This is a genomic window from Cohnella fermenti (assembly GCF_004801405.1).
Taxonomy (GTDB): domain Bacteria; phylum Bacillota; class Bacilli; order Paenibacillales; family Paenibacillaceae; genus Cohnella; species Cohnella fermenti.
Genome location: NZ_SSOB01000007.1, coordinates 115,344 through 173,014, shown reverse-complemented (window position 1 = coordinate 173,014; position 57,671 = coordinate 115,344). Strand labels below are relative to the sequence as shown.

The 57,671-nt window shown below is 61.0% G+C and carries 41 protein-coding genes (2 of these 41 cut by a window edge); 9 read left to right on the top strand and 32 right to left on the bottom strand.

The genetic code is table 11. The annotated features are described in order from the left end of the window. The 9 genes from E6C55_RS07535 to E6C55_RS07495 all read right to left on the bottom strand — a co-directional run. Window positions 1–136, bottom strand: partial view of an acyl-CoA dehydrogenase family protein gene (locus E6C55_RS07535; RefSeq protein ID WP_136369164.1) — the 5' end (the start) only. Its footprint begins 1,076 nt before the window's first position; only the first 136 of its 1,212 coding nucleotides appear in the window; its start codon is at window positions 134–136; the stop codon falls past the left edge of the window. A gap of 12 nt (window positions 137–148) precedes the next feature. Further along, the gene (locus E6C55_RS07530; RefSeq protein ID WP_136369163.1) at window positions 149–1,519 is read right to left on the bottom strand and encodes an LLM class flavin-dependent oxidoreductase; all 1,371 of its coding nucleotides are present in this window, start codon (window positions 1,517–1,519) and stop codon (window positions 149–151) included. A 34-nt stretch (window positions 1,520–1,553) separates the two neighbouring features. After that, the gene (locus E6C55_RS07525) at window positions 1,554–2,546 is read right to left on the bottom strand and encodes an ABC transporter ATP-binding protein (protein WP_136369162.1); all 993 of its coding nucleotides are present in this window, start codon (window positions 2,544–2,546) and stop codon (window positions 1,554–1,556) included. After that, window positions 2,543–3,547, bottom strand: coding sequence for an ABC transporter ATP-binding protein (locus E6C55_RS07520; protein ID WP_136369161.1), 1,005 nt, complete (start codon window positions 3,545–3,547; stop codon window positions 2,543–2,545). Before E6C55_RS07520 ends, E6C55_RS07525 begins: the two co-directional genes overlap by 4 nt. 72 nt (window positions 3,548–3,619) lie before the next feature. Continuing rightward, window positions 3,620–4,609, bottom strand: a complete 990-nt coding sequence (locus E6C55_RS07515) for an ABC transporter permease (RefSeq protein ID WP_136369160.1) — start codon at window positions 4,607–4,609, stop codon at window positions 3,620–3,622. Between the two features lie 22 nt (window positions 4,610–4,631). Next, a complete protein-coding gene (locus E6C55_RS07510; RefSeq protein ID WP_136369159.1) occupies window positions 4,632–5,576 on the bottom strand; it encodes an ABC transporter permease in 945 nt (314 codons plus the stop codon). Between the two features lie 220 nt (window positions 5,577–5,796). After that, on the bottom strand, window positions 5,797–7,410 hold the full coding sequence (locus E6C55_RS07505) for an ABC transporter substrate-binding protein (RefSeq protein ID WP_136369158.1): 1,614 nt from the start codon (window positions 7,408–7,410) through the stop codon (window positions 5,797–5,799). A 149-nt stretch (window positions 7,411–7,559) separates the two neighbouring features. After that, entirely contained in the window at window positions 7,560–8,756 is a 1,197-nt protein-coding gene (locus E6C55_RS07500) for an amidohydrolase (RefSeq protein WP_136369157.1), read from the bottom strand. Between the two features lie 5 nt (window positions 8,757–8,761). Continuing rightward, window positions 8,762–9,454 (bottom strand): carboxymuconolactone decarboxylase family protein, encoded by a 693-nt coding sequence (locus tag E6C55_RS07495; RefSeq protein WP_136369156.1) that lies wholly within the window; start codon window positions 9,452–9,454, stop codon window positions 8,762–8,764. Window positions 9,455–9,621: 167 nt separating this feature from the next. Here E6C55_RS07495 and E6C55_RS07490 point away from each other — a divergent pair, with 167 nt between their 5' ends. Together E6C55_RS07490 and E6C55_RS07485 are read left to right on the top strand one after the other, a co-directional pair. Beyond that, window positions 9,622–10,509, top strand: coding sequence for a LysR family transcriptional regulator (locus E6C55_RS07490; protein ID WP_136369155.1), 888 nt, complete (start codon window positions 9,622–9,624; stop codon window positions 10,507–10,509). Window positions 10,510–10,672: 163 nt separating this feature from the next. Further along, window positions 10,673–12,025 (top strand): LLM class flavin-dependent oxidoreductase, encoded by a 1,353-nt coding sequence (locus tag E6C55_RS07485; protein ID WP_230986589.1) that lies wholly within the window; start codon window positions 10,673–10,675, stop codon window positions 12,023–12,025. 654 nt (window positions 12,026–12,679) lie between these two features. Here the strand turns inward: E6C55_RS07485 and E6C55_RS07480 are convergent. From E6C55_RS07480 to E6C55_RS07435, 10 genes are all read right to left on the bottom strand, one after another. Further along, window positions 12,680–13,129 (bottom strand): SRPBCC domain-containing protein, encoded by a 450-nt coding sequence (locus tag E6C55_RS07480; RefSeq protein WP_136369153.1) that lies wholly within the window; start codon window positions 13,127–13,129, stop codon window positions 12,680–12,682. Window positions 13,130–13,229: 100 nt separating this feature from the next. Continuing rightward, entirely contained in the window at window positions 13,230–14,561 is a 1,332-nt protein-coding gene (locus E6C55_RS07475; protein WP_136369152.1) for a DUF4129 domain-containing protein, read from the bottom strand. Next, window positions 14,558–15,658 carry a DUF58 domain-containing protein gene (locus E6C55_RS07470; RefSeq protein ID WP_136369151.1) on the bottom strand — a complete coding sequence of 367 codons (1,101 nt, stop codon included), beginning with the start codon at window positions 15,656–15,658 and terminating at the stop codon, window positions 14,558–14,560. Before E6C55_RS07470 ends, E6C55_RS07475 begins: the two co-directional genes overlap by 4 nt. A 5-nt stretch (window positions 15,659–15,663) precedes the next feature. Continuing rightward, window positions 15,664–16,632, bottom strand: coding sequence for an AAA family ATPase (locus E6C55_RS07465; protein WP_230986588.1), 969 nt, complete (start codon window positions 16,630–16,632; stop codon window positions 15,664–15,666). 599 nt (window positions 16,633–17,231) lie between these two features. After that, window positions 17,232–18,098, bottom strand: coding sequence for a hypothetical protein (locus E6C55_RS07460; RefSeq protein WP_136369149.1), 867 nt, complete (start codon window positions 18,096–18,098; stop codon window positions 17,232–17,234). A gap of 15 nt (window positions 18,099–18,113) precedes the next feature. Then, entirely contained in the window at window positions 18,114–20,249 is a 2,136-nt protein-coding gene (locus E6C55_RS07455; protein WP_136369148.1) for a response regulator, read from the bottom strand. A gap of 38 nt (window positions 20,250–20,287) precedes the next feature. Next, entirely contained in the window at window positions 20,288–21,136 is an 849-nt protein-coding gene (locus tag E6C55_RS07450) for a CheR family methyltransferase (protein ID WP_136369147.1), read from the bottom strand. A gap of 18 nt (window positions 21,137–21,154) precedes the next feature. Continuing rightward, window positions 21,155–24,931: a response regulator gene (locus E6C55_RS07445; protein ID WP_136369146.1), complete on the bottom strand. Its 3,777-nt coding sequence runs from the start codon at window positions 24,929–24,931 to the stop codon at window positions 21,155–21,157. Window positions 24,932–25,445: 514 nt separating this feature from the next. Beyond that, the gene (locus E6C55_RS07440) at window positions 25,446–26,864 is read right to left on the bottom strand and encodes a polysaccharide deacetylase family protein (protein ID WP_136369145.1); all 1,419 of its coding nucleotides are present in this window, start codon (window positions 26,862–26,864) and stop codon (window positions 25,446–25,448) included. A gap of 30 nt (window positions 26,865–26,894) precedes the next feature. Next, the gene (locus E6C55_RS07435) at window positions 26,895–27,623 is read right to left on the bottom strand and encodes a hypothetical protein (protein WP_136369144.1); all 729 of its coding nucleotides are present in this window, start codon (window positions 27,621–27,623) and stop codon (window positions 26,895–26,897) included. A 377-nt stretch (window positions 27,624–28,000) separates the two neighbouring features. On the opposite strand from E6C55_RS07435, the gene E6C55_RS07430 reads away from it, so the two are divergent. The 4 genes from E6C55_RS07430 to E6C55_RS07415 all read left to right on the top strand — a co-directional run bounded on the left by E6C55_RS07430 (window position 28,001) and on the right by E6C55_RS07415 (window position 32,976). Beyond that, window positions 28,001–28,870, top strand: coding sequence for a cell wall hydrolase (locus E6C55_RS07430; protein WP_230986592.1), 870 nt, complete (start codon window positions 28,001–28,003; stop codon window positions 28,868–28,870). Window positions 28,871–28,946: 76 nt separating this feature from the next. After that, entirely contained in the window at window positions 28,947–30,923 is a 1,977-nt protein-coding gene (locus E6C55_RS07425) for an AraC family transcriptional regulator (RefSeq protein ID WP_136369142.1), read from the top strand. Window positions 30,924–30,943: 20 nt separating this feature from the next. Then, entirely contained in the window at window positions 30,944–31,966 is a 1,023-nt protein-coding gene (locus E6C55_RS07420; RefSeq protein WP_136369141.1) for a FecCD family ABC transporter permease, read from the top strand. Next, window positions 31,963–32,976: a FecCD family ABC transporter permease gene (locus E6C55_RS07415; protein WP_136369140.1), complete on the top strand. Its 1,014-nt coding sequence runs from the start codon at window positions 31,963–31,965 to the stop codon at window positions 32,974–32,976. Before E6C55_RS07420 ends, E6C55_RS07415 begins: the two co-directional genes overlap by 4 nt. A 33-nt stretch (window positions 32,977–33,009) precedes the next feature. Here E6C55_RS07415 and E6C55_RS07410 read toward each other — a convergent pair whose 3' ends face one another. Together E6C55_RS07410 and E6C55_RS07405 are read right to left on the bottom strand one after the other, a co-directional pair. Beyond that, window positions 33,010–33,255, bottom strand: coding sequence for an S-layer homology domain-containing protein (locus tag E6C55_RS07410; protein WP_136369139.1), 246 nt, complete (start codon window positions 33,253–33,255; stop codon window positions 33,010–33,012). A gap of 12 nt (window positions 33,256–33,267) precedes the next feature. Further along, window positions 33,268–34,473, bottom strand: a complete 1,206-nt coding sequence (locus E6C55_RS07405; RefSeq protein WP_136369138.1) for a macrolide family glycosyltransferase — start codon at window positions 34,471–34,473, stop codon at window positions 33,268–33,270. Window positions 34,474–35,108: 635 nt separating this feature from the next. Between E6C55_RS07405 and E6C55_RS07400 the strand changes: the two genes are divergently transcribed. Together E6C55_RS07400 and E6C55_RS07395 are read left to right on the top strand one after the other, a co-directional pair. Then, the gene (locus E6C55_RS07400) at window positions 35,109–35,513 is read left to right on the top strand and encodes a type IV pilus modification PilV family protein (protein WP_136369137.1); all 405 of its coding nucleotides are present in this window, start codon (window positions 35,109–35,111) and stop codon (window positions 35,511–35,513) included. Between the two features lie 8 nt (window positions 35,514–35,521). Next, window positions 35,522–36,139 carry a PilW family protein gene (locus tag E6C55_RS07395; RefSeq protein WP_168735523.1) on the top strand — a complete coding sequence of 206 codons (618 nt, stop codon included), beginning with the start codon at window positions 35,522–35,524 and terminating at the stop codon, window positions 36,137–36,139. Window positions 36,140–36,155: 16 nt separating this feature from the next. Here E6C55_RS07395 and E6C55_RS07390 read toward each other — a convergent pair whose 3' ends face one another. From E6C55_RS07390 to E6C55_RS35605, 10 genes are all read right to left on the bottom strand, one after another. Further along, on the bottom strand, window positions 36,156–37,523 hold the full coding sequence (locus E6C55_RS07390; protein WP_136369135.1) for a hypothetical protein: 1,368 nt from the start codon (window positions 37,521–37,523) through the stop codon (window positions 36,156–36,158). Window positions 37,524–37,546: 23 nt separating this feature from the next. Further along, on the bottom strand, window positions 37,547–38,182 hold the full coding sequence (locus E6C55_RS07385; RefSeq protein ID WP_136369134.1) for a hypothetical protein: 636 nt from the start codon (window positions 38,180–38,182) through the stop codon (window positions 37,547–37,549). Beyond that, the gene (locus E6C55_RS07380; RefSeq protein ID WP_136369133.1) at window positions 38,179–38,721 is read right to left on the bottom strand and encodes a hypothetical protein; all 543 of its coding nucleotides are present in this window, start codon (window positions 38,719–38,721) and stop codon (window positions 38,179–38,181) included. The genes E6C55_RS07385 and E6C55_RS07380 overlap by 4 nt, the downstream gene beginning before the upstream one ends. Continuing rightward, window positions 38,718–39,800 (bottom strand): type IV pilus biogenesis protein PilM, encoded by a 1,083-nt coding sequence (gene pilM, locus E6C55_RS07375; protein ID WP_168735522.1) that lies wholly within the window; start codon window positions 39,798–39,800, stop codon window positions 38,718–38,720. Before pilM ends, E6C55_RS07380 begins: the two co-directional genes overlap by 4 nt. 19 nt (window positions 39,801–39,819) lie before the next feature. Then, a complete protein-coding gene (locus tag E6C55_RS07370) occupies window positions 39,820–40,599 on the bottom strand; it encodes a prepilin peptidase (protein WP_136369131.1) in 780 nt (259 codons plus the stop codon). A gap of 97 nt (window positions 40,600–40,696) precedes the next feature. Beyond that, window positions 40,697–41,101: a prepilin-type N-terminal cleavage/methylation domain-containing protein gene (locus tag E6C55_RS07365; protein WP_136369130.1), complete on the bottom strand. Its 405-nt coding sequence runs from the start codon at window positions 41,099–41,101 to the stop codon at window positions 40,697–40,699. A gap of 109 nt (window positions 41,102–41,210) precedes the next feature. Further along, window positions 41,211–42,422, bottom strand: coding sequence for a type II secretion system F family protein (locus E6C55_RS07360; protein ID WP_136369129.1), 1,212 nt, complete (start codon window positions 42,420–42,422; stop codon window positions 41,211–41,213). Window positions 42,423–42,463: 41 nt separating this feature from the next. After that, window positions 42,464–44,149, bottom strand: a complete 1,686-nt coding sequence (locus tag E6C55_RS07355) for a GspE/PulE family protein (protein WP_136369128.1) — start codon at window positions 44,147–44,149, stop codon at window positions 42,464–42,466. A 19-nt stretch (window positions 44,150–44,168) separates the two neighbouring features. Beyond that, window positions 44,169–48,761 carry a carbohydrate binding domain-containing protein gene (locus E6C55_RS07350; protein WP_136369127.1) on the bottom strand — a complete coding sequence of 1,531 codons (4,593 nt, stop codon included), beginning with the start codon at window positions 48,759–48,761 and terminating at the stop codon, window positions 44,169–44,171. A gap of 204 nt (window positions 48,762–48,965) precedes the next feature. Continuing rightward, a complete protein-coding gene (locus tag E6C55_RS35605; RefSeq protein ID WP_230986587.1) occupies window positions 48,966–54,983 on the bottom strand; it encodes a carbohydrate binding domain-containing protein in 6,018 nt (2,005 codons plus the stop codon). Window positions 54,984–55,774: 791 nt separating this feature from the next. Between E6C55_RS35605 and E6C55_RS07330 the strand changes: the two genes are divergently transcribed. Further along, window positions 55,775–56,239 carry a helix-turn-helix domain-containing protein gene (locus tag E6C55_RS07330; protein WP_136369126.1) on the top strand — a complete coding sequence of 155 codons (465 nt, stop codon included), beginning with the start codon at window positions 55,775–55,777 and terminating at the stop codon, window positions 56,237–56,239. A 929-nt stretch (window positions 56,240–57,168) separates the two neighbouring features. On the opposite strand, the gene E6C55_RS07325 is transcribed toward E6C55_RS07330, so the two are convergent. Then, on the bottom strand, window positions 57,169–57,671 hold the 3' portion of the coding sequence (locus E6C55_RS07325; protein ID WP_230986586.1) for a carbohydrate ABC transporter permease. Its footprint extends 325 nt past the window's final position; the window shows 503 of its 828 coding nt (coding positions 326–828); its start codon lies beyond the right edge, outside the window; the stop codon is at window positions 57,169–57,171.

Below are 57,671 nucleotides of genomic sequence, written 5' to 3'. Positions count from 1 at the left end.
CGCGATCGACCCGCTCGGCCTCCGGCCCGACGCTCTCGATCCCCAGCCTCCGCACGATCGAGAGCGTCTCGCGCTGTTCCGGCGTCCACTCCCACAGCTCCTCCGGCGCGAACAACGCTGTATTTTCCCCGGTCATGCCCAGTACCTCTTAGGACAGACGCGAAGCGTCGCGGAACGCTGCGCCCGGATGGTGAGCCGGGAGGCGAGCGGAGCCCTTGCCGAACAGGCGCTCCCGGAAGGTGCCTTCCCCGTATTCCTTCTTGAAGATGCCGCGCTCCTGCAGCACGGGCACGACCAGGTCGATGAAGTCCTCGTAGGAGGCCGGCAGGATGTAGGGCTCCAGATTAAAGCCGTCCACGTCCGTCTCTTCGACCCAATATTGGATCTTGTCGGCCACTTCCTCGGGAGTGCCGATGACGGTCAAGCCGCGGAAGCCCTTCTGCAGGAAGTCCTCGGCCACCTCGCGAACCGTCTTCTTCGTCTTGCTGTGCTTCGTGAAGCGGTCGGTATGGGTCTGCCCCATCTCGGTATGGATGTTCTCGAAGTAGGAGTCCGGATCGAGCTTCGTCAGGTCGATGCCCGTGACGTTCGCATAGCTGGACAGCGTCGCTTCCCTGCTCTGGTAGGACAGATACTCCGCGTGCTTGCGCTCGGCTTCCTCGCGGGTCGGGGCGACGACGACCGACAGGCCGGTGAACACCTTGACCGAAGCCGGGTCGCGGCCGTACTCGACCGCGCGGCGGCGAATGTCGCGGATCTGGTCGCGCAGCACTTCGATGGTCGGAGCCTTAAGGAAGATTCCCTCGGCATGCTTGGCCGCGAAGGCGCGCCCCCGATCGGAGCTCCCCGCCTGGAAGATCACCGGCGTCCGCTGCGGAGACGGCTCGGAGGCGTGATAGCCGGTCAGCTTGAAGTACTTGCCTTCGTGGACGATCCGGTGCACCTTGTCCGGGTCGGTGAACGTACGATTGTCGCGATCGATGCGCACGGCGTCGTCCTCCCAACTGCCCTCGAACAGCTTGTAGCTGACATCCATGTACTCGTCCGCCATGTCGTAGCGCTCGTCGTGCGGAAGGAACAGGTCCTCCCGGCCGAACAGATCGGCCGCGCTCTTGTTGCTTGTCGTCACGACGTTCCAGCCGATCCGGCCGTCGGTGACATGGTCGAGCGACGAGAAGCGGCGAGCATTGGCATAAGGAGCCTCGTAGCTGGTGGAAGTGGTCATCGTGAACGCCAGGTTCTTCGTCACCATCGCGAGCGCCGGGATAAGCATCATCGGGTCGTTGCCCGGCAGGCCGGTCGCCTCGCGGAACGCGAGCTCCGTCCGCTGCTTCGGATAGCCGTAGGTGTCGGCGAAGAACATGAAGTCGAACTTGCCGCGCTCGAGCAGCTGCGCAATGTTTTTCCAGTATTCGATTTTGCTGTAGTAGACGCGATTCTGATCCGGGTGCGCCCAGATGCCTTGGGTAAGGTGATTGACGCTGTTGACTTCGAAGACGCCGAGATGGATCTGCTTCATGACGATCTCTTCCTCTCTGGATGGAGTAGAAAAATCAAACAAGATGGCAAGCGGCCATATGGCCGGACGATACTTCGCGATGAATCGGAACCTCGCGGGCGCATCGATCCGTCGCATACGGGCAGCGGGTATGGAACGCGCAGCCCGAAGGCGGATCGAGCGGCGAGGGAAGATCTCCCTCAAGCACGATGCGCTGCCGCTTGGCGGCTTCCGGGTTCGGGACCGGCACGGCCGACAGCAGCACTTGCGTGTACGGGTGGCGCGGATTCGCGAACAGCTCGTCGGTCGGAGCCTCCTCCACGAGCCTGCCGAGGTACATGATGCCGATGCGGTCGGAGATATGGCGGACAACCGCGATATCGTGGGCGATGAACAGGTACGTCAGCTTGAGCTCGGTCTGCAGCCTGCGCATGAGGTTGATCATCTGCGACTGAATGATGACGTCGAGCGCGGAGACGGGCTCGTCGCAGATGACGATTCTCGGGTTCAGAATGAGTGCGCGGGCGAGCCCGATCCGCTGCCGCTGCCCGCCGGACAGCTCGTGGGGCAGCCGGTAATAATGATCCTGCTGCAAGCCGACCGTACGGAGAATGTCCATCGCCCGCGCGGTACGCTCCTTCGGGCCGCCGATGCCGTGAATGACGAGCGGCTCTTCAAGCGCCTGACCGACGATCTGCCGCGGATTCAGCGAGGAGAAGGGGTCCTGGAACACCATCTGCAGCTCCCGGCGATACGCTTGAAGGGAACGGCGGGATTGCTTGAACAGGTCGACGCCCCGGTAGAAGGCTTCTCCTTCCGTCGGTTCGGTGAGCCTTAGAATGGTTTTGCCGAGGGTGCTCTTGCCGCAGCCGGATTCGCCGACCAGCCCGTAGGTCTCGCCTTCGCGCAGATCGAAGGACACGCCGTCGACCGCCTTGACCGTCGAGCGGCGGAAGCCGGTCTTGCCGGCGGCCGTGTAATGCTTCTTCAAGCCGTTCACCCGCAGCAGCGGCTCCGCGGAGACTTCTTGATGCTTCGCTATCGTCATTGGGCAGCCTCCCATCCGGCAATTCGTCCGGCGTGCCAGCATCTCACCTGGGTGTCGGTGCCCGGCAACGCGGCGAGCTCGGGCTGGGAGGAGCGGCACTTGTCATCCGCATAAGGGCAGCGCGGCGCGAAGCGGCAGCCCGACGGGATCTGGTGCAGGGGAGGCACGCTGCCGGGAACGGCCGGAAGCTCCCGCTGCCGATCTCCGTCCAGCCGGGGAACGGACCTCATCAGCCCGATTGTGTACGGGTGCAGCGGCTTCCGGAACAGGTCGCGCACGCTGCCGCTCTCGACCACCTGGCCCAGATACATGACGACGACGCGGCTGCACGTCTCCGCCACGACGCCCAGGTCATGCGTGATCAGCATGACGCTCATGCCCAGGCGGCGGTTCAGATCCTGGATCAGCTCCAGAATCTGGGCCTGGATCGTCACATCGAGCGCCGTCGTCGGCTCGTCGGCGATGAGCAGCTGCGGCTGGCAGGCGAGCGCGATGGCGATCATGACGCGCTGGCGCATGCCTCCGGACAACTGATGGGGATACTCGCGGGCCCTGCGCTCGGGTGCGGGAATGCCGGTCAAGCGCAGCAGCTCCACGGCCTTCTTCGCCGCCTCCCGTCTCCCGATCGATTGGTGCAGCCGGAGCGTCTCGACGATCTGGTCGCCAATGGTATGGACGGGGTTCAAGGAGCTGAGCGGATCTTGGAAAATCATCGAGATCTCGTTGCCGCGAACGGAGCGCATCTGCTTGGGCGTCAGTCGGAGCAGGTCGCGTTCGCCGTACCGGATCTCGCCTTCGTAGCTGGCCAGCCGCTTCTCGTCGAACAGGCGCAGCACGGACTGGGCCGTGGCGCTCTTGCCGCAGCCGGATTCTCCGACGATGCCGACGATCTCGCCCTTGCCTACCTCGAGCGACACGCCGTCCACGGGCGACACCCGTCCGCGCTCGGTATGGAAGTAAGTCTTCAGCTCTCTGATCTGCAGAAGAGGTTCGGCCGTCATCTTGGGACCTCCTTATCGCGTCATGGTATGGCGGTGCGCTTCGGTGCGCCTTGTGCTGCGACTCATCCGGGTTCATCGTTTCTTGCCCGCGCGCCGGGCGTGGGGGTCCAGCAGATCCCGCAGTCCGTCTCCGAACAGGTTCATCGCGAGCACGACGACAACAAGCGCAAGGCCGGGGAAGATCGTCATCCACGAGGAATTGTAGATGAAGAGCTTGCCGTCCGACAGCAGGTTGCCGAGGCTCGGCGTCGGCGCCGGAATGCCCGCGCCGAGGAAGCTCAGCGCGGCTTCGACGATGATCGCCTCCGCGAAGACGAACGAGCCTTGCACGATCAGCGGGGACAGCGCGGCCGGCATGAGGTGCTTCCAGACGATCCGGTTATGGGACGCCCCGAGGGCGTGCATCGCTTCCACGTAGGTCTGCTCCTTGGCGACAAGCGTCGAGGAGCGGACAAGCCGGGCGATCGACGGAACGAAGACGATCGTGAGGCAGATCATCAGGTTCCCGACGCTCGGCCCCAGCGCCGCCATCATCGCGATTGCGAGCAAGATCGCCGGGAAGGCGAACAAGCCGTCCATCACGCGCATCAGAATCTGATCGAGCCACTTGACGTATCCGGCATACAGCCCGACGACAAGCCCGAGCAAGGAGGAAGAGAGCGCCACGACGAAGCCGATCTCGGCCGACATCCTTGTGCCGTAGAGAACCCGGGTCAGCAGGTCCCGGCCGAAGTTGTCCGTGCCGAGCGGATACTCGGCGCCGGGAGGCTTCAGGCGGTCGGCGACCTCGAGCGCGTAAGGGTCCCGGCCGGTCAGCCAGGGGGCCAGCAGCGACACGACGGCGACGAGAAGGAGCAGCGCGCTGCCGATGACCGCCGACTTGTTCGCGAGGAAGCGGCGAACGAACAGCCGGCGGTTCTCCCGCCGCAAGCGCAGCCGGCCGGCCGCCAGCTCCGCCGGGGAGCGCTCGTCGGCCGTCGTTATCGAATCCGCCGAATTTTCTGCCGCATCTTCTGCCGCATCTAATGAAGTCGCCGAATCTAATGAGGTCAATGAAGTCATTGCCGTTCCACTCCTTCCTTCGTCATTGAAGTCGGACCCTCGGGTCGACGATCGCATAGAGCAAGTCGACGACAAGGTTGACCAGCACGTAGGCGAAGGCGACGAACAGGACGACGCCCTGGATGACCGAGTAGTCTCGGCGCTGGACCGAATTGACGAGCAGCTGCCCCATGCCGGGGATGTTGAAGATCGATTCGATGACGGCCGCTCCGGCGATCAGCGTGCCGAACGAGCCGCCGACAACGGTCAGAATCGGAAGCCACGAGTTGTGCAACACGTGCCGGTAGACGATGCCGCGTTCCCCGACTCCCTTGGCCAACGCCGTCTTGACGAAGCTCTCGTTGAGCACGTCGAGCATGGAGGAGCGCACGACCCTCGCCAGCAGCGCGGCCTGAACGATTCCAAGCGAGAGGGCGGGCAGAATCAGGTATTGCAGATGGGTCCACAGCCCGGCGGAGAGAGGCTTGTACCCGGATACGGGCAGCCACTTGAGCTGAACGGAGAAGAGGAGCACCGTGAACATGCTGAGCACGAAGCCGGGGACGGTAATGCCGAACAGCGAGAACCCCGTCAGCGCCTTGTCGGCCGCTTCGCCGCGTCTTGAAGCGGCGCGGATGCCGAGCGGCAGGGCGATGACGACGGCGATGAGCTCCGCCAGCACGGCCAGCGAGAGCGTCGGCCCCAGGTGCTCGGCCAGCGCCGCGCGAACGGACTGCCTCATGAAGAGCGAGTCGCCGAGATTGCCCTGCAGCGCATGTCCGATCCATCTTCCGTACTGCTGCAGCAGCGGCAGGTTCAGCCCCATCTGCTCCCGCAGCGCTTCGATCGTCTCGGGGCTGGCGCCGTCTCCGAGCATAACGGCCGCCGGATCGCCGGGGATCAGGTAGATGATCAGGAAGACGATGACCGACAGGACGAAGAGCACGGGAATCGTGGCCAGCAGCCGTCTCGCGATGTAGAATGCCATGTGAAGGCTCCTCCTTCCGTTTTCTATGGACGGGTCATGGGCGGTGTGCGTGCGGTGTGCTTACGGGCGACAACGGAGGCGCACAGAGGACAACGCAGAGGACGGGCGACAACGGACAAGGGGCCGCATCGGTCCCGGTAAGGACCCTGCGGCGCCTGCCTGCCCGTTCTCTTGCTTGCGTTCCCTTCGCCTTCGTTGTCCCGCCCCGCAATAAGCCGCGTTACTTCGACAGCTTCACGTTGGCCAGGTTCGGGTAGCCGGCGAGCGTAACCAAGCCGGTGAGCTTGCTGCGGGTAGCTCTCTGGGAATACGTATCGCCGATCTTGACGGCGGCCAGATACTCCCATTCGTATTGCTGCAGCGCATCGTTGGCGGCCTTGATCTCCTCCGGCGTGACGGCGGCCGTCAGCGCCTTGTTCAGCTCGGCGAGCTTGGCGTCGTCGGCGAAGCCGTAGGTCGGGTTCAGATAGAGCAGTTGGGACGGAGTGGACGGCATTGTGAACAGGCCGACGTAGATGTCCCAGGCGTTCGGATCGGCCCGCTTCTTCAGCAGGGTGGCGAAGTCGGTGATGTCGAGCTTCGTCTTGACGCCGATCGCTTCAAGCTCCTTCTGCACGACGATCGTGGCGTTGTAGAAGGAACCTCCCAGCTCCTTGGTCGTGAGCAGCGTCACTTCCTCGCCGTTATAGCCGGCTTCCTGCAGAAGCTGCTTGGCTTTGTCAGGATTCTTCTGGTTGTAGTTGTCCTGCCCGGCTTCGCTGTACCAGGTCGTGTTCTCCGGATACATGTAGCTCGGGTTCAAGCGATACAGGTCGGGCGAGCTGACCGTGCCGAGCAGAATCTCGTCGTCATCCAGAACGGCGGCAACCGCTTCGCGGTACTTCACGTTCGAGAAGAGCGGAGACTTCTTGTTGAACACGAGGTTGATGTCCGAGCCGAGAATCTTGTCCACCGTAACGTCGGACAAGCCTTGAACCTGCGGCAGGTTGTCCAGCGTGAGGTCCACGTAATCGTAGGTTCCGGCGAGGAACGAGGCGAAGCGGGTCGCGCTGTCCGGAACGATATCGAAGATCACGTCCTGGAGGAAGACCTCCTTCTTGCCGGAGAGTCCGGAAGGAGCGGCATCGACCGACCGGTAGTCGTCGAACTTGGCGAGGTGGACGTATTGGTCCTGCTTCCACTCGACGAACTTGAACGGCCCGGTACCGATATATTCCGTCACGCCGTCCGCACCGGCGGCTTCGACGACTTCCTTCGGCAGGATGGCGGCGTTGTTGAGCACGTGGCTCAGTTGCGACAGAATATCGTTGCGCGGCTCGGCCAGGGCCAGCTCGACCGTGTAGTCGTCCTTGATCGTGAACTCCGAATCTCCCAGAGAAGCCTGGGCCCGGCCCGTGAGCGTCTTCCAGCGGTTCAGCGAGGCGACGACGTCCTCCGCCTTCATCTCTTTGCCGTTGTGGAACTTGACTCCCTGGCGAAGATGGAACGTATACGTCTTGCCGTCTTCGCTGAGGTCGTAAGATTCGGCGAGCATCGGAACCGGATTGAAGTTCTCGTCGAAGGCGAACAGCCCTTCGAAGATGTTGAGCGTGACATAGACGTTCGTGTTGAGCGCAAGGTGCGGATCGAGCGTCGGCACCTGCTGCGCGAGCGGGAACCGCAGCTCCGTGGCGAGGTTGTCCGCGGCGGGCTCGGCGGCTTGCGAAGCGCCGGAAGCACCGGAGGACGTGCCGGAGGCGGCGCCGTTGCTTCCATTATCGGAAGAGCAGCCGTATACCGCGAATAATGCAACGATCAGCAGCGACAGCACCGAATGACGGTAAAATTTGTTCATCTCATGTCTCCCCTATTCTTTTTGTTAAAGTCAATAATTCCAACTTGTATTATCGGATTAATGACTTTAACTATATCCGAATCCGTTCTTCTTGTACATTAAATCCTTTTAATAATGGAGTTTAAAAATAATAATGGCTGACCCGCCGCTCACGTATCCCACTCCAGCAGCTTCTCCGCGGCGCGGACGAACAGCTGCACCCCGATAGGCAGCGCGTCTTCGTCGAAGGCGAACTTCGGGTGGTGGTGAGGGAAGACGATTCCTCTCGCGGGATTGCCGGCCCCGATGTTGACGAATGTTCCCGGCGCCTTCTGCTGATAGGCGGAGAAGTCTTCCCCGCTCATCCCCGGCGGCGTGCGGACGACGGCATCCCGACCGACCAGTTCCACGGCGGCTTCCTCGAGAATGCGGGTGAGCGCCTCGTCGTTGACAACCGGCTTGTAGCCGAGCACATAATCGAACTCGAATTCGGCGCCGTGCGCGGCCGCAATTCCCTGAACGATGCGAAGCAGCTGCTCCCGCGCGTCCTGGCGGACCTGCTCACCGAAGCTGCGCACCGTGCCCTTGAGCACGGCCGTGTCGGGGATGACGTTATGCGAAGCGCCGGCCGTGAACTGCGTGATGGACACGACAAGCCGGTCGAGCGGGTTCGTGCAGCGGGAGACGATATGCTGCGCGTTCGCGACGATCTGCGCCCCGACGGCGATCGTATCGACCGCCCGATGAGGGAAGCCGGCATGGCCCCCGTACCCCTTCACCGTGATTGTGAAGTTGTCCGGGGAAGCGGCCATGTCGCCGTAGACGACGCCGATCTGTCCGAGCGGCAGTTGAGAAGCCAGATGCTCGCCGAACACCCAATCGACGCCGTCCATGACGCCCGCTTCGACAAGCTCGATCGCCCCGCCGGGAGGCAGTTCCTCCGCATGTTGGAAAATAAATCGAATCTCGCCATGAAGCCGATCCCGGCGAGAGGAGAGCAGGCGGACGGCGGCAAGCAGCATCGCCGTATGGCCGTCGTGGCCGCACGCGTGCATGACGCCGGACACCTCGGAGGCGAATTCCAGGCCGCTCTCCTCCTGAATGGGGAGCGCGTCGATATCCGCGCGCAAGGCGAGCGTCCGGCCCGGCTTGGCGCCGATCAGCCGCGCCACGACGCTGGTCGGAGCAGGGCGGCTGATCTCCAGGCCGCCGTCGATGCTGCGCAGCGTCGCTTCCACGAACGCCGCAGTGTTCGTCTCCCGGAAGCTCAGCTCGGGATGACGATGCAGATGTCTTCTCCAGGCGACAAGCTGCTCGGCGAGGCCGTCCGGCCATTCTTCCGGATAGGCATTGAGCGGTTCTGCCATGGCCGTTACTCTCTCTCGAACGCCTGCAAGGCGTTCACGCGATGCGCCATGGCGGAGCCGGCCTTCAGCACGGTGGCGACAAGCGTCGTCTCGGCGAGCTCCTCGATCGAGATGCCCTCTTCCTTCGCCCGGCGCGTGAACACTTCGATCGAATAGGCGCTGCCTTCGACCAGGGCGGAGCCGACCGCGATCAGCAGCTTCTCCTTCGCGGAGAGGCGGCCGCCGACCAGCGACTTGTGGAGGAATTCGTGGAAGCTGCTGTACAGGTCCTCGTTGACATCTTCGAGCTTCTCGGCCAGCTCGATGTTGGCGAGCGGAACGAGGTCCGGCTGCTGGCTGCCTTCGTACACCCGCAGCGCGTTCGTGGCGTTGAAGAAGGCGGAATGGGCCTTGACGGCGGCTGCGACGGTCACCGCTTCGAAGATCTCCTCGAAGGAGGCTTGTTCGGCCTTGGACTTGCCGACATGCGCTTCGATGCAATACGGGCAGCCCGTGATGTGGGCGACGGCGACCGCGATCAGCTCCTTCGTCTTGACGGAGAGGGCGCCTGCGGCAAGCGCCTTGACGTTGAATTCGCCGAACGCCTTGAATCCTTCGGGGGCGAAGGGGAACAGCTTGGCCGAGAAGCTCGGCGAGTGGCGGGCGTACAGGCTTGCGTTCGTTTGGGACGTTTGGGGCTGGCTGGCAGTTTCGCTCATGGGGAGAACCTCGCTTTTTCCAGGGATAATTTAATTCATTGTAATCCGCTTGGATTATTGGATATCTTGTCTGTATAATAGAGGATAAGAAGCGGGTTGTATAATTGATATCTGTAAAGCCGCGATTTATAAATATTTAATTCGAGCATTCGAGAGGGGCGTCGCCCGTGGAGATTCGACTTATCAAGACCTTCCAGACGATCGTGAAGCTCGGCAACTTCCAACGGGCGGCAGAGGCGCTCCAATATTCCCAGCCGACGATTACGATTCAGATCAAGAAGCTCGAGGAGGAGCTGGGCGTCAAGCTGTTCGAGCGCGGCAAAACAATTACGCTGACGACCGCGGGGCGCCTGTTCCACGAGCGGGCCGACACGCTGCTGCGCGAATACGACGATCTGAACGTCGCGCTCAGCGACTTCCTCCTCGGGGACGCCGGCCTGATCCGCTTCGGCGCGTCGGAGCCGTCGGCCAGCAACCGCGTGCCGGAGATTCTCGCCGCCTTCACCCGGCAGAAAACAAAGGTGCAAACGAAGGTAACGATCGGAACGACCCGGGAGCTGGCGGGCTTGCTGCTCGAGGATCGGATCGACCTGGCGCTGTGCAACCAGCCGGAGCCTCATCTGGAGCTGGAGTTCCATCCGCTGCTGAAGGAGACGTTCAAGCTGATCGTTCCGGACGATCACCCGCTCGCGGCAAGAGACCTTATCCGGCTGCAGGACCTGAAGAACGAGAAGTTCCTGTTCACGCCCGGCTCCTGCGCCTTCCGCATCCGGATCGAGGAGATGATCACGAAGCAGATCGGCAAGCTGCGCCAGAGCAGCATCGAGGTGGCGGGCATTACGGCGCTCAAGTATTACGTGCAGGCGAAGCTGGGCATCGCGCTGGCTCCCGTCGTCGCGATTGCGCCCCCGATTCCGGGCGTCGTCGTCAAGGATGTCGCGGACTTGCTGGACGGGCCTTCGCTCGGAATTCTGACCCGCCGCAACACCGCGTCCATGAGCCGAATCAGCCAAGAGCTCGTCGAGGAGATCAAGCGGTTCTATTCCCGACTCTAAACGTTAACGCCGGGGACTTTGCTCGGGGAACTTTACTATTGCCTAATTCCGGCTTCACTTTTTTCTATTGTACTTTCCGGCCGCGCTCCACTATCCTCTCTAGATAAAGGCATTAATTCCGATGAGCGAACCGGAATATGGCGACGGAAGGAAGGCATACGCGGTGAGAAAAATCCATTTAGGCATCTTCGACATCAATACGCTTAATCAGATGACCCAAGGGCTGTGGGCGCATCCCGACAACGAGTCTTACCGGTACAAGGAGCTGAGCTTCTGGATCGAGCTGGCTCAGCTTCTGGAACGCGGCTTGTTCGACTTTATGTTCTTCGCGGATTCCTATGGGTATCCTAATCAAAAGAGGGAGCTGTCCTACCGCGAGGCGGTGTATGCGCCATCGAACGACCCGATGCTGCTCATCCCGGCGCTGGCGGCGGCGACGAAGCATCTGGCCTTCGTCACGACGGCTTCTCCCGTCTATGAACTGCCCTATCCGAACGCGCGCCGCTTCTCGACGCTCGATCACTTGACGGGCGGCCGCATCGGCTGGAACGTCGTCGCCACGGGCGGCATCAGCGGCGCGGAGGCGTTCGGCCGGGACGGCATCCTGCCCCATGACGAGCGCTACGAGCAGGCCGAGGAATTCATGGAAGCCAGCTACAAGCTGTTCGAGGGAAGCTGGGCGGACGATGCGGTCGTCGGCGACAAGCAGCGGCGCTATTACGCCGACTCCTCGAAGGTGCGCATCGTCGAGCACGAAGGACGCCATTATCGAATGAAGGGGGCTCACTCCAGCGAACCTTCCGTTCAGCGCACTCCGGTGATTTTCCAGGCGGGGAGCTCCGAACGGGGGCGCGACTTCGCGGCCAAGCACGCGGAAGGGGTGTTCCTGAAGGCGCCGACCGTAGAAGCGCTGAGGGCTCAGGTGCTCGACATTCGTCGCAGGGCGGCCGCGTTCGGGCGCGGTCCGGAGGAGATCAAGATCTTCACCGGCCTCTCCGCCGTCGTCGGCCGCACGAAGGAGGAGGCGCAGCGCAAGCTGGAGTCTTACCGGGCATACGCAAGCCGGGAGGCGGCGCTGCTTACCTACGAGAATTCGACCGGCATCGATCTTGCGGCGCTGGACCCGGACGCCCCGTTCGTCAATGTGAAGACGGAGCAGGGCCTCAGCCATACGGAGAGGTACACGAAGCACAGCGGCTCCGTGCAGACGGTGCGCGACGTCATGGACAACTTCGCGAGCAAGGAGTTCCGCGGCATTACGATCGCGGGAACGGCGGACGAGATCGCGGATCGGATGCAATATTGGGTCGAGGAGACGGGCATCGACGGGTTCAACCTGGAGAGGTACGTGCTTCCGGGCGGGCATCGCGACTTCGTCGACCAGGTCGTGCCGGTGCTGCAGAAGCGGGGAATGTTCCGGGAACGCTACGAGGAGTCGTCGCTTCGCGAGCGGCTGTTCGGCAAGGGAACGGCCCGGCTCGCGGATTCGCACCCCGGGGCGGCCTATCGAATCTGAGCGACACTCGGCGACACTCGGCGGCACTCGGCGGCAATCCAGCCATTAGGCGAATTGCAGGGAAAGGCCCCGGCCGGCGGGATGCCGAGATGGGGCCTTTCTGTGTTTGGTTGCTATGACAGTTATTGAGCCATGTAGCCGCCGCCAGCAATAGTGAAGGGCCATTTTATGTGATTTTTCACATTCGCCAACTTATGTAAGCGCTTCATTTTCTGATTTTATGCGATTTTTCACACTTATAGCCCTCCGTTCCCCCTCCACCTGCCGATTTTATATGGTTTTTCACACACATTCCCTCTCGTACCCCCTCTCCGCGCCAATTGTATGCGATTTTTCACATTCGTTGAGCTTACTTTGGCGATTTGCGCGATTGGATATGCGGAGCGAGGCCATTCGGAGTTGGTCGTGTGCGGTTTTTCGCATTCATTCGGCGGATCGAGGCGGCTTGGGCTTGATTGTGTTTAGTTTTTCGCATTCATTCGGCGGATCGAGGCGGCTTGAGACTGATGTGTGCGGTTTTTCGTTTTCGTTCGGAGGACGTCCGTTCGCGACGTGCTTGCTTCTGGCTGTCGCGTGCGCCTGACGTGCCGTTAGCTCAATCAACCCGCGAGCGGCGGGCCGGTTGGGCTTCTTCCAACGCTTAGCTTTATTACGCTATTGCCCGTTCCCCGACACGAGCCGTTCAAGCCGGTCCAGGTTCTGCTCGTTGGCGGCGGCGCAAAAGTCTTTGACCCGCTCGAATTCCTCTGCGTGGGCGAACGTCTGCCGGAAGGTCAGGCGGGTACTCCCGTCTGACTGCTCGAAGGTTGCGGCGAGCCGGAACTCGTGAACGTCGTGCGGATGCTTCAGCACGATTCGCTCCGGCGGCGCCACTTCGACGAACACATACCGAAGCGGGTACTCCGCTCCGTCCGGACCGCGCATCACGAGCAGCCATTCCGCTCCCGCTGTCGGATCGAACTTCCGGAACTCGTTCCGGAAGCCTTCCGGCCCCCACCACAAAGCCAGCTCCGCCGCATCGGTCCAAGCGCGGAAAAGCCGCTCCCGCGAACAGTTATACACCCGGACCGAGACGATCTCGTGCTCTCCGATGGTCGCCGTCATGCCGGCCCCCTCCTCTGCAAGTCCGATTCTATCACCGCCGCGGCCCCGGCAAGCCGGACTCGCAGCAGACAAGTCCCGCCGCCGCCTTCGAGTTCCTCTGTCAACGCCAACGCCGCGAATCCCACGGATACTCCTCGCTCAGCTTCGCGAGCTCGTCCGGCGTCGCTTCGCTGTCGGCGTAACGGACTCGGCCGTACAGCTCGGCGAACCGCAGCCGCGCCTGCCGCAGCCAGCCGCCGAGCCCGGTCGCGTTCCCCGAAGCGCCCTTCGCCGGACCCCCGGACGGCCGGGACGCGTCCCACCGCTCGATCGCTTCCAGCGCCTCCGCCGGCGTATCCGACGCTCTCGGCTTGTAGCCGGCTTCGGTCGCCAGCAGCACCGAATCGAGATAGAGCCGCCGCACCTTCTCGCGCGAAGTCAGCTTCTCCCACTCGGTCCGCCCGATCGGCTTGTTCGCGCCGCGTCGAAGCCAGCGCGACTGCGCCTGGCGCAGCGACTTGCCGATGTCGAGCAGGCTCTCCTTCTCGTCGACATAAGCGGGCGCGGGCGGCGGTTCTCGCCGCTGGAGCAGCTTGGAGAGAAGCTTGCTTAGTCTCGCCGCCACCTCGCGCCACCATGCCCGGTTCAGCAGCAGTTTTTTCGCAATCAGCCAAATGAGGAAACCGCCGATAACCCCCCCCAATGCATACATTCCATAATCGAGCCACTTCGTCCACGCTCCCGGCGGCGAGGCTTCCGGCAGCGCAGGGAAGGAGGGTGTGTCGGCATCGAGCGAAGCGCTCGGCTCGGGCTCTGCGGGCGACGACTTCGGCCAGTGCTCGCGGAGGAACTCCTTGATTATGCTCCAGAGATGGAAGTTGCCGGTGAGCAGGTAGACGATCAGCACCGCCGCCAGCAGCAACGCAAGGTACCGACGGCTGGCCCGGGAGACGATTCGCGTCACAATGCCGTCGTGCAAGCCGGCGGAATCCATCATGTCGTTATGTACGACAAACGCCGTAACAACGAACCAGACGATCCCGGAGACGATAAATAACGCCCGATACGGCCCAAGCTCCGGCTCCCAGTAGACGGCCATCAGCGCGATGCCGTTCGTTGCGATGCCGATGGCGGGAATCGCCGCCGGGCGGAAGCTTCGCCGGCTGGCCCAGGCGAGCCCGCCCCAATAGAGAATCGGCAGCGTCCAGTGGGCGCCAAGCCGAACGAAGACCAGAGCGATTGCCGCGAGCAGGGCCGCATAAGCCAGCCAGCTCGGCATTCGCCGGACGGAGGCCAGAAGGGCTCCGAACAACGCGGCAGCAAGCGCAGCGGCAATCCCGCTTCCGATCGAGCCGAACGAGCCAAGCACGGCAAGCGCTGCCGCTGCGGGAAGCCAGGCGAGCCACTGACCGATCGCGCGCGGAACGGCGGCGAAGAACGCGTTCCCCTTCATGCGATCGCCTCCCGATAAAGAATAAGTGTCTCTACCCGATTGCCGGCATGGCGCAGATGATCGACCAGTTGCTTCTGCTTCGGCGTGAGGAACGCGGTAATCAGCAGCAGGTTCGCGTTCCGAAGGCCCGATGCGATCATCTCCTCCAGCACGAAGCTCAGCTCTCGCCGCACCTCCGCTTCGAAGACGGCCATCAAGTGAAGCAGCCGGAACAGATGCTCCCGCCCGGATCGGGGCTCGATCCTTAGCGGCACCTCATCGCGGCCGATGACCTTGCCGTTGAAGATAATCCCCGCCTTGCCTCCTCCCCCGATCAACGATTGGAGGATCGACGCGGCGTAGCTGACGGCATCCTCGAATACTTCCGGCATGACGCGCCGGTTGGCGTCCGCATCCATCAGCTCCGCGTTCAGCATGACGATCAGATCGTTATCCGTCATGCTCTCCCGCTTGTTCACCAGCAGCCGGCCGGTCTTGGCGGTGGCGCTCCAATTCACCTGCTTCATCGAATCGCCGTTCCGATAGTCGCGAACTCCCGCCACGTGCTCATGATCCTCGCGGAAAGCCTCGCTCATGCTAAGCACGCTCTGCATGAACTTGCGGACGGAGACGGGCAGTTGCCCCGGCTCCTTGAGCCTCGGGAGCACGGTCAGCTCGCACTCGGCGTTCATGCCGAATGTCAGCGTGCTTCCCCCGAGCGCGTCGCCGACCGTGCAGGTCACGCTCGACAGCCGGTAGATCCCGCGGCGCACGCAGGCGACCTCATGCTTGCGCAGAACCCGCGTGAACGGAGACATGCTGAACAGGCTGGCATGGTTCTGCAGCAGCGCCCCCGAGCTGACCCGCATCTCCGCGTTCTCGCCCGCGCTGTCGAAGCGCAGCATGGAGGGCATCATCGTCTCCACCCGAATCCACGGCAGCGGCAGCAGCTTGGCGTTCGCGATCCGCTCGCTGAGGATAACGCGCTGTCCGGCGAAGACGTACGGCTCGCTGAAGAACCGCTCGTAGCGGATTCCCTTCGCCCCCCACAGACGGAACGCCAGCCGCTGCGCAAGGTAGACTCCCGCGAACACCGTCAGAAGCCATACGACGGCCATCTCGCTCAGCCCCGTTCCAAGGCTGGCTCGGTCGGAACGGGCACCGCCTCGACGAGGCTGCGCACAAGCGCTTCCGACCGCCCCCGTTCGCCCGAGAACATGTCCTTCAGTTGAATGCGGTGGGCGAATACCGGCACCGCCAGCGCCTTGACGTCGTCCGGCAGCACGTAATCCCTTCCCTTCAGCAAGGCGCGGGCTTGAGCCGCCTTCGTCAGTTGGAGGCTGCCGCGCGGACTGACACCGCTTCCAATATCAGAATGCTGGCGGGTCGCCGTGACGATCGCGAGCAAGTAGCGCAGGACGTCGTCTCCAAGCTTCACTTCCGGAACGCGGCTTCTCAACCGTGCCAGCCCATCGCGGTCGAGCACCGGCGTCAGGCCGGGAAGCGGATCGCGCGCGGAGAAGCGGCGAAGCACCTCAAGCTCCTCCTCGGCCGACGGGTACCCCATCGACACCTTCATCATGAAGCGGTCGAGCTGCGCCTCCGGCAGAGGGAACGTGCCATGGTTCTCGATCGGGTTCTGCGTGGCGATAACGAGGAAGGGAGAATCCAGCGTGTACGTATCGCCGTCGATCGTCACCTGCCGCTCCTCCATACATTCCAGCAGGCTGGATTGGGTGCGGGGCGTCGCCCGGTTCAGCTCGTCGGCGAGCAGAATATTCGTGAACACCGGACCTTGCCTCAGCTCGAACTTGCCCTCTTGCTGGTTATAGAAGTGAATGCCGGTAATGTCCGACGGCAGCAGATCGGCGGTGAATTGCACCCGCTTGAAGTCGCAGCGGAGCGTCCGCGAGAGCGACTTGGCGAGCAGCGTCTTGCCTGTGCCCGGGACGTCCTCCAGGATGATATGCCCGTTCGCCAGCAGCGCGATCAGGAGCAGCTCGACGACCTCAGACTTCCCGACGACCGCCTTGGCGATCTGACCGGTTATGGAGTCAACGGACTCCCGAATATCGAATATCGGATTCAACAAGATCGGCCTCCTGTTCCATGTGTGCAGAGATACCTTCATTTTACAGGGAGGCGGCAGGTCTGACAAACGAACGTTGCCCCGGCGCTCCGGCCAAGGGGAGACAATGAGCCCGATTCGAGCTCCCTCGTTGCGATGCCACACCATTTTTGGGGGAAAATATTACTATTACGATGAAGATAGGCGATATGGACGCGGGACACGAATTGCAGTCAAAATTCCGGGCTTACTCGCTATTCCAGCCGGAGGCCGCGACATGCAAATGTCGGTTTTTCCGACATTCAGCTCGCGATGGATCGATGCTTCGGCTCTGAATGCTGGTTTTTTCGGCATTCAGCTTGCGCAGGGGCGACACTTTGACTCTGAATGCTGGTTTTTTCAGCATTCAGCTTGCGATGGACCGATGCTTTGACTCTGAATGCTGGTTTTTTCGGCATTCAGCTTGCGATGGACCGATGCTTTGACTCTGAATGCTGGTTTTTTCGGCATTCAGCTTGCGCAGGGGCGACACTTTGACTCTGAATGCTGGTTTTTTCGGCATTCGGCGGGACACGCTGCTGCGGCTGCGCTCAAGCCGCCTCCGCTTCCGAATCAAGCTCGGGTCACCCCCAGCGGATCGATGCGAGCTTGCGCTCCATCCGGTCTCGCTGGGCATCGAACTGCTTCCGCCGATGTCCGTTGGCGCCGGAAGGATGGGGGAAGCCCCAGAGACAGCGAGCGTCATCCACGCTTCCTTCCTCCGCCAGAATCCGCAGCGCTTGTTCGACGGTTCGGCCCAACGGGATCACAAGCGCCGCCTCCAGCATTCCGAGCTCGTCCCGGAGCGAGCCCAGCGCCGCTTCCCGCAGGAAGGGGGACGCCAGCAGGCCCGGCCGGGAGCCCCCGTAATTCCTCCCGCGCGCGAAGACCGGGAATCGAAGCGCCGAGGTGCTGTGCATGAGGTGTGGGCCGTCTGCTGAACCGACCATCATGCCTTCTGCCGAACCCTCCCCCAAACCGTCGCTTGAGCGTTCCACGGGAATAGCCGCCAGCCCCGCCTCCGAGACACCGCGAAGAAAAGGCAAGCCGTCCCGCTCCCGGAACAACGCCCCGCTCGAGCGCAAGCCCAGATGCCGGTGAAGGCCCAGCTCATCCAGCATGGCGATCAGATGGGCTCGCATCGTGCCCGCGAAGCGCGCCGCTTCCTTGGCCCTCCGGCAGACGGCTTCGTCGCCCAGGCCCTCTGCCAAGGCTCCCCTGGCTTCGCGAATGGCGATGCGCATCTGCGTCCAGCCGGGGGTGAGGCCGACCAGGACGATGCGGGCGGACGGGTTCGCATATTCGTTATGCGGCGCGTAATACATCGCCAGCTCGCCGTGCCGCTCCATCAGGAACGAATCGGTCAGCAGCGACTCCCTTGTCCATTCGATTCCCTCGGGGAGCTCGCGTATCGCCTCAGCGTAGCTCCGCAGATGGCGGGATATCAGCACGGCAGCTTCCGCCTCCTATCCCTCCGCCAGCGAGTAGCGCGAGATGAGCTGCCTCAGGCTCTCCATCCGGATCGGCTTGCGCAGCACCTCGGCGAAGCCGGCTTCCCGGCATACCTGCTCCAGGTCCTCCCGCTGATCGGCGGTGAGCGCGATCAGGGTCGGGCTCTGCCCGGCCCCGGCTTCCCGCGACCCGCGCAGCGCCTGCCAGCGATGACCCATCTCCAGCCCGCCGAGCACCGGCATGTGGATGTCCGCGAGCACCATGTCGAAGCGGTCCCCGGCACCGAGCGCCCGCAGCGCCTCCGCACCGTTCTCCGCGACCTCTACGGTGTGCCCGAGCCGATTCAGCATGTGCAGGAGCAGCTTCTGGTTGACCCTCTGGTCCTCCACCATCAGAATTCGCCGCGCCTGCCCCGAACCGCCGGAATCGGCAACTCCGGCAGCCCCGGCGACTTCAGCTCCCTCAGCAACTCCAGCTCCCCCAGCGACTCCGGCAGCCCCGGCGGCTCCAGCAACGCCGGCAACGCCGGCCGTCGCCGCTGCGGCTTCCGCGCCGCTCTCCGCCCAGTCGAGCGCCCGCTCCATCCGCAGCAGCTCCTCGGGCGGCTCGTGGCATCGCCTGAGCACCGTCGAGAACACAAACGTCGCCCCCGGCTCCTCCGGAGCCTCGATCCGAATCGAGCCGCCCATCAGCTCCACCAGCGTCTTGGAGATGGCGAGCCCCAGCCCGGAGCCGCCGTACTTCCGGTTCGTCGACGCTCCCGCCGCCTGGGAGAACGGCCGGAACAGCCGGTCGACCTTGTCGGCGGGAATGCCGATGCCGGTATCCTTCACCGTGAACTCCACGCGAAGCGAATCTCCGCACGTCCCGAGCAGGTTGACGAACACATAGATGCCGCCCTCGTTCGTGAACTTGACCGAATTGCCGACCAGGTTCAACAGAACCTGCTGCAGCCGGGAGACGTCGCCGCGAACAATGCCGGGCAGCTCGGGGTCGACGACAACGACGAACTCCAGCTTCTTGACCCACAACTGCGCGGTAAAAATATCCCTGACCTGCTCCAAGCAACCCTTGAGCAGAAACGGCTCGTCCTCCATCTCCATGCGCCCGGCTTCCAGCTTCGAGTAGTCGAGCACGTCGTTCATGATCGACACCATCGCGTTGCCGCTCTGCATGACCATCTCGGCCAGCTCCCGCTGCTCCGGCTTCAGCCCGGTATCGAGCAGCAGGTCCATCATGCCGATGACGCCGTTCAAGGGGTTGCGAATCTCGTGGCTCAGGAAGGAGAGGAACTCCGACTTCGCCGTCGACGCGCGCTCGGCCAGCTCCTTCGCCTCGAGCAGCTCCTTCTCCGCCTGCTTCCGCTCCGTAATGTCGCGGATCGAGCAAGCGAGCAGCGAGTCGTCATGCGGGGATTGCCCAAGCTGAATCTCCGCCGGGAACGTCCCGCCGTCTCTCCGCCGCGGCTCGACCTCCCATACCTTGCCCTCCAGCTCCCGCAGCTCCCCGGCCGGAAGGCCGGGCACGAGCAGGCGCAGCGAGCGGCCCGGCAATTCGTCCGGCGCGTAGCCGAACATGCTCTCGGTCGCCGGGTTCGCCTTCAGAATCCGCCCCTGCGGGTTGAACACGAGCACGGCATCCAGCGACGTCTCCATAACCGCCCGCGCCTGGGCCTCCGCCTTGGTGAGCTCGCTCGTGGCGCGCACCAGATGCGCGTTGGCCTTCTCGAGCTGCTCCGCCTGCTGCTGCAGCTTTTTCTGCATGTCGTACAAGCGGACGAACGCCTTGATCTTCGCCTTCAGGATATGGGGAACGAACGGCTTGACCATATAGTCGATGGCGCCCGCCGAATAGCCGGCCGAGAAGTGCTGCGCCTCCTTGCTCGTCGCGGTGATGAAGATGATGGGGATGTGCTTCGATCCCTCGTACGCCTGAATGTGGCCGGCTGTCTCGAAGCCGTCCATGCCGGGCATCTGCACGTCCAGCAGGATAACCGCGATCTCCTCTCTCAGCAAGCATCGGAGCGCCTCGGGCCCTGAATGGGCCTTCACGAGGCGGTACGGCTCCCCTTCCAGAACCGCCTCGATGGCGAGCAGGTTCTCCGGACGATCGTCCACGACAAGAATATTAACCGAATAATCTCGCTCCAATGATCCTCCGCCCTCTTTTCCCACTGGTGTCTGCCTGCCTATCTCATTCTCCGGTACAGCTTCTCCCCGTCGTCGATCGCTTCATAGCATTCCGAATAGTCGTTATGGTGAATCGTCTCCCGGCTGCCCAGCGCCAGCACGCCGAACATCGCGAGGCTCTCGTGGAACAATCGGCGCGCCCGGTTCTGCAACTGCCGATCGAAGTAGATCAGCACGTTGCGGCACAGGATGACGTTGAACTCGTTGAAGGACTGGTCGGTGGCCAGGTTATGGCGAGCATAGACGATGTTCCGCTGAAGGGACGAGTGGAACTTGGCCGCATCGCGGTCGGCCGTGTAGTAATCCGAGAACTCCCGGGTTCCGCCGGCCCGGATGTAATTGTGCGTGTACAGCTTCATGTTCCGCAGCGGGTAGATGGCCTCCTTGGCCTTCTCCAGCGCCCCTTCGTCGATGTCCGTCGCGTAGATGCGGGCCTTGTCGTACAGGCCCTCCTCCTCCAGCAGAATCGCCATCGAGAGCACTTCTTCGCCCGTCGAGCAGCCCGCGTGCCAGATGCGAATGTGCGGATACGTATGCAGAAAAGGAACGACTCGTTCGCGGAAAGCCCGGAACATCGAGGGATCTCGGTACATCTCGGTGACATTGATCAGGAGCGATTGGAGCAGGCGCTTCATCCGCTCCCGATCGTGCAGAATCAGCGGAATGAGCGCGGAGATCTCGTTCTCCCCGAGCGCTTGCATGCCGTGGCGGATTCTTCTCCGGATCGAGTCGTAGGCGTAATTGCGGAAGTCGTAGCCGTACGCCCGGTAGATCGCCTCAAGCAGCAGCTCGATCTCCAGCTTCTCCCGGGCGGCCGCGGCCCCCTCGCCGTCGTGGCTGAATGGAATGGAACTCCCCTCCTCCTTCTATGCGTACAGCCACACCTTAAGCAGGGACAGCAGCTTGTCGATGTCGATCGGCTTGCTGATGTAGTCGGATGCCCCTGCCTCGATGCAGCGCATGCGGTCTTCCTTCATCGCCTTGGCCGTCAGCGCGATGATCGGCAGCTTCTCGAGCGGCGGCATCCGCCGGATCGCCCGCATCGTCTCGTAGCCGTCCATCTCCGGCATCATGATGTCCATCAGCACCAGATCGAAGCTCGGGTCCTGCTCCAGCAGTTCAAGCGCTTCTCTTCCGTTCTCGGCGAACGAGACGTTCAAGTGGTGCGACTTCAGCACATTCGTCAAGGCGAAAATATTCCGGATATCGTCCTCCACAAGCAGGACCCGCTTCCCTTCGAACGCCGTCTCGTTGTTGTACAGCTTCTTCAGAATGTTGCGGCGGTCTTCCGGCAGGTTGGCCTCCACGCGGTGCAGGAACAGCGCGGTCTCGTCGAACAGCCGTTCCTGCGACTTCACGTTCTTGATGATGATGCTCTCCGCGTACTTCTTGAGCTCGATCTCTTCCTTCATATCCAGGTCCTTGCCCGTGTAGATGATGATCGGGAGCTGCCGGAGCCGCTCGTTCTTCCGAATCCGATCAAGCAGCTCGAAGCCGGTCATGTCCGCCAGCCCGAGATCCATGACCATGCAGTCGAAGGGCTCTCCGTCCAGCTCCTTCAGCGCCTCCTCCCCGGTCGATACGGCCGTGATGGCCACGTCGTCATGGCCGATCAGCTCCACCATGCTGCTCCGGAGGATGACATCGTCCTCCACGATCAGCAGGCGCTTCAGGCCGCGGTCGAGGAACGATTCGATCCGCGACATGGCGCTCTCCATGCTCGCCTTGTCGGCCGGCTTGCGGAGGTACGCCATCGCTCCCTTCGTCAATCCCTGCTGCGGCTCGTCCACGACCGAGATAACGTGGACGGGAATATGGCGCAGCTCCGGATTCTGCTTCATCCGGTCCAGGATGGACCAGCCGTCGAGAACCGGCAACTGAATATCGAGAATGACGGCATCCGGCTTATAGGCGCTCGCCAGGGCCAGCCCCGTGTCGCCTTGAAGGGCGACAATCGCCTTGAAGCTGCGGGAACGGGCCAGATCGAGCATGATCTTCGCGAAGTGGATATCATCCTCGATGATGAGCAGCACCTTGTCTCCCGGCTGAATGCGGTGACGGTCGTCCGGCACCTCGGAATGCTCCAGCAGCTCCGGACTTGTCCACTCGATGGCCGGAGCCAGAACGTCCGCCGCCGGAGCGGGGGCGAAGCCGGCTCGCGCGGCCGGACGCCCGAACGGACTCGGCTCCGCAAGCGGCAGGTCCGGCTTAAGCGGCGAGCCCGGGCCTGAACCCGAAGTCGAATCGGATTCGGCCCCGAGCGCCGTCCGCCCCGTGCCTGCGCCTCCCGTTCCTCCCGCCGAGGCGATCTCCTCCCTCGCCGTCGCTTCCGCTTCCGGCGCCGTGCCCGGAATCAGCAGCGTGAAGACGCTGCCGACCCCCTCCGCGCTCTCCACCTCGATTCGGCCGCCGAGCAGAGCGGCCAGCTCCCGGCTGATCGTCAGTCCCAGCCCGGTGCCGCCGTACTTGCGGCTTGTCGAGCCGTCCGCCTGCTGGAACGCCTCGAAGATGATCGCTTTCTTGTCCGCCGGAATGCCGACTCCGGTGTCCGCTACCTTGAAGGCGACGACACACCCGAGCTCCGGATGGACCGTTCGGAGCATACTCAGCTCGACCTTGCCCTTGCTCGTGAACTTGAACGCGTTCGAGAGCAGGTTCTTCAGAATCTGCTGCAGCCGGTGCGCATCCGTCACGACCGGCTCCTTCAAGGCCGTCTCCTCCAGCTTCAGCGACAGCTCGATTCCCTTCCGCTCCGCCAGCGGCCGGAAGCCCCGCTCCAGCCCGTCCGCCAGCTCCTCCCAGACAAGCGGCTGCAGCTCGATCGTCATCTGGCCGGCTTCCACCTTGGACAGATCCAGAATCTCGTCGATCAGGCGGAGCAGATCGCTTCCGGACGAGTGAATCGTCTGGGCGAACTCGATCTGCTTGGCGAACAGATTGCCCTCCTTGTTCTCCGCGAGGAGCTGCGACAAGATGAGCAGGCTGTTCAGCGGCGTCCGGAGCTCGTGCGACATGTTGGCGAGGAATTCCGACTTGTACCGGGAGGCCGTCTTCAGGTCGACGGCTTGCCGCTCGAGCAAGCTGTTCTGCATCTCGATGCGCTCGTTGATCTCCTCCACCCGCCGGGCGTGCTCGGCGATCAGTTCGGAGCGCTTGGTCAGCTCCAGATTGCTGTCCTCAAGCTCCTCTTGCTGCCGCTTCAAGTCGTCCTCCGACCTCTTCAGCGCGTCGTTGGCCGCCCTCAACTCGTCCTGCTGGGCGGTAAGCTCCTCCGACTGCGCCTTCAGCTCTTCCGCTTGCTGCTGAAGCTCCTCGGTCTGCGCTTGCAATTCCTCCGACATCGTCTGGGACTCCTCGAGCAGACGCTTCACTTCCATCTGGGACAGCACGTTGTTGATCGCCATCCCGAGCGTCGACCGGGTTTGATCGACCAGCTTCCGGTGTAAGGAAGTGAAGGCGTCCAGGGAAGCGAGCTCGATGACGCCTTCGACCCGACCTTCATGCTCAATGGGGAAAATCAAAATGCTGCGGGGGGACGATTGTCCGAGACCGGTCGCGATCTTGATATGGTCGTCCGGCACCCGGTCGACCTCGTAAACTCTTCTCTCGACGGCGCATTGCCCGATCAGCCCTTCGCCCAAGCGGAAGCCGGCCGCCCCGACCTCTCCGGAGCCGGCCGCATAAGAAGCGCTCCTCGCCAGACGGTCGCCGGACCGCAGATAGAAGACGCCGTAGGAGGCGCCCATAAGCCCGGCCAGCTTGGCGATGAACGCCTCGGCGAGTTGGGAGACGAGCGGCTGCCCCTGGTACGAGACGGCGATCTCCGCGATCCCGCTCTGCAGCCAGGCATCTCCCTCCTGCTTCTCGAGCAGGCGGTTCGTCGCGTCGCCCAGGTCGCGCAGCTCGTCCCGGGATTGGACCTCGACCCGCCTGCCCTTCGTGCCGCCTTCCGTATCGGCAATGTCGGAGATGGCGCCGATAACCGCCTTAACCGTACGCACGATCGCCCCGGAGATGGTCAGCGACGCCGCGACGGACAGCGCGACAAGCAGCAGGAAAATAATCGCAAGCGCCAACCGCAGGTCCGAATTCTGCCGGTCCAGACTGTCCACGCGCGCTGCGGTCAGCTCCTTCTCGGTGTCCCGGAAGTCCTCCAACTGGCTTCTTAGCTCGTCGGTGATTTTTTTCCCCGTGTCCGCTTGGAAGAATGTATCCAGCTCCGCCTGACGGCCGTTCCGCTTGTTCGCTAGAGCGGGTTCGCCCGCCGTCTCGATCCATCGCTCGATGTTCGCCTTGATCGCTTCAAGCTTCTGCCGCTGGCCGGAATTGTCTCCGACGAGCCGATGAAGCTGATCGTAGTCCGAGACCCAATTCGACATGGCCGCGTCATAGGGCTCGAGATATCTCTCTTCCCCCGTGATGACGAACCCCCGCATTCCCGTCTCCATGTCCAGCAGGTGCTTCTCCAGCCCTCCGGCCAGATCGTGAACCGTCATATCGTGATCGGTGACGAAGTCGATCGCCTGCTCCATCGAGGTGATTCGGTTGCTCAGCAGGAACAGGGACGAACCGAGGCAGAGGAGAATAACGATGTATCCCGCCATGATCTTGGAACGCAGAGTAATCCTTCCTTGTCGAGACATGTTCACTTTCCTTCCCTGAATGAGGCGTCCGAAGCCCGGAATCTCTCCGGGATCTCTTATGTACGCTATTATAAGTCTGGTAGATTAGACCTACAACCAAGACGTAACGAAGCCGGGGTGCGGCAGGGCCGTCCCGGTTCGCGCGAACTCCATCTATTCTATTACCCAATGGCTGGAGAAGTGAATCACAGATATATGGATATTTAGTTTCACGTCTTCTGTGTCTTACACGTCTGTGTCCCGCCTCTCGCGCCTTTTATGCGGTTTTTCACATACATTCGGTGCAGAGGGACGGCTTTTCGCAAAATAAATGTGGTTTTTCGCATAAAAACGGGGGGCGGAGAAGGTAGGGCGGCGATTATATGTGGTTTTTCGCATAAAGTGGGCGTCGGGCGCCGTTTTCCGAGGAGATGAATGTGGTTTTTCGCATTCATGGGGCGGCGGGCAATCAACGGACAATAGCACGAAGGGCGGAGCGTTCCGCCGATCGCATCGACGGAAGCCCCGCCCTCTTCTACTTGAAGATAGCGAACTTCAGCTCTTTGTCCTTCAGATATTGAATAATCTCGGGCAGAGCCTCCAGCGTGTACTTGTCCTCGTGCATGACATACACGCCGCCGGCTCCTTCGACTTCGTGGAAGTAGCGCAGGATATCGTCCGGCTTCTTGGCGTTCCAATCCTCCGGGTCGCGGTTCCACAGCAGCGTCTTCATGCCCAGCTTCTCCGCCGAACCGACCAGCGCCTCGTCGACCGCGCCGTATGGCGGGCGGAACAGCGTGACCGGGTTGCCCGTAAGCGCCTCGATCGCGTCATTCGTCTTCGCCAGATTCGCAGCCTGGTCCTCAGCGGATACCTTCGTCAGCACGCTATGATCCCAGGAATGATTGCCGATGGACATTCCGTGATCGCTTGCGTAGGCTACCGCCTCCGAATGCCGGCCGATGTTCTTGCCGACGAACAGGAACGTCGCCGCCACCTCGTTCTCGGTCAGAACGTCGACGATCTTCTCCGTAAGCGAAGAGGGACCGTCATCGAAGGTAAGGGCCACGTATTCCTTCGGCAGCCCGAAGAACTTGTCCTGATCGCCGATCTCGATAACTTCGTACCCGGCTTCCGGCTTCAGGTCCGCTTGCGTCGCCGCGGGCTCGCCCGCGGCTCGGCTGCCTGCCGCGCCAACCGCGCCGACGGCAGAGAATGCGCCCGCCGCGCCGGTCAGATCGGCATGCTCGGCCAGAATCGGCGCCTGTTGGCGCTTCTCCTCGTCCTTGGCCGCGGCGGCTTCGGGCGCGGGAGACGATGCGGCACGGGCGGACGCTTCCGTCTGGCCGCCCGCCTGCGCGATGCCGAGCTCTCCCGCCGGCAGGCTGACGAGGTCCGTCTGCCCTCCGGTAGGGAGGGCCAGCGCCATCAGGCCGACCAGCGCAGGCACCAGCAGCAGGCTCGCAGCCTTCGCCGTCCGGCCCGGCTTCCAAGCCGGCCGGCGCTGCTGCTCCCTCTTCTTCTTCGCCCGGCCCCCGGCCGCCTCGGCGCGCTCTTCCTCGAGCGGAACGGGCAGAGCGCGGAGACCGTGCAGACCGTCCAGGCCATTCGGGCCGTTCAAGCCATTCTCGCGAACCGTCCGAATGAGCTCGATAAATGCTTCGCTGCAAGCGAAGTAGAACGTCTCCCGCGAGCTTCCGTTCATCCGGACGACGGCGCTGTAGTAGGTCTGATGGTAAGGGTCCCACTTCGGGTACGGGGAGAGCCGCGCTCTCTGCCCTTCAAGCGGCTGCAGCTTCTCCAGCCCGGCATATGTAAACTCGTCGATATCGAATAAGTACTTCGCCAGCTTGTCGTCATGGGTAACGGCGACCTTGATCTGATAGGCCCCGGTCGGGGTCCTCCCAAGCGACAGCAGCTCCATCACCAGCGTGCTGTAAGTCTCCATCCCCATCTACGTCCTTCTGTTCGAATAAGTCCTATGTTACTCCCTGCCGCCGGAGCTTCCGTTAGCCGAGTCCGTCGCCGACAAGAACGGTGTCGTCAGCCGATTCGTGAAGTCGTTGACGATGTTCAGAAGGTGCGTCTTCTCCTGGCGCAGGGCTTCGAGCTTCTGCCTCATCTGGGAGAGCTCTGCTTCCAGCCGCGCGCTCTTCTCCTCCAGCTCGCCGATTCTCTTGTTCTTCTCGGAGGTTGTCTCGTTGTGCTTCTGCAGCAGGCCCGCGTAATTCTGGCGCTCCAGCTCGATGACGCCCTTCAGCTCCTCGATCTGGCCGGACAGGTTCGCCTGAAGCTCCCGATAGTCCTCCATCATCTGGTCGACCTTCAGGTTCTTGTCGCTCAGCCGCTGCTCGAGCTCGAGAATGCTCTTCTCGCGTTCCTCGATCACCTTCCCCAGGTTCTTGAGGTCGCGGTTCAAGCGATCGTTCTGTCCGCTCGCGTGGCTCAGCCTGTCCTGCAGGTCGTTGTGGCTCATCTCGACGTGCTGCTTGTCCTTGATCATCTGTTCGACCGCGAAGACTAGGTCGAGGGACCTCTTGTCCAACAAGCCTTTGTTGGCGAAGACCGAACCGGACGACTCGTCCGTTCCCGCCTCGGCAGCCGCAGAGACGACCGCCTCCTCGCGGGAGGCTTCCCATTCTCTCCTTGCGTCGTGCTCTTCGCGGGGCGGCTGCTCGTTGCCGTTCTTCTTCTTCTGGAAGGGAGAAAACATAACACAACTCACCTTTTCTAAAAGGAATTGTTGACGATTGTCGAATTAATTTTCTTTCATTATAGAGGAATTTTCCAATCGTTAATGCGGGGCCAAAGTAGCATTTTGTATACCGTGAATAGGCCGCAGGAACGACAAAAGCGGCCGCAGGCCGGGCAGTCGAGTCGCCCGGAGGTCCGGATTAACGGGATTCCATTAAAATATCCTCATCATTATCAGAAAAGAAAACCGGATCGCGGCGCGAAACCCGCTTCCCGCCTCGACTTGACGCCGAATTCGGTCCTGCGGCCGCTTCTCATCATCCTCAAACTGCCAGCCCGACAGCTTCCGATTGTGTCGTATGATGGATCGAGTATAGGAGGGTGACATTCGTGTTTATGCAACGTGGGTTCCTTGCTGTGGCACTATTAGGACTGATGATGACGGCCTGGCCGGCCTCCGGCGCCTCGGCCCAGACGACGAACGCGGCTGCTGCGACAACGGTATACGTCGACGGCCAGCGGATCGCGACAACTTCGATTACCCAGAACGGCCTGCAGCTTGTCCCGGCTTCCTTCTTCCGCAAGCTTGGCGTCTCGGTCGACTGGAGCGAGCAATACCGCTCGGCGGTGCTGACAACGTCGTCGATCCAGATCGGCTTGCCGGCGGAACAACGGTACACGGACTATCAACACAGCGGACAATCGTCATGGAGCCGGGATTACCTGGACACGCGAACGACGCTCATCGGGGGCTCCGCTTACGTTCCGCTCGCTTATACGGCGAAGAAGATCGGCCTCGGCATCCAATACGACGCTGCGGCCCGCGCGGCCGTGATCACGACCGGCAGCACCGGCTTCGTCATGCAAGCGATAGCAAGCGGCCCGTCCAGCGAAGAGATCGCCTGGCTGTACAAGATCACGGAAGCGGAGGCCGGAGGCGAGAGCTACACCGGCAAGGTCGCGGTCGCGGCGTCGATCCTGAATAGAGTGGATGACCCCGAATGGCCGGATTCGATTATCGATGCGATTTTCCAAGTGGACACCTACAACGGAGTCTCGTACTATCAGTATTCCCCGGTGCTCGACAAACGGATTTATTCGGTTACGCCGAGCCAGGACACCATCCAGGCCGTCGATGCCGCCCTGAACGGCTACGATCCGACCCTCGGGGCCGTCGTCTTCTACAACCCGGCCAAGACGGACAACGCCTGGGTGCGCAGCCGTCAGGCAACGGTTCAGATCGGCAATCACGTGTTCGCGAAGTGAACGCATTATCGTATTGATTATTATTATCAATTCAATTACGATACGAAGCATAAGCCGCATCGGGGAGTGTAGGGCAGTGTCGGACGAATTATATACCGTGGATTGTTATACGAAGGACATGATCAAGCAGGCCATCCGAATGTGGAGCTGCTCTGCGATTGCTGTAATGGATGTTCGCCACAGTGTGCTTCATCGGGAGAAGCCTCTGCTCGACTACCGAATGCCGGCCAGCGCGTTCATTTATACCTTCGGCGGGGCGGCAGATGTGCGGCTGGGCAATGCCCACTATTCGTCGAAGCGCTTCGGGCTGTTCCACGGGGGCAAGAACGTGGAGCTTGCCGTTCGGCCTGCCGATCCGAGCGTGGAATGCTTCATGGTTCTGTATAAGTCCGAACTGCCCTTCTATAGGAGAGATCTGCGCCGCCGTATGGAGGGCTTTAACCCGTTCGTACACATATTCGGGTTGTCGCCGCACAACCCGGTTTTTTGTAAAGCGAAGCTTCAGATCATGTACGATTGCTGGACGCAGAATACGGAACTGGGCAAGCTGCGCGCCAAGTCCGTGTTGTACCAGCTCGTATCAGAGCTGTATGAGGAATTGGAGCAAGGAGACATTCTCTGCGTAGCTCCCGATTATGTGGAATGGGTCAAGCAGTATCTGGATCGTCACTACACCGAATCGATCTCCTTGCAGCGATTGACAGAACGCTTGCCGATCAGCAGAAGCCTCCTCGGCAAGCTGTTCAAGAGGCGGGAGAACAAGAGCTTGCAGGAGTATCTGAACGAGAGAAGATTGGCTGCCGCGCTTCGGCATCTGCGGGAGACGTCGGCCACCGTGCAAGAAATCGCGTTAGGCAGCGGATTCGGGGACGAATTGAATCTTATCCGGATGTTCAGGAAGTATTTGCGAATGACGCCGAGCGATTATCGCACAAAAATGATAATGGAACGTGCCAAATATGATATTGATAATCATTATCGTCTAAACTACGATGAGAAGGGATTGGTTGGACCGGTCACTTTAAAAGAAAATGGGGAGTTGGCTATGTTAGGCAAGGCAAGAGGACGGACGCTAATGATCGCGGCGGCAATGAGTATCTTGATGTTGATGTCGGCATGCACTTCGGGAACATCGGACAGTGCGTCGGGTTCGTCAAGCCCGCCGTCGGCGCAATCGCAGAATACATCGAGCGCCAGTGCGGAGGGGACGGGGCAGATGGCGGAAACAAGGATTGTCAGCACGGTGAAGGGCGATGTGGAGGTACCGTCCGACCCGCAGCGGGTCGTCGTTAACTGGTATATCGGCGATGCCCTCTCCTTGGGCCTTCATGTAGTCGGGTACAGCGCCTGGGCGCAGGAGACGATGCCTTTCTACGACAAGATGACAGAATCCGTCTCTATCGAGAACTGGGATCAGGAGGATGTGATGGCTCTGGACCCAGATCTCATTATTACGTATTCGCCGGACGATTACGATACATTCAAGGACATTGCGCCGGTTCTTGTCATCCCCGAAGACCTTCCTTCGCTCGAACGGGTGAAGTTCCTGGGCGAGGCCACCGGGCATGCCGAGCAGTCCAACCAGGCGACGGCAACGTTCGACGCCAAGCTTGCGGAGGCCAAGGCCAAGTTCAACGGCGAGGCGTTCAGCGGCAAGACGTTCAGTATTGTAGAGGACTGGGGCCCATCAGGCGATTGGAGCGGCATCGGGTATGAGACGGGGTCTCGCGGAGGAACGCTGATCTATCAGCATCTCGGACTGGCCGTGCCCCCCAAGCTGACCGAATTGATTGAAAAAACGGGCAAGGGACGCGGCACGATCAGTTATGAGCTGGCTCATCAGTACTTCGGGGACTACATTATCTGGTTCGCTGGCGAAGAAGCATCGGAGTATCAGAAGACAGAGGTATGGAAGAGCATTCCGGCTGTTCAGAATAATCGCGTCATCGAGATTCCGGCCAACTATTTGGGACTGTTCTACTACGACGATGTCGTCAGCTTGACCGCTCAGCTTGATTATTTGATCGGCTCCCTTGAGACCTTGGCAAGTTGACGCGGAAAGGAACGGCGAACATGAACGCGTCGGTGGACAAGCGGCGGCGGACAACCGGATTTCTCCTTTACATGTTGGCGGGCTGCGGGCTGTTGATCTTGGCTGCGGCCATGTCAATCTCGTTCGGCGCCGCCAATATCGGTCTGCCGACGGTGTGGGGAGCAATCTTCCATTACAATCCGGCCATAATGGATCACCAACTCATTCAGACGTTCCGGTTCCCCCGCACAGTGGCGGATATTATGGTCGGCAGCAGCCTGGCTGTTTGCGGAGCGATTATGCAGGGCACTACGCGAAACGCGTTGGCCGACTCCGGACTGATGGGCATCAGCTCCGGAGCGGCCTTCTCCATTGCGTTATGTATGGCATTCCTTCCGGATCGAACCTATTCCGTCACCGTGCTGCTTGCTTGCCTTGGTGCGGGCGCGGCTACGGGACTGACCTATTTTATTGCGTCTCTGGGCAAGCGCGGCATGACGCCGCAGCGTCTGGTGCTGGCGGGGATCTCCATCTCCATGATGTTCGAAGCCTTCGCCCAATATATCTCGATTCGATTCCGGTTGGGTCAATCGATGGCCTACTGGACGGCCGGCGGAACGGCGGGAGCCAAGTGGGGAGAACTGGCCATCATCGCCCCCTTCTATGCCGTCGGCATCCTGACGGCACTCGCCTTGTCTCCTTCCATTGCCGTGATGAGCCTGGGTGAGAATGTCGCGTCGGGGCTGGGGTCCAACCCGCGTGTGATTCGGGGAATATCGACGGTTGTGGTGCTGCTGCTGACGGGCCTGGCGGTGATCATCGTCGGGCCGGTAGGCTTCGTTGGCTTGATTACCCCGCATATTGTCCGGTACCTGATCGGGGTCAATTACCGCTATGTCATCCCGGCGTCCGCGGTGTATGGAGCGTTGCTTATGGTATTGGCGGATCTGATCTCAAGACTGATCAATAAGCCCTTCGAGACGCCTGTCGGCGTTGTGTTCGCCGTGATTGGCGTTCCCTTCTTCCTCTATCTGGTACGCAAGCAGAGGAGAGAATTCGAATGAAACAGCGAAGTGCCGGGGTAAGCCGGGGGACTGCAATCATCTTCGCCATGCTGGTCTTGACCCTGATCATTGCTCTTGTCAGCATCAATTTGGGCAAGATGAACCTGTCCCCGATGGAGATATGGAACGTCGTCCTGGGCAGAGGAACAGCCAAACAAAATTTGATCGTATTGGAATTCCGGCTGCCGCGTATTGTCCTTGCCGTGCTGGTGGGATTCGGAATGAGCGCTGCCGGATGCATCATGCAGACCCTGCTTCGAAACAATATGGCAAGCCCGGGCACGCTTGGCATCAGTTCGGGCTCGGGCTTGGCGGTGCTGCTCTTTGTGGCGTTGTTCTCTGCGCGTGGTCTGTCGTCGGCCATTGTTCTGCCCGTTCTTGCGTTTGCGGGAGGCATGGCTGCCGCAGCCGTTATTTTCTTAATATCCTTGCGCCCCGGCCGCGATCTGTCCCCTACCGGCCTGATCCTGAACGGGGTCGCTCTCTCTGTCGGTTATAGCGCGTTCACCCTTATGCTCTCCTTGCGGTTGGACGAGAAGAAGTTCGACTTTATGCTTCGATGGAGCGCGGGCGACCTGTGGGGCGACAACTGGGTCTACCTGTCGATCATGGCTCCGTGGACCTTGATTCTGTGTGCGTATCTCTTCTATAAATCCAGAGTCCTGAATGCTTTGCTTCTGGGCAACGAGACGGCCGCAGGGCTCGGTCTTGCGGTCAAGCCCGAATTCCTGGGACTGTCCGTTGCGGCAGTCGCATTGTCTTCCGGCAGCGTCGCGCTTGGCGGCAATTTCTTCTTCGTCGGCCTCATCGCGCCGCATCTGGCAAGACGGCTGGTGGGCCATAACCATAAGCTGCTGCTGCCGTGCGCTTGCCTGACGGGAGCCATTCTCGTCCTGTCGGCCGATACGATAACACGGACTATCAGCTTGGGTACGGATGTGCCGACGGGCATCGTCATTACCTTGCTGAGCACGCCGTACTTCTTATATTTGTTGTCCAGATCGGATTGATGCTAAGGGGCAGTTCCAAATCGGAACTGCCCCTTAGCGGCTTGCCTCTCTTGCCATGCGGTTCACTGGAGCCGGTTCGTCAGCCTCAGCAGAAGCCGATACTCTCCTCGCCCGGCGCAGCGCCGCTTCTCCTTCCAGCATCAGCGCTCGGGCGAGCAGAACGGCGAATTCCTCGCGGGTAACCAGTGCGTCCGGACGGAAGGTTCCGTCGGAAGAGCCTTGCGCAAGCGAGGAAGCCTGGAACCGCAATTCGACGCGTTCCGCGCGAGCCGGGATCATGCCGCTAGGCGCCTACTGGATCGAATGCCGCTGCTTGAACTCCGCTATACGGTCTGCCGCCTGGCGGAACCCTCCCGCGCGGCGGAACGATTCGCCGACCCGTTCGACCTCGCGCGCATAGGAGGCGTCGCTCAGCGCGCGGTCGGCGGCTTCCCGCAGCCCCTCTGCGGTCAAGCCCTGCATCTGCAGCCGAATTCCCGCGCCGAGCTGCGAGACCCGCTCCGCGATGACGGGCTGGTCTGCGCCCTGCGGGACGACGACGAGCGGCACGCCGCAGTACAGTCCCTCGTGGACGCTGTTCATCCCGCCATGGGTAATGAACAGGCCGGCGTGCCGAAGCACCTCCGTCTGCGGAACGTAAGAGCGAACGATGAAGCTCGCGGGGATGTCGCCGAGATCGGACAGGCGGGTGCGCTCGCCCGCCGACAGCACAACGGGCCGCCCCGCGTTCTTGAACGCTTCGAAGCAGAGCCTGTAGAAGTCGGGCGCCTGATTAAAGACGGTGCCGAGCGAGATATAGATCGGCTTCCGGCCCTCGATCGCCGCCCAGTCGAAGTCGCCCGGAACGGCCCGCGGCGCGATGGACGGGCCGACGAACGCATAGCCGGAGCCGAACGCCGGGCCGTCCGGCTGGAATTCCCGAGTCGTATACACGAGGGTGAGCGGAGCGGGATTGCAGAATGTCTCGTAGGGTGCTCCCGCCTCCACTCCGTATTTTCCAAGGATGGCTTCCTTCAATGCTGCGTAACGATCCCGAGCCGCACCGACCGCATCCGCGGGCGCCTGCGCTTCGGAAGCCTCCAGCATCCGCTCGAACGCGGCCCGGTCCTGAGCGAACGAGGTGCAAGACCCGATGGCGGGCAGCCCCAGCATGCGGGCGAGCAGGCTCCCGCAACCGAACATGGTGTCGTGGATCATGTAATCGAAGCGTTCGCCCTTGATCTGCTCCAGCACGCTCGGAATGACAACATCCGCCGTCAGCAGCAGGCCGTTGACCCGCTCGAGCGGATAATTTCGGCCGCCGGAGACGAAGGCCCGGATGAACCTCTGCCCGTCGAACGTCCGGACAACCGCTCCCGCCTGCTCCATCCGCTCCCGATACTCCTCGATGCAGAAGTACACGACCTCCTCCCCGCGGGAGACCAGCTCCCGCACGACCCCGATCGTCGGATTGATATGCCCCTCGGACCCTGCGTTGATGAACAGCACTCTTGCCATCCGACCCACTCCTCCAGATTCGTATGATCAGAAGGTATCAACGAATCCGGACCGGTGTCAACCGGCGCCGCCTGCTCCCGATCCGTCCCTCGCGTTCCGAACAAACTTATGCGATCTGCCGGTTCATGCCGGCGTTTTAGGCCGGTTTTTTAGGCCGGTTTTATGGGTCCCGGTTCTATGGGTGCCGATTTTATGCGGTTTTTCGCATTCGTTGATGCGGACTTCGGATGAATCGCGACGTTTTATGCGGTTTTTAGCATACATCCGCCGAATCGGGCCGAGGTTTCCTCCATATATGCTATTTTTCACATAGAATCGCCCAAACTACTCGTTATCGCGCTGCGCCAATGTGGTTTTTCGCATAAATCCCGCTCAAGCACCGGCATCGGCACCGGCATCCTGTCGCGAACTCCGCCCGATCCGAACGACTCGCGCGATTCGATGCCGGCAGCGATTGGAATCGTGATCGTGCCATGCCATGGCGGAGCGCCGGCGCCCGATCTGCTGTCCCCCGACAGACTCCAACCGATGGAGACAAAATTCCCCTGCGGTGGTATCATAATATTGTACAAACGTTTGCACCAATAGCCTGACATTGGAATTGCAAGCGCTTCCCAGAAGAGGAGGATTATGCGATGCGGCTTCTTCATTTGCGCAACGAGCGAGGCACGACCTTGATTCAAGTGCTGGGCGCGTCGGTCATCCTGACCGCAATCGTCCTGGCGTTCGTCTCCGTCTCCCAGTACACGCTGTTGTCGAACAAGGACACCGACCATCGGGAGCAGGCGCTGTTCATCGCGGAGCAGATTGTGAACGAGCTGCGCGCCGGCGCGTCGTATCCGCACAATACGCTCGTCGCCTATGACTCCATATACAGCTACCGGATCGATCAGAGCCTCGCGCTGCCCGGCGGCGATCAGACGATCGCTGCGGATGCCGCAGCCGGCCTGCGAGCCCGCAATCAGCTTACCCTGCAGACCATCGTGCTCAGCTCGACGACTCCCAAGCTGCTTACCGTGAACGTTACCTGGAGAGGATGACTTCGCCCATGATCGATACCGCGAGCAATCAGAAGGGCTTCACGCTGCTCGAGACGCTCGGCGCCCTCGTCGTAACCGGCATCGTTCTCGTCACCGCTATTTTCTTCTACCAGGGCATGACCGACTTCTACTCCGCCTCTGTCGAAGGACGGCAAGCGCAGAGCAGCGCCCGCTACGGCTTGTCCCAGATCGCCAACCGGCTCCACGACAGCGCAAGCGTCTATCGTCCGAACGATGCGAACGAGTTGCGCTTCTCCGTCTTCCAGAACGGGACGACGTCCTATCGGGCTCTCCGCTTCAACGAGGGGATGCTGACCCTCTATACCTTCAACGGAACCGAGGCCCAGTGGTCGTCGGCAGCCGTCAGCCTGGCCAGCTCGCCTTCGCTGTACGCCCGTCCGGTCGAGCTTGCCCGCGGCTTGTCAACGACAGCGCCGCCCGTCTATTGGACGTCCGCCTCCGGGACGAAGACGACGTTGACGGGCGGCGCTCAGCTCAGCAATGGAGAGACAATCGGCATTACGCTCTCGTATTCGCTTGTAAGGAAGACCTCCTCCGGCGGCCGGTTCGATTCGGGACTGAAGTCCGTCAGCACCTCGGTCAAGCTTTACAACGACGGTCTGTAAAAATACAGCCAAGCCGCTATTGGCGATTCAACGAGAAGGCAACGCCCCCTGTGCAGCTTCCGTACGGGGGGTTGCCCGTGCCGCATTGCAGCGCCGTCGCGGCTCCGGTTGCGCTGATCGTGTTGGCGCCGCTGTTCGTATTGTGGAAGTCGATTTTATTGCCGCCCGCGATCAGGCCGCCCGCAGCAATCGAATACGCCTTGTCCACGCTGATATAGTCCGCCGCCAGAATGTCATTGTTCGCATTGATGCTGACTCCCATTCCGTTAGTGGCTTCCAGCTTGTTGACGATGATATACTTGTTCACCGCGACGCTGGACTTCCCGTTGATTTGCAGTTGATCGTAGGAGACGATGGAGTCGGCGGTTACCGTCGTCGCGGTCGAGGAGCTCGAATCGCTAATCCGGAAGGCGGCCTTCGCGAAGATCATGCCTGCAACAGAGAGCACATCGCCGTCTTTGTTGAAGCTGATCGTATTCTGGGAGATCAGATTGCCGAACTGCCCGTTCGCATCCTTCATAACCGTCAAGCTGCCTTTGTCATTCGTCTTGACATCCGAACTGACCACAACATCCCCGATAACCGCAAGACTGGCGCCCCACGTATTAAAATTAATATTCTCGGCGATGACGATCACGGGTTGGCCGGCCGTTCCGTAGCTGAGATTCCCATTCACGTCCAGGTTCCCGAGCTTCAACACCTCCGGCGTATTCACGCATCCCGAGCACACAAGCGGCGCGGCGTTGTAGCCGGCGATAATCGTATTGACGCTGGCAAGCGTATCGGAGAGGAACTTGCTGATCGCCTCCTTGAGTGTCGTGCCCGACCAGGGGTACGTGACGGTTCCGCCCGCGGAATTGTTCCCCTGCGGCGTCAGCAGGTACTTCTTGTTGACAGTCGTGTCGCTTGTCACGTCGATCGTATGGTCGACATCGACCGTCAGTGCGTTGTCGAACTCCTGAATCGAATACCGGAACGACTTCTGATAGGTCCCGGCGCTTGCCGTGATCGTCACAACAATGGTGTTGAGCAGCGCGCTCTCCACCTGATTGTCCGATAATGCGGCCGAAGCTATGTCCAGCGGCAAGCCGCCCGCCGTCGCCGCTTGCGTCAGCTTGACCTGCTTGCCGTTCGGCAGCGCGATCGTCTTCGTCCCCCACCCCGGGTAGGAGCGAATGGCGCTTACGGTTCCCGTCTGCTTGACGTAGCTCAGGAAGGCTTCCGCCGCCCCGGAGGAGAGCGTGCTGACCTGCGCCTCCCTCTCCATGCGGTCGGAAGACAGCTTGTCCGTGGACACCGAGTTCAGAATAACCGGAGTCACGACGGCCAGCACAAGCAGAAGCAACAGACAATAGAGCAGCACACTGCCGCGTTCGTTCTGCATTCAGGTCCGCCCCCCAGCGCCGCTCATGGCCGTCCTCCCAACGAATCGAACGCCTCCGCGTAGGCCGAGGACGAATAGGTGCGCACGTTCAAATTCATCGTCATCTCCCCGTTCTCGTCCACCGCAGCGTTGAAGGAGTCGACGACGGACAGCCTATTATAATGAAGGAGCTCGTCGAAGAAGGCATACGCATCCGCCGGTTGGCCGCGAAGGCTGATGGACAAGGCGATGACGTCCAGGTAGGCGGCTTGGCCGGCTGTCGCTGCGCCATCCCCGTTCGCCTGCGCCGAGACCGGCTCCCGCGCGTCCTCCCCGAGCTGGACGGATAACAGCTCAAGCCTGTTGTTCGCTTCCGAATCGGTCAGCAGTTGCAAATAATCGGGCATCCCGGCTGCGAGCGGGACCTGCTCCAGCAGCGACTTCAATTGCGCCGGGTCAATGACGGCAGTCTCCTTCTCCGCAGCCAATAAGGTCGCTTCCCGCCGCTGCAGACGATCTCGCTCCAGGCCGAGGCCGACCGTCTTCGACACGCTTCCGTGAAGCAAGCACCAATAGGCGGCCGCGATCAGCAATAATCCGGCCGCTGCGGCCAGCAGCACGGTCGACTTGACCTGGGCGCGTTGTCCGGAACGTTCCCTCGCAATTGATAAACGGCTCATTCGACTCCCTCATTTGGTCGGAAATAAATCTCCATGCCGACGGCATAATTCGTTGGAAGACTCTGCACCTGCTTCGTCATGCCGGTCATCCTCGCATGATCCACGCGCGGAATTCGCTGAACGGCCGCCAGATAAGCGATGATGTCGGACTCCTGCGCGAATGTATACTGCAGCCTCAACTGCGGCCCTGCGGACGCACTGACAGAGATCAGCGACGCGCCGGGCGGCAGCGGCTCCTCGATGAGCTTCACAAGCTGCGGCCAATCGGCGCGCCCGCTCTGCAGCGAAGACAGCTTCGCCTTCAGTTCCTCATAGCGTTTGACGGCCGGGTCCGCCTGCGGCTCCGTCTCCAAGCTGCGAACCCGCTGCTCCAACTGCGCGATCTCTTGCTCCATCCTGCCGGCCGCCCGATGATCCGACCCGGCCTCAATGACAATCGCGCCCAAGGCGGCCGCCGTCGCGACGGCGATGCCAAGAAGCATGAATCGGCTGTAACGTTGCCATACCGTCATGCGGGGAAGCAGATTTAACGGTCTCATGCCTCGCACTCCTTAAGGGCCAGCCCCATTGGCGCTGCGAACGCGTGGAACTTCGGAGCGAAGTCGCCCGCCGGGGAAGAGTAGCCCGGATTGGACAGCAGGCGGGATGCGATCGGCAGCTCTCGCCGAAGGAATTGCCCGATCTCCTCCAGGCGCTCGTGTTCCCCCGTCAAGACCACCTGCGTCACTTCGTGCCCGCGATTCTCCAGCATGTACAGATAGAACTTGGTAAGCCGATCGATCTCGTCGGTAAACTCCGCGCACAGTTCCCCGAACGAGGCCGGGGAAGCTGCCGAGGCCCGGGCGCCTCCGGCCAGCGGCACGCTGCGCGATACATGAACGCTGCCTTGATGAATGATGATCATGTCCGCATGGATCGGGCCCACGTCCGCGAGCAGAACCGTCTGGTCGTAGCGATAGGCCGCGTCCGTCCGAAGCAGGCGGAGCAAGCCGAACGACTTGATATCGAAGCTGGCGGGACGCAGGGAGCAACGCCCGAAGATATCCTCGTACTCGCCGATCCGCTTCCGGGACGCGGCTACCAGCAGCACGTCGCACATGCCATCCTCCGGCTGCGCGGACGGAGCGCCCATGATCTGCAGATGCCCCGCCTCCGTGTGCCGCTTGCTGGCGAACAGGCTCTTCAGCGACGGCTGATGCGGCTTGTCGCCGTCGGTTCCCGTCAGCTTGACGAAGTCGTAATAAGGGTGTTCGAACGGCAGTTGCAGGCTGTGCTCAACCTCGAACCGAATCATCTTCCGGAGGTCGGCCTCCCGAATGTCGGGCAATCTTAGCATCCGGGCCAGCACAAGCGGACTGGGCAACGCGAAGTGAACGCGCCGCGAGTATGCCGGAATCCGGCCAAGCAGCGAATTCATCGCCAGAATGACCGCCTCGCGGTTCATTACGACGCCGTCGACGATCGCTCCCTCCGCCAACGGCTCGATAGCGAACGATTGCACAACGGGAGCGCTCGCTCGCCGGTATTCCAGACAGATCCACTTGATGCTGGAGTCGGTCATCTCGATGCCTGTACAGCTTCGGCGGAGCATGCGTTGAAGTCTCTGTCCAATAGCCATTAGGTTGCACTCCTTCTTCTTACGCCATAGCCCAAGCGACAACATCGCGATACCAGATCAGCATGCGTTCGCCCCAGAGACAGGCGAATATCCCGGCCAGCGCGATAAACGGTCCGAACGGGATGTACTTCATCGATCGATCCTTGCGGACCATGCGCACGGCAAGTCCGTAAGCGAAGCCGAGAATGCTGGCGACAATCAGCGTCATGAAGGAAGACGCAATGCCCAGGAACAGACCGATCAACAGGAACAGCTTGATGTCTCCCCCGCCGATGCCCCCGTTGCTGACGATGGCCATGGCGAACAGGAGAGCGGAGATGCCGACGCCGGCGGCCGCATAGTTCCACAGCGGGAGCGGATGGCTCCAGAACAGCCGGATCGGAACGATAACAATGGCGCCGACAAGGAGAACCTTGTCGGGAATAATCATCCGGCTCAAGTCGGTCTGCACGATGACGACGAGGATGGAGATGAACAGCAGCGCGGGCGCCAGCTCGGACTGCCAGCCGATCTGCGACGCGTACAGGCCGAACAGCAGCGCCGTCGCCAGCTCGTAGATCGGATACTTGGGCGAGATGCGAGTGCCACAGCAACGGGCTCTGCCCCTCAGCCAGCAATAATTGAGCACGGGCACCAGATCCAGCTTCCGCAGCGAGGCGCCGCAATTCATGCAGCGGGATTCCGGCCATACGACCGATAACCCCTCCGGCACGCGAATCGCGACGACGTTCAGGAAGCTGCCGATCAGAAGCCCCAGCATACCAACCGCGAGTATCAGCGAACTATCGGGAATGATCATAAGATGTCCCTCGGATTAGAGTGAGAGCAAAGACAACCCGGGTGGAATTGCCTCTGCTCCGAATTGGGAAAATCGGACGATGTGCGGATCAAGTCACTTAAGGAGCATAAGTGAATGGAGTAGCCGCCAGCACCCAAGGGGCGTCAGCGTCAGCTCTCGATGCGAGCACGACAGTCAGGATATCGTCGCCGGCATTATCGCCGGTCTGCAGCACCGGCGCCTTCTGAAGATAACCGTTGGCCACCAGGTCGGATACATTGACGGATGCCCCGTCAGTGTCCTCTCCGAACGTTGCCTCGTTATCGATAATGTACCTCTGCACAGCCTCATAGACCGTCTGAATCGTCGCTTCGTCGGCCTTGTCTCTCGACTTGCTGACGGCGCTGGAGATCAGCGGAATGGCGATGGCCACGATAATGCCGATGATGACGACCACGCCCATCAACTCGATCAGCGTCATCCCTCTCTGGTTCTTCCACAGCTTGATTGTGGCTTGCCACATACAAATTCCCCCTAAGAATGTGATATAGAGTTGGTGCACATGCTTGTGCAAACGTTTGTTCAAACAATGCGACGAGACAGCCAAATTGCCAAATGGAGTACGGGAGCGCCTATTCCATATTCCCCATCAATGTGAAGCTTGGCAGAATGATCGCCAGAACAATGGTGCCGACCGCGACCGTCATAACGACAATCAGCAGCGGCTCGATCAGCGACTTGAGGCGATCCGCCATCGTATCGACATCGGCTTCATAGTAATCGGCGACCTTGTTCAGCATCTTCTCCAGCGTGCCCGTGCTCTCGCCGACCTGCATCATCTCCAGCACCATCGGCGGGAACCTCCCGCTCCTGCGGAGCGGCTCGACCAGCGAATGTCCTCCCGTCACGTTCTCCTTCGCCTCCTGAAGCACGCGGCCGATCGCTTCGTTGCTCACGACCTTGGCGACGATGGACAGCACCTGCAGCAGAGGCACGGCCGCCGCGTGCAGCGACGAGAAGGTGCGGGCGAATCGGGCGATCGCCTGCTTATGAATCAGAGTGCCGAAGATCGGAATTCGCAGCTTGCAGGCGTCGATGCGATACCGACCGTTCGGCGTCCGGGCAGCCAGATAAATTCCAACTGCAATTCCGCCCGCCCCGAGCAGCAGCAAGTACCAGAACCGCAGCATAAAGTCGCTGATCGCCATCACGATTCGGGTCGGAAGCGGAAGCTCGACATCCATTGCCGCGAAGTTCTCGACATAGGTCGGAATAACAAAAACCATCATAAACGCGATGACGCCCACAATCGCAATCGACATAATGGCCGGATAGATCATCGCCGACTTGATCTTGCCCTTGGTGGCGTTCTCCTTCTCGTACATGATCGCGATCCGGTGGAGCATCTCGTCCAACTGGCCGCTGATCTCCCCCGCTTCGATCATATGGACGAACACGCCTCCGAACAGCTTCGGCTGTGCGGCGGCGGCCGCCGAGAAGGAGGAGCCTCCTCTCATGTCCCCGATGATCTTGCCAAGCGCCGCGCGAAGCGGCTGGCTCGACGTCTGGCGGGAGATGGCCTCGATCGCGTCGACCAGAGTTACCCCGGCCGAATACATGGTCGCCAACTGCCGACAGAACAGCGTGAATTCCTGCTTCTTCACCTTCGCCTCAAGGAAGGGAAGGTCGCGCTTCCACACGCTCTCCTGACGATCCGCCAGGTGAACGATTCGCAAGCCGTTCGAGCGCAGTTGGTCGATGGCGTAATTCTCGTTCCGGGATTCGATGGAGCCTCTCCGATACGCGCCCCGCGCATCTACGGCAACATAGTTATAGGTCGGCAATGCACCACCCCTCCGCCCAACAGACATCTGCTGTATTTTCCTCAGAATCCGATTGCCTGACTGCTGTCCATGCTGGTCACCCGGAGCACCTCTCGCAAGGTGGTCAGCCCGGAAGCCGCCTTAAGCAGTCCGTCCTTCAGCAGCGGGATTAACCCGTGCCGTTCGGCGTATGCCCGGTATTCGGAGTCTCCCTTGCTCCGAAGAATCATCGAACGCAGTTGGTCATCCAGCAGCAGCACCTCGTGAATCGCCACCCGGCCCCGATATCCGGTCTGGGAGCATTGCATGCAGCCGGCCCCTTGCCTGAGCTTGTCGACCCGAATGCCACGCGCCTCGAACAGCCGCCGTTCCCCGGGCGTCGGCTCCACCTGCCGCGCGCAATTGACACACACGCAACGGACCAGGCGCTGCGCAACGACGCAGTTCAGCGATGACGAGAGCAGGAACGGCTCGACGCCCATCTCCATCAGCCGGGTAACGGCGTTCACGGCGTTGTTGGCATGCAGCGTGCTGAGCACGAGATGGCCGGTCATGGCCGCCCGCACCGAGATCTCCGCCGTCTCCAGATCCCGAATCTCGCCGACCATCGCGATGTCCGGGTCCTGCCGCAGCAAGGCGCGAAGCCCGATGGAGAACGTCAACCCCGGGCCGGAGTTGACCTGCACCTGATTGATGCCCAGAAGCTGATACTCCACCGGGTCCTCGATCGTCACGATGTTGGCTTCCTCGGAATTGACCTGCTGCAGAGCGGAATACAGCGTCGTTGTCTTGCCGCTTCCCGTCGGACCGGCGATCAGCACCATGCCGTACGGGCTGTTGATGCCGTTCTCGAATTGCCGAAGATTATGCTCCGTGAAGCCCAGCTCGGACAGTTGATGATTTCTCTTCTGCGAGTCCAGTATCCGCATCACAACCTTCTCCCCGTACATCGTCGGCATGGTCGAGATGCGGATGTCGATCTTCCGGTTGTCCACCGACAGCTCCATGCGCCCGTCATGCGGAAGCCGACGCTCGGCGATGTCGAGCTGCGCCATAATCTTGACGCGTGCAGCGATGACTCTCTGCATATGAAGCGGCAGCTTCTTCTCCGAGCGCAGCAGACCGTCCACGCGGTAACGGATGCGCAAGCCGTCCTCCTGCGGATCGAAGTGAATGTCGCTGGCGCCCGCCTGAATCGCTTGCTCGATAATCTGGTTGACCGTCTTGATGACGGGCGAATAGATATCGTCCTGCAGCATGGCGGGATCGTCGAGCTCGTGCTGCTCCAGCCGCTTCGCGATCTGCTCGACGGATTCCTGGAACCCGTAGAATCGGGAGATGGCCCGCTCCAGCTCTTCCTTGGACGTAATGGCCGGCATAATCTGCATTCCGGTGGTCATTCGCAATTCGTCGATCGCGAAGTAGTCCAGCGGATTGTTCATGGCCACAACGAGCTTGTTGCCTTCCTTCGACAGGGGCAGCACCTTCTGCCGTTCGGCAAGCTTCTGCGGAATGAGCGCGATGACTTGGGGATCGATCTGCAATTGATGAACCGGCACATACGGAATGCCTAGCTGACGCACCAGCGTCTCGATGACCTGCTGCTCGCTGACGTAGCTCTTCGAGATCAGCAGATCGCCGAGCCGTCCCTTGGACATCCGTTGCTCCTCCAGAACGGCATGCAGTTGCTCCTCCGTAATCAATCCGGCTTCGATCAGCAGGTCTCCGAGTTTCTTGCGCGTCAGCATGGCATGGTGCACCTCCGGCCTATTTGTCCTTCCACTTCGCAGCGGTCAGATTCAATGTCTGCGTTCCCGATAGCACCGTATACGAGCGGTTCGAGATATCCGAGCCGTTCGCATTCGTCTCCACCGAGGCCCACGAGCCTCTCGTGAACTTGAATTGCAAGGTCGTCCCCGCCTCGGGGGCAAAAGTAATCGAGTAGGTGCCGTCGCTGTTGCGAGCAAGCTTGTAGGCATTGTCCGCCGGGTCCCAGTTGTTGAACGTTCCGGAGAGGTAGAGCGTGTCGCCGGAGCTCGTCGTTGCGGGAACCGAGAGGTTGATCGTGAGGCTCTGGGCTTGCACGCTCGGCGTTCCCGCCGTAATCGTGCCGCCGTCATACGTCCACGTGCCTTGCTGGAACGTATAATTCTGGCCGCCGTTGTTGTCCCACGTGCCGCTTCCGTTGTTGAACACCGCCTGCATACTCGTCGCCGTGCCCAGGTCCACCGTGATGACGCTGTAGCCCGAGTAGTCCGCGGACGCCGTCATCGCCTTGCCCGGCGATGTCGTCCATGTGCCGCCGGTCGGCGCATAGTGGATGTACGGCGTGCTATAGCCGCGCTTGTAATAGATCGTTGCGCTGTTCGTCACCGCTTCAAGCGTCTTGACGGTTGCGGCCGCGCTCGCGTCGGACAGGTTGCCCGCCGCATCGGTCGCCTTCACCGTATAGCTGTACGTCGTGTTCGCCGTCAGCCCGCTGTCCGCATACGTCGTTGCGGTCGAGGTGCCGACCTTCGTTCCGTCGCGGTAGATCACATACCCGGTGACACCCACGTTGTCGGTCGAGGACAACCACGATACCGTTGCCGTGGACGAGGAGATTGAGGCCGCCGCGACATTGGTCGGCGCGCTCGGCGGCGTCGTATCCGGGACCGGCGGCGTGCCGGCCGTAATTGTGCCGCCGTCATACGTCCACGTGCCTTGCTGGAACGTGTAGTTCTTGCCGCCGTTGTTGTCCCAAGTGCCGCTTCCGTTGTTGAACACCGCCTGCATACTCGTGGCCGTGCCGAGGTCCACCGTGATGGCGCTGTAGCCCGGATAGTCCGTCGACGCCGTCATCGCCTTGCCCGGCGATGTCGTCCACGTGCCGCCGGTCGGCGCATAGTGAATGTACGGCGTGGCGTAGCCGCGCTTGTAGTAGATCGTCGCCGTGTTGGAGACGGGCGGAACGTCCGTCGTCACTACCAGCGTGCTGCTGGCCGCCGACACATTCCCCGCGGCATCGTAAGCCTTGACCGCATACCGGTACTCGGTGGAGGCGGACAAGCCGCTGTCCGTATACGTCGTTGTTGTCGACGTTCCCACCTTGACATCGTCGCGGTAAATCTCGTAGCCGGTCACGCCCACGTTGTCGGTGGAAGCGGTCCACGACAACGAGACGGAGCCGGATGTCTTCGCGCTCGCGGTCACGTTCGTCGGCGCCGAAGGAGCCGTCGTGTCTACGATTGCTCCGGCCGGCGCTCCCGCTGTGATCGTGCCGCTGTCATACGTCCACGTGCCCTGCTGGAACGTGTAGTTCTTGCCGCCGTTGTTGTCCCATGTGCCGCTTCCGTTGTTGAAGTCGACCTCGGCCCCGGCCGCAGCCCCCACGTTCAACGAGATAACGTTGTAGCCGGACACCTCCGACTGCGGCATCGCGACCCCCGGCGCCGTCGTCCAGGTCCCGCCGATAGGGCGGTAATGAATATACGGCGTGGAATAGCCGCGCTTGTAGTAGATCGTCACGACGTTGCCGTTCGCCGTCTTGGCCGATGCCTCGGCGCTCGCTTCGGAGGCATTGCCCGCAGCATCCAAAGCCTTGACATAATACGTGTATGTCGTATTCGGGCTCAGGTTATTGTCCTGATAGGAAGTCGCCGCCGAGCTGCCGATCTTCGCTCCGTTGCGATAAACATCGTAAGACGCTACGACGTAGTTATCGGTGGCGGCCGTCCAGCTCAGCGTGATGCTCGAGGCTGTCTGTTCGCCTGCCGTCAGATCGGTCGGCGCCGATGGCGCGATCGTATCCGGCTCCCGGGTCTGCACGAGGAGCGGATCGCTTGCCGCCGAGGTATTGCCGGCGCTGTCCCGTGCCTTAACCGTGTAGCTGTAGCCGGTAGAGCTCGTCAAGCCCGAGTCGGTGTATGATGTCGATGCCGTCGTGCCGATCAGCGTTCCTCCCCGATAGACGTCGTACGCCGTTACGCCGACATTGTCGCTCGCAGCCGTCCACGTCAGAGCGACCGAGCGGTCCGTCACGGTTGCCGCTTGCACATTCGTCGGAACGGAAGGCGCTTCGGTGTCGACGACGAGGAACGGATGCGTGCCCTGAATTGTTCCGTTCACGTCCTCCACGATTTTGCCGGTCGAATCCTTCGAATAAGTGCCTGCGCCGACGTAGACCGTCTGGATATCGGACTTGGTGACGTTGCCTTCGCCGTCGACCGCTTCAATATAATAGTCGACCAGTTGATCGCGGTAGTTGTTCAGGTACGTGTAGTACATATCGCCGATCTCTTGCGCCTTGACGACGTTGAACATCTTCGTGCTCTCCGCCTGCCAGGACACGCCGTTGATGTCTTGTTGAAGATCGCGCTTGGTCATCGGATAGGAAGTCCAGTCGCTTACCTTGGACGGATCGATGTTCGATACGCCCTGCGCCTTCATGGCGGCCGGCTCGTAGACGCGGAACGTGTTGTCGGTCGCGCTCGCGGTCTTGTCGGCGTGGGTGCGAACCTTCACTTTAATATCCTGCAGACCGCTTACATCGTAAGCATAGGTGTAGATGCCGAAGGTGTTGTCGTAGTATTGCAGCGTCCAGCCTTCCGCCTTGCTCACATTGGAGCTGCCCGGATTGTACGGATAGCGCTGCGGCCACCATACGGAAGGACCGGTCTTGTCCTTGGACGCATTCTGCGCCACATAAGGCTTCGTGAAGTACAGCGAGTTGTTGAAGGAGAGCGTCGGCTTCACGCTGTCGTCGACGTTCTCATCGTAGTAGCCGAAGCCCGAATCCATCGCCGGAAGCAGGAAGTACCAGCCAAGCTCCGCCGGGTTCGCGCCTCCCTTGTAATCGTTGTTGACATCGCCCTTGACCGGATAAGAGATCATCCACGGGTTCAACTGATTGCCCGAATACGTGACCTGCTTGTCCAGATTCGTCGTCGGCTGCCAATAATTCGGGTGATCGTCAAGCCAGATCTGCTCGGCCGTCTTCGCGTAGTTCTCGGCCGCCTGCAGCAGCGCGAAGTTGCGCTCCAGGTAGTTGTAGCCGTACTCGAACGATACCGTCATTCCGTCTTCGACGCCGCTCAGGTTTTTCTTCGGAGAGAGATTCATGCCCGTCGCCTTGTTGAAGTCGGAGAACTGGGCCTTCCAGATGCCGAACGGCACGTGCCAGTGATACCAGGTCGGGTCCGAGGAGGAGTCCCGCGTATCGATCCACGAGCCGTCCTGGACGTGAACGACATCGCTCGCCGCCGGCGTGTTGTTGATCAGATATTCGCTGATGCCCTCCGCCTTGACGCCGGAATCCGCATACGTGACGTTGGCGGCATTGCGCCAGGTGTCCTCCGAGCCTGCGCGGCCCGAGGAATTGTCGCCGTCGTGCGCGATGACGAAGAACTGCTTCTGCGATACGAGCCCCTCGTAGTTCTTGAGCACGGTTGCCTGAACCGAGCCTTGGTAGCCTTCCTCCCACGATTCCGCCTGCGCGACCGGCACGCCGACGACCTTGCTCTCCTCGCCGGTGGCGGGATCGACATAACGCACCCAGTGAGGCGTGGAAGCGAACGGGTACTTGTTGTACACCACCTGCTTCTCGTTGAACATCGGCTGCGCCAGCCAGCCGCCGACCGAGCTTGTATTCTGCAGGTCCGCGCGGTTCGGCGGCGATACCATCGTATCCGCTCCGGGGTCGTTCAGCAGCGGGTAGTCGGTAAGCGTGCGGGAGTAATGGTTGTTCCCGAGCACTGACCACTCGATGCCGAGCTTGTTCAGAACCGGAATGATCCGCTCGGAGAAGCCCAATTCCGTTGGGAAAAATCCCTTCGAGGACACGTAAGAGTCGCCGAGAAAATACGATTGGGCCAGCGTTGCGCTATGATAGATCAGATCCTTCTCCAAGTAGTCGTTGCCCGTCAGCGGTCCCATCGAGTGATGCCCGCTGAAGTGGATCAAGTCCAGCGTGCGGTTCCCGTTCGGCGTCTTGAGGCTGTTGTATGCATTCTTCCACGTCAACCCCCAGTTGACGTCGTTGTAGCCGGGGACGTTGTTCGTCGTCATGAAGCTGTTGACATTGTTGATCAACGCGCCGGACATCGTTACCTGCATCTGCGCCGACGGGTACGACTGATTCAGCGACTGCGCGACCTGCCACGGCCAGTACAGGTAGGCGCCGGTCTTGGCATTGTGCGTGTAATAGGAGACGAGGTCGTCATGCGGCAGCGCGCTTCCGTTCGTCGGATTGAAGTACGTATAGTTGGCGGGCGGGTTGTTCTTCAGGTCGATGACCTGCCCGTCATACATGTACCGAATCGGCGAACCTACGGCTGTCGAAGCATATTGGGACGTATCATAATAAGCCCAGAAGTTTGGCATATGATTGTGATACACGTGGGTTGCGGAGATTTCGGCCGAAGCCGTGCCGGCGCCCGATGCGATCAACGAGAATGCCGTTAACAGGGATAGCAGCTTTTTCTTCAGGGGGGGTGCACTCCTCTCAATAGCGGGATAGGGCCTGCCGAACCGGAACGCGGTTCCGGTCGACAGGCTTCCAGCCAGCCCCGCGGGCCGGTGAAGGAATCAGGACTTGGTCAGAATCTTGACTTCCTTCGGAGCCAGCGTCACCGTAATCGAACCGTTGCTGACGGAGTAGGAGTCCGTTCCCAACTGGTTGTACAGCGTGCCGACGCCGGACATGTTGTCCAGATTCGGGATGGTGCGCGTCTGGCTTGTCCAGGCGTTGTTAATCAGCACGACAGCTTCGTCTCCGTCCTTGGAGCGCTGGAATCCGTAGACGTACGTGTCAACCCACTTCTCCTTCTGCGTGCCGTTCTGCAATGCTGCATGCTTGTTCCGCACGGCGTTCACCGCCGCGATGTACTTGTAGAGCTCGTGATTCGCATTCGGCACGACATCCTCGCGGTTCGCGGGATCGTCGCCGCCGCTGTAGCCAAGCTCCGTTCCCTGATAGACGATCGGGATGCCGCGCGACGTCAGAATGAAGCCGAGAGCCGCCTTGAGCTGCTTCCACTTGTCGCCGCTTGTCGCTACGTTGAGGAAGCGCTTCGTGTCGTGATTGTCGATGAACAAGCCGTTATAGCGGGTGTCGCGGTACTTGCTGTCGGATGCGTAACGGCTCTGAATGTTGTACATGGAGCCGTCCTTCGCGAACACGTCGGTGATCGTGTAGTACATCGGGAAGTCCAGCACCGCGTCCAGGTAGTTGGAATAATCGCCGACGACCGCGGGATCGCCGTGGAACACTTCGCCGATGGTGAACGTATTCGCCGCCGTATCGAAGCTCTTCAGGTACCACTTCGGCACATGCTTCGCCGTGTCGACGCGAAGCCCGTCTACCTTCGATTCGCCGATCAGCCATTGAATCCAGTTGTTCAGCGCTTGCTCGACGGCCGGATTCTCCTGATTGAGGTCGTCCAGGCCGGCAACTTCGCCGTTCTCGATCATGTCCGTGTTGTTATTGTTGTAATCGCTGTCGCTGATCGTGCCGCGATGGTGGTACCAGTCGTACTGATTAAACGGCGCCGCTACGTTGCCGGTGCTGCAATCGCACGTGTGGTTCACGACAACGTCGAGCATAACCGCGATGCCCTTGTTATGGGCCGTCGACACCAGTTCCTTGAACTTGTCCATCGTCCCGAGATGGCCGTCGACCGAGTAGAAGTCGTAGGTATGATAGCCGTGGTAGGCGTAGACGCTGTTCTGCATCGTGACCGGCGTAATCCAGATGGCGGTGAAGCCCATATTCTTGATGTAATCCAGGTTGTCGATAATGCCCTGGAAGTCGCCGCCGTGCCACTTCGACGGATTGCTCTTGTCCGAATTGAAGCCGCCGTAGTTGTCGTTGCTCGTATCTCCGTCGACGAAGCGGTCCGTCATGATGAAGTAGATGCTCTGCTTGCTCCACTCGACCGTGCCGGTGATCGGCTCGTCGTCGCCGTCGTTCGAATTCGCATCGGTTCCTGGAACGCCGGCCGTAATCGTGCCGCTGTCATACGTCCACGTGCCTTGCTGGAACGTGTAATTCTTGCCGCCGTTGTTGTCCCACGTGCCGCTTCCGTTGTTGAACACCGCCTGCATGCTCGTCGCCGTACCCAGGTCCACCGTGATGACGCTATAGCCCGAGTAGTCCGTCGATGCCGTCATCGCCTTGCCCGGCGATGTCGTCCACGTGCCGCCAGTTGGCGCATAGTGGAAGTACGGCGTGCTGTAGCCGCGCTTGTAATAGATCGTCGCGCTGTTGCCGGCTGCCGTCTTGACGGTCGCGGCCGCGCTCGCGTCGGACAGGTTGCCCGCCGCATCGGTCGCCTTCACCGTGTAGCTGTACGTCGTGTTCGCCGCCAGCCCGCTGTCCGCATACGTCGTTGTGGTCGAGGTGCCGACCTTCGTTCCGTCGCGGTAGATCACATAACCGGTAACGCCCACGTTGTCGGTCGAAGACAGCCACGATACCGTTGCCGTAGAGGCGGAGGCCGATGCCGCCGCGACATTGGTCGGCGCGCTCGGCGCCGTCGTATCCACCAGCGCCGACGCCGGAGCGCCGGCCGTAATCGTGCCGCTGTCATACGTCCACGTGCCCTGCTGGAACGTGTAGTTCTTGCCGCCGTTGTTGTCCCACGTGCCGCTTCCGTTGTTGAACACCGCCTGCATGCTCGTCGCCGTACCCAGGTCCACCGTGATGACGCTATAGCCCGAGTAATCCGTCGATGCCGTCATCGCTTTGCCCGGCGAAGTCGTCCACGTGCCGCCAGTTGGCGCGTAGTGGAAGTACGGCGTGCTGTAGCCGCGCTTGTAGTAGATCGTCGCCGCATTGGAGGCGGCCGGGGCATCCGTCGTCACCGCCAGCGTGCTGCTGGCCGTCGACACATTCCCCGCAGCATCGTATGCCTTGACCGCATACCGATACTCGGTGGAGGCGGACAAGCCGCTGTCCGTATATGTCGTCGTTGTCGACGTTCCCACCTTGACATCGCCGCGGTAAATCTCGTAGCCCGTCACGCCCACATTGTCGGTGGAAGCGGTCCATGACAGCGAGACGGAGCCGGATGTCTTCGCGCTCGCCGTTACGTTCGTCGGCGCCGAAGGAGCCGTCGTGTCTACGATTGCTCCGGCCGGCGCGCCCGCCGTGATAGTACCGCTGTCATACGTCCACGTGCCTTGCTGGAACGTGTAGTTCTTGCCGCCGTTGTTGTCCCACGTGCCGCTTCCGTTGTTGAACACCGCTTGCATACTCGTCGCCGTGCCCAAGTCCACCGTGATGACGCTGTAGCTCGAACCGGCCACCGCCGTCATCGCCTTGCCCGGCGATGTCGTCCACGCGCCGCCGGTCGGCGCATAGTGGAAGTACGGCGTGCTGTAGCCGCGCTTGTAGTAGATCGTTGCGCTGTTCGTCACGGCTTCCGGCGTCTTGACGGTCGCGGCCGCGCTCGCGTCGGACAGGTTGCCCGCTGCGTCCGTCGCCTTCACCGTGTAGCTGTACGTCGTGCTCGCCGCCAGCCCGCTGTCCGCATACGTCGTTGCGGTCGAGGTGCCGACCTTCGTTCCGTCGCGGTAGATCACATACCCGGTGACGCCCACATTGTCGGACGAGGCTTGCCACGATACCGTCGCCGTAGAGGTGGAGCTCGATGCCGCCGCGACATTGGTCGGCGCGCTCGGCGCCGTCGTATCCGGGACCGGCGGCGTGCCGGCCGTGATCGTGCCGCCGTCATACGTCCACGTGCCCTGCTGGAACGTGTAGTTCTTGCCGCCGTTGTTGTCCCACGTGCCGCTTCCGTTGTTGAACACCGCCTGCATACTCGTTGCCGTGCCCAGGTCCACCGTGATGACGCTGTAGCCCGGATAGTCCGTCGATGCCGTCATCGCCTTGCCCGGAGCCGTCGTCCATGTGCCGCCGGTCGGCGAGTAGTGGAAGTACGGCGTGCTGTAGCCGCGCTTGTAGTAGATCGTTGCGCTGTTCGTCGTGACCGACGAAGACTTGACGGTTGCGGCCGCGCTCGCTGCGGACAGGTTGCCCGCCGCATCCTTCGCCTTCACCGTGTAGCTGTACGTCGTATTGGCGGTCAGACCGCTGTCGGTGTAGGACGTCGTCGTCGCGGAGCCGACCTCCGCGCCGTCGCGATAGATGACATACCCCGTTACGCCGACATTGTCGGTCGAAGCGGTCCAGCTCAGCTTGGCCGTCGTCGCGAGCTCGGAGGTAGCCGTCACATTCGTCGGCGCCGTCGGCGCTTCCGTGTCGGCCGCTTCTGGATTGTGGTCGTACCATTGGTCGGAATACCAGCCGTCCGCCGTCGCCAGGAAGCCTGCCGTTCCCGATCCCGGCGTCTGATGGCCGCTGCTGTCCTTGAACATGACGCGCACGCTGTCGACTCCGGCGATCGCATAGGAGTACCAGTCGCCGGACTCCTGCGTCATTGCCGGCGCGGCAGCCCATGTCGGCTCCGTCACGGTCGGCGAAGTCTCGTAGTAGTAGAGCTGCGGGCTGCTCCAGCTCGAAGGCTTCTTGAAGTGGATCGTCAGCTTCGCGTTCGGGTCCTTCTTCGTGAACGTATACTCGCGGGCTGCGGCTCCGTTCTCGTTGGAGGCGTACAGCTTCAGCGTCTTGGACTCGTTGAAGGCCATATCCGCGCCGAGCGTCACCGTATCGCCGGATACGAAGGCGATGCCGCTCGCAGCCGGATCGCTGCCATCAAGCGTGTACTTGCCCGAATCCGCCTTGGTCACGCTCAGCGCGACGGTCTGCGTATCCGTCTTGAACGCGCCTCCTGCCGGGGCAGCGGAGAGGGCCGGCAGATTGGAAGCCGCCGTCTGCTCGATCAAGATGACGCCGTTCGCATCGGCTGCGAATGTGGCGTAGCCGTTGCTGACGATGGCCGTGTTGCCGGTGTAGGCGTCGCGAACCGTCGCGCCGTCGTCGAAGACGGACGATACATTCACCGCGGTCGATCCGCTCGCGCCGATGACAGCGACAACCTTGTCGTCCGTCCCGTTCTCGGTATAGACGCGGCTGAACGTGTACGGGCTGGCGGAGATTTGCTTGTGTACGCCGGCGCCGACGGCCAGGTGGTTGTTGCGGAATTGCCCAAGCTTCTGCCAGTGCGACAGAACGCTCGTATTGATGGAGCTCCAGTTCATGAACGAGCGCGTCGCCTGCGTGCTGTCCGAGCTGCTCGGACCGGCGGGCCGCGCCGTCTCGTCGCCGTAGAAGATCTGGGCGGCGCCCGGCACGAGCAGCAATGCCGTCCCGGCCTTGATCAGGCTGCCGCGATTATAGAGCGACGTATCGTGCGACGAGATGTAGCTTAGCGCGTTAAAGGTGCGCGGCGAAGCATTGATAGCGCTTGCGTAAGAGGAGTAGATGCTCTCCAGCGAATCGAAATTCGCCGTCTGGAAGGCGAAGTTGATGACGGAATCGAAGCCGTTGCTGTAATACTCGCTCTTGCCGACGCCGTGGCCCCATACTTCCGCTGTCATCCAGAAGCTGTCCGTCCAGTCGGCGCCCGGCTTCGACGGGTTGTTCTGCCGCCACGTCTGCAGCGCGGCATTCGCAGCCGTCTTCAGCTGCGACCATCTCGAGAGCTCGACGTGCTTCGCCGTATCGACGCGGAAGCCGTCGATGCCGAACTCCTGCACCCAGGCGGACAGCCACTTGACGACATAGTCGGCCGGCGCGATGTTCAGATCCTGGCGCAGCCCGGAAGCGGCCGGAACGATCCAGTTCGCATAGCCCGACGTCTCCTGCGCCCACTTGGTCTTCAGAATCGGCGCCAAGCCGACGCTGCCGGTCAGATCGGTGCGCAGATCGGGCAGACCCGACAGACATTGCGTCTTATTGTCGCCGCCGCAAGCCGTGTACCCGCCGATGCCGGCGCGGACCCAGCTTCCCCACCAGGTCGACCAGCCGGAAGCGTTCGTATAATCGACGCTCTGCGTATAGCTGTGCCAGGTCTCGCCGGAGCCCGGCGTCCAACTGCTGCTGACCGTTTTGCTGCCGAAGCCGTACTGCTCCATGTCCTTCAGTGTTGCATAGCCCTCATGATTCATGACGACGTCGACCACGACGCGGATGCCGAGGCTGTGCGCCAGATCGACGAATGTTCTGAACTCCTCGACCGTGCCGACGTTCTTGTCCATCTCGGTATAATCGAGCGCGTAGTAGCCGTGGTAAGCGTAATGCGCGAAGTCGCCCCCGTCGCAGCCGCCGACCCACCCGTGGACCTGCTCGTAAGGAGCCGTGATCCAGATGGCGTTGATGCCGAGATCCGTGAAGTAACCCGCTTGCAGCTTCTGGGTCAACCCCTTGATGTCGCCGCCCTGGAATGTCCCGATGTTCTTGCCCGTCGCATCCGTAGACACCCGGCCATAGGAATTGTTGTTGCTCGAATCGCCGTCATTGAACCGGTCCGTCATGGCGAAGTAAACGGTTGCATTGTTCCACGAGAATGCTTTGGCCGAGTCCGCCGTCGCTGTTGTCGTCGCCGCTGTTGCCTGCTGTTCCGCGGCTCCGAACGACAATGCCATCGACAGGACCAACATGCCTACGAGAAACAAACTCAGCGATTTTCGGATGGCTTGCATAGAGGAACACCCTCCTTCTGTTATTTTTTAATCGTGTTTGCCGACTGTGCAAACAGTTGCGCAAACGTTTGCACAAAAGGGACGAAAAAACATCAAATCGACCGGCTGGACGATTTCATGCGGGAATAACGATTGCTTTGTTGCGTGCAGTCTGAACAAAATGGATCGATTGCTTCGGCATGTACTCTCTTGGATGTCGGTCATCGGAATGCGCCGTGCTCGGGTGAAGCGGAATGAGGTTGGTTAAAGCTTGCGGTGCCGCGAATTGCGATTGCGATGTTGCGGAGGTGCAGTACGGCTGCTTGCCGGTATTGCCGATAGTGCTGATATTGCCGGTATTGCTGGTATTGCTGGTATTGAGATCGAATTCCCCCTTAAGCTGTGCTCGAGTCTGTCCACGATTGAAGCCGCTATTCAAGCCATCAAGAGGAGAACGGAAAGCCTGTCACTCGTCGCAAAAGTAACCGCTTACACCCGTGTGCAAATAATACAAAACGAATCGTCAATAGCGAACCGTGAAACTTCGATTGCGAGTCGCCAAATTTCGACTTTTTCCTCTTGATGACTTTACTTTAGGACAATTTTACAAATTTGTACAGAGGCAATCTGAGAAATTTCGTGACCATCGCAAAATGACGTCGCCGGGTAAGGACCTTAACACCCTAACCAGGAAATGTCGTTGGCCGGCAGCAAACGGGTGATTATCCGGTGATTTGTTCCCTAAATTTCGAAACTATGAATCGAGGATTCATGTTATACTCTCCCTACTCCCCCATGATCGGAGAATCGCCATGCCCTTCCAGTCCCGCAAAGAAAAATTGCTGTTGGCCGATGACGAGCTTCAACTGCTGCAACGTCTCAGCAGGGCTCGTTCGGAACAATATCGCCGGGTAGAGCGAGCCCGGATTCTCCTTCATTATGCCAACGGCCTGAGCATTCCCAGAATCGCTGATGCGCTGGGCACGACGGTCGCCAAAGTAAATCGTTGTGTCGACAAAGCCCTCGCCTCGGGGGTCGAGGCCGCTCTGCAAGAAGCGCAACGGCCCGGAAGACCGCCTTCCGTAACGCCGGAAGCGAAAGCATGGGTGGTTGCCCTCGCTTGCCGACAACCGAAGGAACTAGGGCTTGCCTACGAAGTCTGGACCCGGCGCCTTCTGGCTCAGTACGTGCGTCAACATGCCGTCGGGGAAGGCCATCCTTGCCTCTCCGGCATGTCCGCCAGCAGCGTCTCCCGGCTGTTCTCGGCTCATCGGTAGAATAGGCCCGCGTCTCGCGAGAGACACGGGCCTGGAGAGACATGAACCTATTGAAGAACCCGCAGCCGACCGATTTGCCTTCATCTCCGGCTCCGAACGGTATAGGTTCATTATTTCAGGAACAAATGGTTGGATAAGCTGCATTGGAAAATTTAACGAGCACGCCCGTTCCGATACTCCGCGCATGTATGAGATGCTGTTGCGATGAAATGAGGTACTGTTGCGATGAAGTTGGCCGTTCCGGATGCGGGTCGCGAATTATAGTCGAAATTCCATACTTATTCGCTTGGTCTGAACGCAGATCGCGAGATGTAATCGGAATTTCGCGCTTATTTGCCCGATCTGGCCGCGGATCGCGGAATGTAATCGAAATTTCATGCTTATGCGCTCGTTCTGAACGCGGGCCGCGGAATGTAATCGGATTTTCGTGCTTATTCGCTCGTTCCGGCCGCGCGTGGATCGCGCGCGGATCAAGAGTTCAATTCACTACTCTACTCTACGCGCCATTACACGGAATTCCCGCACAACACACTCGCTTTCCAGTAGGACGATCCCGCAAGCCCGCCTGTGATAGCCGGCCTTCCAGCCTCTGCCTCCGGACTTCCCCCAGAATGGAATGGGGAATCTCCGAAGCCAGGCGAAGGGACCCGAGCCCCCCCTATCCCGTATCTATCGCCCCTTATCTGGCGCCGCACCGACCGAAAGCACCCTTTCTATTTTCCCAAAAGAGTGCCTTATCCCCCCGTCTCAGTATCCCAATTATTGGGAATTAGCAGTCAACCTGAACAGATGGAATAAGACGCCCTTTATAGAGAAACAAATGGGAGCCCTGCCCCTCCGCCAATGCGAGCAGGCACGCCCCATTTCATTCGTCACTATAGAGGTTGGACACATCCCACCGGACTCGCCCAGGCTCCCCCTTCACCCATTCACCCTTTCACCGCTCCCGCCATAATGCCTTGAACGAAGAAGCGCTGAAGCAGCAGGAAGACCGCGATAATCGGCACGACGGCGATCAGAGAGCCCGCGAACACGACACCCCACTGCGTCGTATATTGCCCTTGGAAATTCGCCAGCGCGATCGGCAATGTCCGCTTGGCCGGATCGCTGATAATCGTGAGCGCCCAGGGGAATTCCTCCCAGATGGACAGCACGTTAAAAATAATCGCCGGAACGAACGCCGGCTTGGACAGCGGGAGCACCATGCGCCAATACATCGTCCAACTGGAGCCGCCGTCGATCGCGATCGATTCGTCGATCTCCCTGGAGATGGAATCGAAGAAGCCCTTCAAGAGGAACGTAGTGAACGGGATGGCGCCGGCCGCGTACACCGTGATGAGGCCCGCGAAGGTGTCGTCCAGCCCGAGCTGGTGCATCATGACGAACTGCGGGATCACGAGCGTAAGGCCGGGGATGACGAGGCTGCCCAGCA

Excerpts from the sequence above, each read along its gene's own strand:
- E6C55_RS07530 (WP_136369163.1), bottom strand. The coding sequence starts at position 1,519 with ATGAAGCAGATCCATCTCGGCGTCTTCGAAGTCAACAGCGTCAATCAC.
- E6C55_RS07525 (WP_136369162.1), bottom strand. The coding sequence starts at position 2,546 with ATGACGATAGCGAAGCATCAAGAAGTCTCCGCGGAGCCGCTGCTGCGG.
- E6C55_RS07520 (WP_136369161.1), bottom strand. The coding sequence starts at position 3,547 with ATGACGGCCGAACCTCTTCTGCAGATCAGAGAGCTGAAGACTTACTTC.
- E6C55_RS07515 (WP_136369160.1), bottom strand. The coding sequence starts at position 4,609 with ATGACTTCATTGACCTCATTAGATTCGGCGACTTCATTAGATGCGGCA.
- E6C55_RS07510 (WP_136369159.1), bottom strand. The coding sequence starts at position 5,576 with ATGGCATTCTACATCGCGAGACGGCTGCTGGCCACGATTCCCGTGCTC.
- E6C55_RS07505 (WP_136369158.1), bottom strand. The coding sequence starts at position 7,410 with ATGAACAAATTTTACCGTCATTCGGTGCTGTCGCTGCTGATCGTTGCA.
- E6C55_RS07500 (WP_136369157.1), bottom strand. The coding sequence starts at position 8,756 with ATGGCAGAACCGCTCAATGCCTATCCGGAAGAATGGCCGGACGGCCTC.
- E6C55_RS07495 (WP_136369156.1), bottom strand. The coding sequence starts at position 9,454 with ATGAGCGAAACTGCCAGCCAGCCCCAAACGTCCCAAACGAACGCAAGC.
- E6C55_RS07480 (WP_136369153.1), bottom strand. The coding sequence starts at position 13,129 with ATGACGGCGACCATCGGAGAGCACGAGATCGTCTCGGTCCGGGTGTAT.
- E6C55_RS07475 (WP_136369152.1), bottom strand. The coding sequence starts at position 14,561 with ATGAAGGGGAACGCGTTCTTCGCCGCCGTTCCGCGCGCGATCGGTCAG.
- E6C55_RS07470 (WP_136369151.1), bottom strand. The coding sequence starts at position 15,658 with ATGGCCGTCGTATGGCTTCTGACGGTGTTCGCGGGAGTCTACCTTGCG.
- E6C55_RS07445 (WP_136369146.1), bottom strand. The coding sequence starts at position 24,931 with ATGTCTCGACAAGGAAGGATTACTCTGCGTTCCAAGATCATGGCGGGA.
- E6C55_RS07440 (WP_136369145.1), bottom strand. The coding sequence starts at position 26,864 with ATGGGGATGGAGACTTACAGCACGCTGGTGATGGAGCTGCTGTCGCTT.
- E6C55_RS07435 (WP_136369144.1), bottom strand. The coding sequence starts at position 27,623 with ATGTTTTCTCCCTTCCAGAAGAAGAAGAACGGCAACGAGCAGCCGCCC.
- E6C55_RS07430 (WP_230986592.1), top strand. The coding sequence starts at position 28,001 with ATGCAACGTGGGTTCCTTGCTGTGGCACTATTAGGACTGATGATGACG.
- E6C55_RS07420 (WP_136369141.1), top strand. The coding sequence starts at position 30,944 with ATGAACGCGTCGGTGGACAAGCGGCGGCGGACAACCGGATTTCTCCTT.
- E6C55_RS07415 (WP_136369140.1), top strand. The coding sequence starts at position 31,963 with ATGAAACAGCGAAGTGCCGGGGTAAGCCGGGGGACTGCAATCATCTTC.
- E6C55_RS07410 (WP_136369139.1), bottom strand. The coding sequence starts at position 33,255 with ATGATCCCGGCTCGCGCGGAACGCGTCGAATTGCGGTTCCAGGCTTCC.
- E6C55_RS07405 (WP_136369138.1), bottom strand. The coding sequence starts at position 34,473 with ATGGCAAGAGTGCTGTTCATCAACGCAGGGTCCGAGGGGCATATCAAT.
- E6C55_RS07400 (WP_136369137.1), top strand. The coding sequence starts at position 35,109 with ATGCGGCTTCTTCATTTGCGCAACGAGCGAGGCACGACCTTGATTCAA.
- E6C55_RS07395 (WP_168735523.1), top strand. The coding sequence starts at position 35,522 with ATGATCGATACCGCGAGCAATCAGAAGGGCTTCACGCTGCTCGAGACG.
- E6C55_RS07390 (WP_136369135.1), bottom strand. The coding sequence starts at position 37,523 with ATGCAGAACGAACGCGGCAGTGTGCTGCTCTATTGTCTGTTGCTTCTG.
- E6C55_RS07385 (WP_136369134.1), bottom strand. The coding sequence starts at position 38,182 with ATGAGCCGTTTATCAATTGCGAGGGAACGTTCCGGACAACGCGCCCAG.
- E6C55_RS07380 (WP_136369133.1), bottom strand. The coding sequence starts at position 38,721 with ATGAGACCGTTAAATCTGCTTCCCCGCATGACGGTATGGCAACGTTAC.
- pilM (WP_168735522.1), bottom strand. The coding sequence starts at position 39,800 with ATGGCTATTGGACAGAGACTTCAACGCATGCTCCGCCGAAGCTGTACA.
- E6C55_RS07370 (WP_136369131.1), bottom strand. The coding sequence starts at position 40,599 with ATGATCATTCCCGATAGTTCGCTGATACTCGCGGTTGGTATGCTGGGG.
- E6C55_RS07365 (WP_136369130.1), bottom strand. The coding sequence starts at position 41,101 with ATGTGGCAAGCCACAATCAAGCTGTGGAAGAACCAGAGAGGGATGACG.
- E6C55_RS07355 (WP_136369128.1), bottom strand. The coding sequence starts at position 44,149 with ATGCTGACGCGCAAGAAACTCGGAGACCTGCTGATCGAAGCCGGATTG.
- E6C55_RS07350 (WP_136369127.1), bottom strand. The coding sequence starts at position 48,761 with ATGCCAAACTTCTGGGCTTATTATGATACGTCCCAATATGCTTCGACA.
- E6C55_RS35605 (WP_230986587.1), bottom strand. The coding sequence starts at position 54,983 with ATGCAAGCCATCCGAAAATCGCTGAGTTTGTTTCTCGTAGGCATGTTG.
- E6C55_RS07330 (WP_136369126.1), top strand. The coding sequence starts at position 55,775 with ATGCCCTTCCAGTCCCGCAAAGAAAAATTGCTGTTGGCCGATGACGAG.